At 62.3% G+C, this 57,671-nt stretch carries 48 protein-coding genes and 1 pseudogene (3 of these 49 running past the window's edge); 28 read left to right on the top strand and 21 right to left on the bottom strand.

Going from position 1 to position 57,671, the window contains the following annotated elements:
• A protein-coding gene (nikE, locus tag V1286_RS19385; protein ID WP_334481788.1) for an ABC transporter ATP-binding protein crosses the window boundary here: on the top strand, positions 1–1,582 show its 3' portion. The gene continues 86 nt to the left of window position 1, outside the view; the window shows 1,582 of its 1,668 coding nt (coding positions 87–1,668); the start codon falls outside the window, past its left edge; its stop codon occupies positions 1,580–1,582.
• A 153-nt stretch (positions 1,583–1,735) separates the two neighbouring features.
• On the opposite strand, the gene V1286_RS19380 is transcribed toward nikE, so the two are convergent.
• The gene (locus V1286_RS19380; RefSeq protein WP_334481786.1) at positions 1,736–2,230 is read right to left on the bottom strand and encodes a MarR family winged helix-turn-helix transcriptional regulator; all 495 of its coding nucleotides are present in this window, start codon (positions 2,228–2,230) and stop codon (positions 1,736–1,738) included.
• A 164-nt stretch (positions 2,231–2,394) separates the two neighbouring features.
• On the opposite strand from V1286_RS19380, the gene V1286_RS19375 reads away from it, so the two are divergent.
• From V1286_RS19375 to V1286_RS19330, 10 genes are all read left to right on the top strand, one after another.
• A complete protein-coding gene (locus V1286_RS19375; protein WP_334481784.1) occupies positions 2,395–3,672 on the top strand; it encodes an amidohydrolase/deacetylase family metallohydrolase in 1,278 nt (425 codons plus the stop codon).
• 128 nt (positions 3,673–3,800) lie between these two features.
• Complete coding sequence (locus tag V1286_RS19370) at positions 3,801–6,092, top strand: xanthine dehydrogenase family protein molybdopterin-binding subunit (protein WP_334489755.1); 2,292 nt, start codon at positions 3,801–3,803, stop codon at positions 6,090–6,092.
• A complete protein-coding gene (locus tag V1286_RS19365; RefSeq protein ID WP_334481783.1) occupies positions 6,089–6,925 on the top strand; it encodes an FAD binding domain-containing protein in 837 nt (278 codons plus the stop codon). The genes V1286_RS19370 and V1286_RS19365 overlap by 4 nt, the downstream gene beginning before the upstream one ends.
• Positions 6,922–8,118 carry a xanthine dehydrogenase family Fe-S subunit gene (locus V1286_RS19360; RefSeq protein ID WP_334481782.1) on the top strand — a complete coding sequence of 399 codons (1,197 nt, stop codon included), beginning with the start codon at positions 6,922–6,924 and terminating at the stop codon, positions 8,116–8,118. The genes V1286_RS19365 and V1286_RS19360 overlap by 4 nt, the downstream gene beginning before the upstream one ends.
• A gap of 80 nt (positions 8,119–8,198) precedes the next feature.
• A complete protein-coding gene (locus tag V1286_RS19355) occupies positions 8,199–9,353 on the top strand; it encodes an ABC transporter substrate-binding protein (protein WP_334481781.1) in 1,155 nt (384 codons plus the stop codon).
• A gap of 71 nt (positions 9,354–9,424) precedes the next feature.
• Positions 9,425–10,297: a branched-chain amino acid ABC transporter permease gene (locus V1286_RS19350; RefSeq protein ID WP_334481780.1), complete on the top strand. Its 873-nt coding sequence runs from the start codon at positions 9,425–9,427 to the stop codon at positions 10,295–10,297.
• Complete coding sequence (locus V1286_RS19345) at positions 10,294–11,340, top strand: branched-chain amino acid ABC transporter permease (protein WP_334481778.1); 1,047 nt, start codon at positions 10,294–10,296, stop codon at positions 11,338–11,340. Before V1286_RS19350 ends, V1286_RS19345 begins: the two co-directional genes overlap by 4 nt.
• Positions 11,340–12,122 (top strand): ABC transporter ATP-binding protein, encoded by a 783-nt coding sequence (locus V1286_RS19340; protein WP_190241754.1) that lies wholly within the window; start codon positions 11,340–11,342, stop codon positions 12,120–12,122. Before V1286_RS19345 ends, V1286_RS19340 begins: the two co-directional genes overlap by 1 nt.
• Positions 12,115–12,819, top strand: coding sequence for an ABC transporter ATP-binding protein (locus V1286_RS19335; RefSeq protein WP_334481775.1), 705 nt, complete (start codon positions 12,115–12,117; stop codon positions 12,817–12,819). The genes V1286_RS19340 and V1286_RS19335 overlap by 8 nt, the downstream gene beginning before the upstream one ends.
• A complete protein-coding gene (locus V1286_RS19330; protein WP_334481774.1) occupies positions 12,809–13,180 on the top strand; it encodes a Rieske (2Fe-2S) protein in 372 nt (123 codons plus the stop codon). The genes V1286_RS19335 and V1286_RS19330 overlap by 11 nt, the downstream gene beginning before the upstream one ends.
• A 98-nt stretch (positions 13,181–13,278) precedes the next feature.
• Here V1286_RS19330 and V1286_RS19325 read toward each other — a convergent pair whose 3' ends face one another.
• From V1286_RS19325 to V1286_RS19315, 3 genes are all read right to left on the bottom strand, one after another.
• A complete protein-coding gene (locus tag V1286_RS19325; protein ID WP_417021162.1) occupies positions 13,279–14,145 on the bottom strand; it encodes an alpha/beta hydrolase in 867 nt (288 codons plus the stop codon).
• Positions 14,146–14,450: 305 nt separating this feature from the next.
• The gene (locus V1286_RS19320) at positions 14,451–17,174 is read right to left on the bottom strand and encodes a molybdopterin-dependent oxidoreductase (protein WP_334481771.1); all 2,724 of its coding nucleotides are present in this window, start codon (positions 17,172–17,174) and stop codon (positions 14,451–14,453) included.
• A gap of 2 nt (positions 17,175–17,176) precedes the next feature.
• On the bottom strand, positions 17,177–17,998 hold the full coding sequence (locus V1286_RS19315; RefSeq protein ID WP_334481769.1) for an FAD binding domain-containing protein: 822 nt from the start codon (positions 17,996–17,998) through the stop codon (positions 17,177–17,179).
• Positions 17,999–18,137: 139 nt separating this feature from the next.
• Here V1286_RS19315 and V1286_RS19310 point away from each other — a divergent pair, with 139 nt between their 5' ends.
• Entirely contained in the window at positions 18,138–19,487 is a 1,350-nt protein-coding gene (locus V1286_RS19310; protein ID WP_334481768.1) for an 8-oxoguanine deaminase, read from the top strand.
• Positions 19,488–19,716: 229 nt separating this feature from the next.
• Here V1286_RS19310 and V1286_RS19305 read toward each other — a convergent pair whose 3' ends face one another.
• The 9 genes from V1286_RS19305 to V1286_RS19265 form a co-directional block, all read right to left on the bottom strand.
• The gene (locus V1286_RS19305) at positions 19,717–20,796 is read right to left on the bottom strand and encodes a BMP family ABC transporter substrate-binding protein (protein ID WP_334481766.1); all 1,080 of its coding nucleotides are present in this window, start codon (positions 20,794–20,796) and stop codon (positions 19,717–19,719) included.
• A gap of 75 nt (positions 20,797–20,871) precedes the next feature.
• On the bottom strand, positions 20,872–21,789 hold the full coding sequence (locus V1286_RS19300; RefSeq protein ID WP_334481764.1) for an ABC transporter permease: 918 nt from the start codon (positions 21,787–21,789) through the stop codon (positions 20,872–20,874).
• Positions 21,776–22,867, bottom strand: coding sequence for an ABC transporter permease (locus V1286_RS19295; protein ID WP_334481762.1), 1,092 nt, complete (start codon positions 22,865–22,867; stop codon positions 21,776–21,778). The genes V1286_RS19300 and V1286_RS19295 overlap by 14 nt, the downstream gene beginning before the upstream one ends.
• Positions 22,851–24,422, bottom strand: a complete 1,572-nt coding sequence (locus V1286_RS19290; RefSeq protein WP_334481760.1) for an ABC transporter ATP-binding protein — start codon at positions 24,420–24,422, stop codon at positions 22,851–22,853. The genes V1286_RS19295 and V1286_RS19290 overlap by 17 nt, the downstream gene beginning before the upstream one ends.
• Positions 24,423–24,514: 92 nt before the next feature.
• Positions 24,515–25,015 (bottom strand): nucleoside deaminase, encoded by a 501-nt coding sequence (locus V1286_RS19285; RefSeq protein ID WP_334481759.1) that lies wholly within the window; start codon positions 25,013–25,015, stop codon positions 24,515–24,517.
• A gap of 72 nt (positions 25,016–25,087) precedes the next feature.
• Positions 25,088–25,966, bottom strand: a complete 879-nt coding sequence (locus tag V1286_RS19280; protein WP_334481757.1) for an ABC transporter permease — start codon at positions 25,964–25,966, stop codon at positions 25,088–25,090.
• Between the two features lies 1 nt (position 25,967).
• Positions 25,968–26,849, bottom strand: coding sequence for an ABC transporter permease (locus V1286_RS19275; protein WP_334481756.1), 882 nt, complete (start codon positions 26,847–26,849; stop codon positions 25,968–25,970).
• 72 nt (positions 26,850–26,921) lie between these two features.
• Entirely contained in the window at positions 26,922–28,220 is a 1,299-nt protein-coding gene (locus V1286_RS19270; protein WP_417021161.1) for an ABC transporter substrate-binding protein, read from the bottom strand.
• Between the two features lie 12 nt (positions 28,221–28,232).
• Positions 28,233–29,267, bottom strand: coding sequence for an ABC transporter ATP-binding protein (locus V1286_RS19265; RefSeq protein WP_334481752.1), 1,035 nt, complete (start codon positions 29,265–29,267; stop codon positions 28,233–28,235).
• Between the two features lie 253 nt (positions 29,268–29,520).
• Between V1286_RS19265 and atzD the strand changes: the two genes are divergently transcribed.
• The gene (atzD, locus tag V1286_RS19260) at positions 29,521–30,648 is read left to right on the top strand and encodes a cyanuric acid amidohydrolase (RefSeq protein WP_334481751.1); all 1,128 of its coding nucleotides are present in this window, start codon (positions 29,521–29,523) and stop codon (positions 30,646–30,648) included.
• 89 nt (positions 30,649–30,737) lie between these two features.
• On the opposite strand, the gene upp is transcribed toward atzD, so the two are convergent.
• The 6 genes and pseudogenes from upp to V1286_RS19230 all read right to left on the bottom strand — a co-directional run bounded on the left by upp (position 30,738) and on the right by V1286_RS19230 (position 36,782).
• The gene (gene upp, locus V1286_RS19255) at positions 30,738–31,373 is read right to left on the bottom strand and encodes a uracil phosphoribosyltransferase (RefSeq protein ID WP_334481749.1); all 636 of its coding nucleotides are present in this window, start codon (positions 31,371–31,373) and stop codon (positions 30,738–30,740) included.
• Between the two features lie 35 nt (positions 31,374–31,408).
• Entirely contained in the window at positions 31,409–32,941 is a 1,533-nt protein-coding gene (locus tag V1286_RS19250; protein ID WP_334481747.1) for an ABC transporter ATP-binding protein, read from the bottom strand.
• Positions 32,938–33,621 (bottom strand): biuret amidohydrolase, encoded by a 684-nt coding sequence (biuH, locus tag V1286_RS19245; RefSeq protein WP_334481745.1) that lies wholly within the window; start codon positions 33,619–33,621, stop codon positions 32,938–32,940. Before biuH ends, V1286_RS19250 begins: the two co-directional genes overlap by 4 nt.
• Before the next feature lie 13 nt (positions 33,622–33,634).
• Positions 33,635–34,561, bottom strand: coding sequence for an ABC transporter permease (locus V1286_RS19240; protein ID WP_334481743.1), 927 nt, complete (start codon positions 34,559–34,561; stop codon positions 33,635–33,637).
• A 1-nt stretch (position 34,562) separates the two neighbouring features.
• The gene (locus V1286_RS19235; RefSeq protein WP_334481741.1) at positions 34,563–35,672 is read right to left on the bottom strand and encodes an ABC transporter permease; all 1,110 of its coding nucleotides are present in this window, start codon (positions 35,670–35,672) and stop codon (positions 34,563–34,565) included.
• Positions 35,669–36,782, bottom strand: a pseudogene (locus V1286_RS19230) (BMP family ABC transporter substrate-binding protein). The gene V1286_RS19235 and the pseudogene V1286_RS19230 overlap by 4 nt, the downstream one beginning before the upstream one ends.
• A 282-nt stretch (positions 36,783–37,064) precedes the next feature.
• On the opposite strand from V1286_RS19230, the gene pdxR reads away from it, so the two are divergent.
• From pdxR to V1286_RS19200, 6 genes are all read left to right on the top strand, one after another.
• Positions 37,065–38,573, top strand: a complete 1,509-nt coding sequence (gene pdxR, locus V1286_RS19225) for a MocR-like pyridoxine biosynthesis transcription factor PdxR (RefSeq protein WP_417021160.1) — start codon at positions 37,065–37,067, stop codon at positions 38,571–38,573.
• 203 nt (positions 38,574–38,776) lie between these two features.
• Positions 38,777–40,387: an ABC transporter substrate-binding protein gene (locus V1286_RS19220; protein ID WP_334481737.1), complete on the top strand. Its 1,611-nt coding sequence runs from the start codon at positions 38,777–38,779 to the stop codon at positions 40,385–40,387.
• Positions 40,388–40,460: 73 nt separating this feature from the next.
• A complete protein-coding gene (locus V1286_RS19215) occupies positions 40,461–42,470 on the top strand; it encodes a hydantoinase/oxoprolinase family protein (RefSeq protein WP_334481736.1) in 2,010 nt (669 codons plus the stop codon).
• Positions 42,467–44,053: a hydantoinase B/oxoprolinase family protein gene (locus V1286_RS19210; RefSeq protein WP_334481735.1), complete on the top strand. Its 1,587-nt coding sequence runs from the start codon at positions 42,467–42,469 to the stop codon at positions 44,051–44,053. Before V1286_RS19215 ends, V1286_RS19210 begins: the two co-directional genes overlap by 4 nt.
• Positions 44,050–45,372, top strand: a complete 1,323-nt coding sequence (locus V1286_RS19205; protein WP_334481733.1) for an aminotransferase class III-fold pyridoxal phosphate-dependent enzyme — start codon at positions 44,050–44,052, stop codon at positions 45,370–45,372. The genes V1286_RS19210 and V1286_RS19205 overlap by 4 nt, the downstream gene beginning before the upstream one ends.
• A 32-nt stretch (positions 45,373–45,404) precedes the next feature.
• A complete protein-coding gene (locus V1286_RS19200) occupies positions 45,405–47,054 on the top strand; it encodes a long-chain-fatty-acid--CoA ligase (RefSeq protein ID WP_334481731.1) in 1,650 nt (549 codons plus the stop codon).
• A gap of 72 nt (positions 47,055–47,126) precedes the next feature.
• On the opposite strand, the gene V1286_RS19195 is transcribed toward V1286_RS19200, so the two are convergent.
• On the bottom strand, positions 47,127–47,648 hold the full coding sequence (locus V1286_RS19195; protein WP_244608249.1) for an Lrp/AsnC family transcriptional regulator: 522 nt from the start codon (positions 47,646–47,648) through the stop codon (positions 47,127–47,129).
• Positions 47,649–47,848: 200 nt separating this feature from the next.
• Between V1286_RS19195 and V1286_RS19190 the strand changes: the two genes are divergently transcribed.
• The 8 genes from V1286_RS19190 to V1286_RS19155 all read left to right on the top strand — a co-directional run bounded on the left by V1286_RS19190 (position 47,849) and on the right by V1286_RS19155 (position 56,252).
• The gene (locus V1286_RS19190) at positions 47,849–48,964 is read left to right on the top strand and encodes a PLP-dependent cysteine synthase family protein (protein WP_334481729.1); all 1,116 of its coding nucleotides are present in this window, start codon (positions 47,849–47,851) and stop codon (positions 48,962–48,964) included.
• A gap of 209 nt (positions 48,965–49,173) precedes the next feature.
• A complete protein-coding gene (locus tag V1286_RS19185) occupies positions 49,174–50,211 on the top strand; it encodes a putative FMN-dependent luciferase-like monooxygenase (RefSeq protein WP_334481728.1) in 1,038 nt (345 codons plus the stop codon).
• A 39-nt stretch (positions 50,212–50,250) separates the two neighbouring features.
• The gene (locus tag V1286_RS19180) at positions 50,251–50,886 is read left to right on the top strand and encodes a CMD domain protein (protein WP_417021265.1); all 636 of its coding nucleotides are present in this window, start codon (positions 50,251–50,253) and stop codon (positions 50,884–50,886) included.
• Positions 50,887–50,899: 13 nt separating this feature from the next.
• Entirely contained in the window at positions 50,900–51,508 is a 609-nt protein-coding gene (locus V1286_RS19175) for an alkylhydroperoxidase domain protein (RefSeq protein WP_334481727.1), read from the top strand.
• A 75-nt stretch (positions 51,509–51,583) separates the two neighbouring features.
• Positions 51,584–52,741 (top strand): ABC transporter substrate-binding protein, encoded by a 1,158-nt coding sequence (locus tag V1286_RS19170; RefSeq protein WP_334489748.1) that lies wholly within the window; start codon positions 51,584–51,586, stop codon positions 52,739–52,741.
• A 57-nt stretch (positions 52,742–52,798) separates the two neighbouring features.
• Positions 52,799–54,622: an ABC transporter permease gene (locus V1286_RS19165; RefSeq protein WP_334481726.1), complete on the top strand. Its 1,824-nt coding sequence runs from the start codon at positions 52,799–52,801 to the stop codon at positions 54,620–54,622.
• Positions 54,622–55,509: an ABC transporter ATP-binding protein gene (locus V1286_RS19160; RefSeq protein WP_334481725.1), complete on the top strand. Its 888-nt coding sequence runs from the start codon at positions 54,622–54,624 to the stop codon at positions 55,507–55,509. Before V1286_RS19165 ends, V1286_RS19160 begins: the two co-directional genes overlap by 1 nt.
• Positions 55,506–56,252, top strand: coding sequence for an ABC transporter ATP-binding protein (locus tag V1286_RS19155; RefSeq protein ID WP_334481723.1), 747 nt, complete (start codon positions 55,506–55,508; stop codon positions 56,250–56,252). Before V1286_RS19160 ends, V1286_RS19155 begins: the two co-directional genes overlap by 4 nt.
• A 25-nt stretch (positions 56,253–56,277) precedes the next feature.
• Here V1286_RS19155 and V1286_RS19150 read toward each other — a convergent pair whose 3' ends face one another.
• Positions 56,278–57,671 carry the 3' portion of an NAD(P)/FAD-dependent oxidoreductase gene (locus V1286_RS19150; RefSeq protein WP_334489747.1) on the bottom strand. Its footprint extends 43 nt past the window's final position, so the window shows 1,394 of its 1,437 coding nt (coding positions 44–1,437); the start codon falls outside the window, past its right edge; its stop codon occupies positions 56,278–56,280.
• Positions 57,613–57,671, top strand: partial view of a hypothetical protein gene (locus V1286_RS19145; protein WP_334490265.1) — the 5' end (the start) only. Its footprint extends 235 nt past the window's final position; only the first 59 of its 294 coding nucleotides appear in the window; it begins with the start codon at positions 57,613–57,615; the stop codon falls past the right edge of the window. The genes V1286_RS19150 and V1286_RS19145 overlap by 102 nt on opposite strands.

The raw sequence follows: 57,671 nt of genomic DNA, 5'->3' as shown, positions 1-57,671 counted from the left end.
GCTGTCGCTTGGCGAGGGCGAGATGCTCGGCCTCGTCGGCGAGAGCGGCTCGGGCAAATCCGTCACCGGTTTTGCGATCACGCGGCTGCTCGATGCGGCCGGCCGGATCGCGGCAGGCCATATCCGGTTTCGCGGGCAGGACATCACGCGGATATCGGGGAGTGATTTTCGCCATCTGCATGGCGCGGCGATGGCGATGATCTTCCAGAACCCGCGTGGGGCGCTTAATCCGATCCGTGCCGTCGGGGACCAGATAGCCGATGCGATTACGGCCCATAAGCGAATGCCCCGGGATGAAGCGCGCACTCAGGCGCTGGAGCTGCTGCGTGCGGTACAAATTCGCGATCCCGAAAAGCGGATGGCCGCTTACCCGCACGAACTCTCCGGCGGCATGTGCCAGCGCGTGATGATCGCCATGGCGATTTCCTGTAACCCGGCGCTCTTGATCGCCGACGAGCCGACGACCGGCCTCGACGTCACGACACAAAAAGTCGTGATGGACCTTCTGACCGGGATTGCGGCCGAGCGCGGCATGGCGACCATCCTGATCACCCATGACCTCGGTCTCGCCGCCCGCTACTGTCGCCGCGTCGTGGTGATGGAGCAGGGCCGGCTGGTCGAGGAGGCCGAGCCGAAAACTCTCTTTCACGCGCCACAGCACCCTTACACCAAACGTCTGGTGGCGGCTTCGCCCACGGCGAGTTCGCGGATCGCGGACCTGGTGCCGGAAGAGGAGAGGGGGCGGCACGTGGCGATGCCCGTCGCACCCAGGCCGCAACCCGCGCCGGGTACGCCGCCGCTGCTGGAAGTGCAGAAACTCGCAAAACGGTTCGATCAGGGCGCCGCGGCGGTGGCAGACTTTTCCATGACGATCAGCGCCGGCGAGAGCGTCGGTCTGGTCGGCGAATCCGGTTCCGGCAAGAGCACGACGTCGCGCATTATCTGCCGGCTGATCGATCCGAGCGAGGGGGAGATCGCGTTCGAGGGACAGTCGATCGGCCATATCCCGGCACGCGATTTTCACCGGTCACCGTTCCGCAAGGATATCCAGATCGTCTTTCAGGATCCGAACGACAGCCTCAATCCGCGGTTCACTGCCTTTGACTGCATCGCCCATCCGCTGCTGCGGCTCGGCGGCATGCGCGCAGGCGACGCCTTGCGGCAGCGGGTGGAGGAGTGCGCGCAGCGCGTGGGACTGGGAATCGAATTGCTGACGCGCTTCCCGCATCAACTCTCGGGCGGCCAGAAGGCCCGCGTCGGCATCGCCCGCGCCATTGCCTGCCGTCCGCGCCTCTTGGTACTGGACGAGCCGACAGCGGCGTTGGATGTCTCGGTGCAGGCGGTGGTGCTGCAACTGCTCGACCGGTTGCGGCGTGAGGATGACCTGGCCTTCCTCTTTGTCAGCCACGATCTCAACGTCGTTCGCATGATGTGCGATCGCACTATCGTTCTGCAAAACGGCCGCATCGTCGAACAAGGCGAAAGCCGGGCGATGTTCGACAATCCGAAAACCGCCTACACACGCGAGCTGGTCGAAGCCGTGCCGAATATCGAGCCAAAATTAGCTGCGTTCGCAACCTGATATCATTGACGGGCACGACGGCTGCAAGGAGCCGCTTTCGCTCGATCGGTTGCAGTGGCTTTCCGCTGCGTCCAATGGAAGCCGGCGCCAAGTCTCGGATGATTACAAATTATGCAGTCCGAGTTAAAAAGGCGGCAGATGGCACCGTGGTGTTCAATCGAATAGGGCAGTAGCGCTGTCGCGATTGGAGTGCGCCGCGACGATGCGCTGCATCATGTCGACGAATGCGGCTTGCTCCCTTTCACTTAAACTATCGAGCGTGGCGCGGTGCGCGGACCGCGCCGAGGCCTCGATTTTCGCCAGAAGCGCCGCTCCCGCCGGCGTCAATTTACAGAGCCGCGCGCGGCGGTCCTCGTCATCTACGGCTCTCTCGACGAAATTGCGGGCGGCCAGTCGCTTGAGCGCTCCGGTCGTCGTCGTCCTGTCCAGTGCGATATCGGCCGCCAATGTGGTCTGATCGGCGGTTTTTCGCACTGCGAGCGCCGAAAGCAGGCTGTATTGCAGTGGCGTGATCTCGAATTCGCCGCATGCTTCGTGGAACAGCGCGACATGGATCTGATGCAGCCGCCGGATCAGAAATCCCGGCCGTTGTGACAGCGGCCAGGGGCGGTGCTTGGTCTCGCCGCGACGCTTTTTTGCCTTCCGCAATGCACTCTCCCAGCCTCGGAACATCAGCGCGAATAGCTCGATTCGATCGGCTTCGCCACGTCTGGATCATGGCATGAAGTTTGCTCTTGTAAAATACGAAGTATGCTTCGTATTCTGATGCGCGCGGTGACCAACTCCGCCGGCGAGGACAGAGGAGATCTTTCATGGCTATCAGCGCCACCTTCGACCAGCTTCTGCGCGGCGGCCGTGTGATCTGTCCGGCCTCCGGCATCGATGGGATCAGGGACGTCGCCATTCGCAACGGCAAGATCGCCGCCGTGCAACAGGACATCCTGCCGACCAGCGCCAAAGAGGTCATCGACGTGACCGGCAAGCTGGTATTGCCCGGGCTCATCGATACGCACGCGCATGTCTATCAATATGTCACCGGCCGCTTCGGCATGAATGCCGACATGGTGGGCGTTCAGTCCGGCGTGACGACGTTGGTCGATCAGGGCGGTCCGTCGTGCATGACGCTGCCCGGTTTCCGGCACTTCGTGGCTGAGCACGCGAAGTCGCGCGTTTATGCCTTCCTGTCGGCTTACCTGGTGGGCGGGCTAGAGGGCCATTACTATCCGCAACTCTATAGTCCCGAAGGTGTCGATATCGATGCCTCGGTGAAGGCAGCGACGGCCAATCTCGACATTGTTCGCGGCATCAAGGCCCATGCGGAGATCGGCGGCTTCGCGCGTTGGGGCATTCGCGTCATCGAAATGGCGGCCGAGATCGGACGCCGCGCCGATCTGCCGGTCTATGTGCATTTCGGTCAACTTTGGGGCCTGCCCGAAAGCGGCACCAATGGCGAAGATGTCGACACTATCCTGGAGCGCGTGATCCCCTTGCTGCGGGAGGGTGACGTGCTGGCGCATCCGTTCACGCGCCATCCCGGCGGCTTCGTCAACCGCGAGGGTGAAGTGCATCCCGTGATTCAGGCGGCGCTCGATCGCGGCCTGAAGGTCGACGTCGGTCACGGCAGCCATTTCTCCTATCGTCTCGCGAAGAAGGCGCTCGCCGCCGGCATCGTTCCCACCACGCTCGGCGCGGACATTCACGGTTACAACACCCACGTGCCTGCGCCTGCCGGCACGCCGGAGCAGCACGAGGACGACGAGAACCATCCCTTCGCCGGCCAGGCCAAGTTCAGCCTCGTTCAGGCCATGAGCTCGATGATGGCGCTCGGCCTCACGCTCGAACAGGTCGTGCCGATGGTCACCTCCAATCCAGCCAGGATGCTCGGCCGTGCTGACGAAATCGGCGCCCTCAGGATTGGCGGGGAGGCTGACGTCTCGGTGATCGGAGAGCGAACCGGACGATTTGTCCTTCGCGACAACGAGAACAATGAAGTCGTCGCCGAGCGCCTGCTGCAGCCGGCGTTCTGTCTGCGCGCCGGAGCGCGATACGACGCGGTGGCGCCGATTCTGCCGCAGGCCGTCGCGGCGTAGGGAGGTCACGTCAGGTCGATCGAGGAGAATGCGACGTGCGCAATGAGCGCGAGTTTCCTTCCGCAGGCGGAGCGGGCGCCGGACAAGGCGTCGGCGCGCGCCTGCCGCGAAAGGAAGACGATCGGCTGATGCGCGGCCGCGGTCAGTTCGTGGCCGATATCCGTCTTGCCGGGCTGCAGGACGTTGCGTTTGTGCGCAGCCCTTTGGCGCATGCGCTGATCCGCGGCATCCACGTGCCGGAGCGCTATCGCGCCAGCGTCTTTACCGCGGCGGATCTGGCCGGCGTCAATCCGATCCGCGCCGTTTCAGGGTTGCCGGGCTTCAAGATTTCCGAGCAGCCGGTGCTTGCCACCGGCAAGGTGCGTCAGGTCGGCGAACTCGTCGCCATGTGCGTGGCGTCGACGCGTGCCGAGGCCGAGGACATTGCGGCGGCGGTGACGCTCGATCTCGAAGAGCTTCCTGCCGTCCATGACATGCTGAGAGCGCGGGAGCCGGGTTCGGCTCTGGTGCACGAGCAGTGGGGAGATAACGTCTTTCTCGAAACCAATTTCGAGGTCGACATCTCCAGGGCGTTCGATGCGCCGATCAAGGTGTCGCGAGAAATATCGACCGCGCGGCAGTGCATGTCGCCGCTCGAGGGGCGTGGCGTGGTTGCGACCTTCGATCACCGTCTCGACCAGCTCACGCTGTATTCCTCGGCCCAGATGCCGCACATCACGCGCAGCGGCCTTGCCGAGTGCCTGGGCATGGAGCAGGGCCGAATCCGCGTCGTTTCGCCTGACGTCGGCGGCGGTTTTGGGCATAAGGGGATACTGCTGCCGGAAGAAGTTTGCCTTTCGTGGCTGACGATGCGTCTCGGCCATCCGGTGCGCTGGACCGAGGACCGCCGCGAGCATCTCACCGCCAGCTCCAACTGCCGCGAGCACCACTACAAGATCACCGTCTATGCCGATCGCGACGGACGGCTGCGGGGCATTGACTGCGAAGCAACCGTCGATTCCGGCGCTTACTCGTCCTATCCGTTCTCGGCGTGCCTCGAGGCGGCGCAGGTCGCCAGCATTCTGCCTGGACCTTATTTGATGCCGGCCTATCGCTGCCGGACGTTTTCGGTCGCCACCAACAAATGCCCGATCCTGCCTTATCGCGGCGTGGCCCGCACCGGCGTCTGTTTTGCACTTGAACTGATGCTCGATCTGGTCGCAGCGGAAGCCGGGCTGGAGCCGGGCGAGGTCCGCCTGCGCAATCTGGTGCAGCCCGAGCAGATGCCGTTCGACAACATCACCAACAAGCACTTCGACAGCGGCGATTATCCGGAGGCGATGCGACGGGCACTAGCGTCCATTGACGTCGAGGGCGTGCGTGCGCGTCAGCGCAAGGGCGAAGCAGACGGGCGCCGGATCGGCGTCGGCGTCTCGATCTATTGCGAGCAGGCCGCGCATGGCACGTCGGTCTACTCCGGCTGGGGCATTCCGATGGTGCCCGGTCACGAACAGGCCTCCGCACGGCTGACGCCGGACGGCGGCCTTGAACTCCGCGTCGGCGTGCATTCGCATGGGCAGGGCATGGAGACGACGCTGGCGCAGGTCGCCCACGAGATGCTGGGCGTCGACGTCGCCAAGGTGCGCATCATCCTCGGCGACACAGCGATGACGCCGTATTCGACCGGCACCTGGGGCTCGCGCTCGATGGTGATGGCGGGCGGCGCGGTTGCAACAGCATGCCGCGAGTTGGGGGAGCGCGCCAGACGCATCGGTGCCAAGCTGTTGCAGCACGATCCGGCCGCAGTGGTGCTGCAGAACGGCGAAGTGCGCGGCGTCAACGGCAGCGTCACCTTGAAGGAAATCGCGCGCACCTGGTATCGCCGGCCGCAGGATCTGCCTGCTGACGTCGATCCCGGTGGGTTAGAGGTCACAGCAGGCTACAAGCCGCAGCGCGATACCGGAACCTTCAGCTATGCCGCGCATGCCGCGGTCGTTGCGGTCGATGCGGATCTCGGAGAGGTCGAAATCCTCGATTACGTTATCGTCGAAGACGGCGGCGTTCTCGTCAATCCGATGGTTGTGGACGGCCAGATCTATGGCGGCCTGGCCCAGGGCATCGGGACCGCGCTGTACGAGGAGATGCCGTTCGATGCGTCCGGCCAGCCGCTGGCGACGACGCTTGCCGACTATCTGCTGCCTGGTCCCACCGAAGTGCCGGCGCCACGTCTCGATCACATGGAGACGCCGTCACCCTATACGCAGTTCGGCGTGAAGGGTATCGGCGAGGGCGGCGCTATCGCGCCGCCGGCCGCGATTGCCAACGCCGTCAACGACGCGCTGCGGCCGCTTGGCGTAGAGCTGATGCAGTCGCCGATTACGCCAATTCGCATCGTCGAGGCGGTTCTGGCCGCGCGCGACGCAGAAAGGCCGGCGGCATGAAACCGGCGCCTTTCGGCTACCAACGTCCACGCGACCTGCAGGCGGCGCTTGCCGTGCTCGGCGAGGCCAAAACATCCGCCAAGATCATGGCCGGCGGCCAGTCGCTTGGTCCGATGCTCAATCTGCGGCTGGTGGAGCCGCAGATGATCGTCGACATCACCGGTCTTGCCGAGCTTAAGCAGGTCGAGCGTCGCGGCGACGAACTGGTGCTCGGGGCCTGTGTTACCCACGCCGATATCGAGGACGGACGCATTCCGGACGTCACGCGCGGCGCCATGCAGCGCGTCGCCGGCAACATCGCCTACCGCGCCGTGCGCAATCGCGGCACGGTTGGTGGATCGCTCAGCCACGCCGATCCCGCGGCAGACTGGGTATCGGCGCTGTCGGCGCTGGGTGCACGATTGACGCTGCGAAGCCGCGCGGGTGCGCGCATGGTGGCGATGGAGGATTTCATCATCGGCGCGCTCGAATCTGCGTTGCACGATGGCGAGGTTGTCGAGACCATTCACGTCCCGGCGATGCCGGCGTCGGCGCATTGGGGCTACGCCAAGAGTTGTCGCAAGACCGGCGAATTTGCGCATGCGATCGGGGCGATCCTGATCGATCCGAGCGCCGCATCGGCCCGCGTCGTGATCGGCGCGATCGATGCCGCGCCGATCGTCATAACCAGCGCTGCAGAGCTGTTTGGCGGACGCATTGCCGGCGACTACAAGGATCGCTTCGACATGCGTGTAGCTGACGTCCTCCTGGCAAAGGCGGGCGTATCGAGCGCGGCGCATCGGCATATTCATGTGAACGTGCTCAAGCGCGCGGTCAGTGAGGCCGCCGCATGAGCATGATTGCACTCACCGTAAACCGGCGTGCCGTGCAGGTATCGGCGGAGCCGCGCACCAATCTCGCGGATTTTGTCCGTGAAAAACTCGACCTGACCGGTACGCATCTCGGCTGCGAACACGGCGTCTGCGGGGCTTGCACGGTGCTGCTTGACGGCGTCCCGGCGCGCTCATGCATCACCTATGCGGTGGCCTGCGAGGGGGCTGAGGTCACCACGATCGAAGGGCTCGACGACGACAGCGTTACGACGGAACTTCGGGCGGCCTTCACCCGCGAACATGCGTTGCAATGCGGCTATTGCACGCCGGGAATGCTGGTCTCGGCGCGTGATCTTGTGCTGCGCCTGCCGCAAGCCGACGAGCGCCTGATCCGTGTCGGATTGAGCGGCAATCTGTGCCGGTGCACCGGCTATGTCGGTATCGTGCGTGCGGTCAAGTCTGTGATCGAAGCGCGGCGCGCCCGCGATATTGCGCCGATGCCGGACGGAGGGAGAAAGATCCTGGGTCCCGTCGGCTCAGATCGAAGCGACGCGGACCGGACCGAACGCATGCGGCCGGTCGAAAGCGAACCAATGTCGCCGGAGGCGGTCGGTTCGGTCGCCTCGATTCCGGATTTCACCCCCGCCACTGTCCTGGAGCAGCAGTTCACCGTCGCGCACCCGCCCGAGCAGGTGTTTGCGATGTTCGACGATATCGCGGCCGTCGCGGCATGCCTTCCCGGCGCGTCGTTGACGGGGCCGCCGAGGCCGGAGCGCGTCGAGGGCACCATCCGTGTCAGGATTGGCCCGATCGCCGGGACGTTTCAGGGCGCCGCGCGCGTCGAGCGAAGCCCCACCGATATGTCCGGCCGAATCGTCGGCATCGGTAACGACCGGCGCAGCCGGTCTTCGACGCAGGGCGAAATCCGCTATCGGCTGGTGCCGATCGAGCAGGGGACGCGTGTCGATCTTTCTATCGGATACACGCTGACGGGCATGCTGGCGCAGGTCGGGAGGCCGGGGCTGGTGCGTGACCTCGCGGCGCGATTGATCGCGGAGTTTGCCGGCAATCTCGATCGCCGGCTGTCGGGTACGTCGCCGGGCGACGCCACAGCGGTCGAACTGAATGGAATGGCGCTTGCGTTCGGCCTTTTGCGCGCGCGGCTCGCGGGTTGGGTCGGTCGTTTCTTGTCCAACAAGGGTGGAGCGACGTGATGGACCGGATTTTCCGCGCGATATGGAAACGACGAAGTTTGAACTGCGGACAGATGAACAGCGTGAGATTGGAGAACCAAATGACACGGACTTTCAGAATTGTTCCGGCGATTGTGCTGGCGGCTGCCTTGTTGGGTGGTGCCGCCGAGGCTCAGACCATCAAGATCGGCGTGAACGAGCCCCTTACGGGCGCGTTCGCCGCTTCCGGTACCTACGTCGTCAACGGCGCCAAGATCGCTGCCGATGAGATCAACGCAAAGGGCGGCATTCTCGGCAAGAAACTCGAACTCGTCATCGAGGACAACAAGAGCAATCCGACGGAAGCGGCCGCCGTCGCCGAAAAGCTGATCACGAGCGACAAGGTGCCGGTGCTGATGGGGGCGTGGGGCTCGAGCCTGACGCTTGCGGTGATGCCCAAGCTGATGGAATACGAAACGCCGATGGTGGTCGAGACCTCCTCGTCGGGCAAGATCACCACGACCGGCAATCCCTACATCTTCCGCATCTCGCCGCCGTCGGCGATCGAGGCCGCGGCCTTCAAGGGGATCGTCGACAAGCTCGAATTGAAGAAGGTCGATTTCCTCGTCATCAACAATGACTGGGGTCGCGGCACCGCAGAAGACTTCAGCAAGATGATGAAGGAAAAGGGGATCACGGTCGGCGCCGTCGAGACCATGGATCAGGGCGCCCAGGACATGAGCGCACAGCTCTCCAAGCTCAAGGGTACCGATTCCGAAACCATCATCGTGACCACGGCGGTGGACCAGCTGACGCTGATCTTCAAGCAGGCGGCAGCGCTGGGCCTCAAGAAGCGCATCATCACCACCGGGGGCTCGCAGAATCCGGACCAGATCATCGCGCAGGCGGGGGCCGCCGCCAACGGCACCATGCACCTGACGACCTTCCTGCCGTGGTTCCCCGACAAGACGCCGAACCCGGAGGCGACCAACTACTTCATCGCCGAATGGAAGAAGCGCGGCTTCGACTTTGCCGGGTGCACCGAGAGTTTTCGTGGCTATGACGGCATTCGCACCGCGGCAGCCGCGATCGAGAAGGCGGGCAAAGCGGAGCCTGCAGCGATCAAGGCGGCGCTGTGGGATATCAAGATCAAGGGCCTGAACGGCGACATCGTGTTCCGCAAATCCGGTCCCGAAGGCAAGGAGAGCGGTCAGAGCCAGCCCAACGTCTATCTGATCGAAATCACCGACGGCAAGATCGACATGAAGACGCTCTGACGTCACGTTGCTGATGGCGAGGCCGCGGCGAGCCGCGGACCTCGCCGGCATCAGGATATCTGGGAGCAACCTTGAGCGAATTTCTGCAACATCTGATCAACATGCTGGTGCTCGGCGGCACCTACGCGCTGCTGGGGATCGGGCTGACGCTGATCTTCGGCATTATGAACGTCGTGAACTTCACGCATGGGGTGCTGTATACGTTCGGCGCCTACATCATGTTCATCGTGGTGCATCAGCTCGGAGTTAACTTCTTTCTGGCGTTGCCGCTCGCCGTTGTCGCCGGCTGGCTACTTGGCGCGGCGATCGAACTGACCTTGCTGCGGCCGCTGCGCGGCTCCGATATCGACACGACCATGCTGGTCATGATCGGCGCCTGGATCGCGATGCAGTCCGGCGCTCTGTGGATCTGGGGCGGCGTGGCGAAATCGGTGACGACGCCGTTCCCCGACGCGCCGCTGGTGCTGGGTCCGATCTCGGTGTCCTGGTTGCGGCTGTTCGTGCTCGCCGCGGCCGCGATGCTGATCGTCGTCACCTATCTCCTGATCAACAGAACAAAACTCGGCTGCGCGATGCGGGCGACCTTTCAGGATCAGGACACCGCCTCGCTGATGGGCGTCAATGTCGATCTGATCTACACCTCGACGTTTGCGATCGGTTCGAGCCTTGCAGCCGCGGCGGGGGCACTGCTTGGTCCGGTCTACGTCATCTTCCCGCAAATGGGCGATCTCGCCGCCGTCAAGGCATTCGCGATCGTGATCCTCGGCGGGCTCGGCAATATCACCGGCGCGGTCATTGGCGGCTTCATTCTGGCATTGGCGGAGGAACTGGGCGCCGGCTATGTTTCATCTGGATACCGCGACGCCATGGGCTTTTTGATCATTATCGCGGTTCTGATCTTCAAGCCGACCGGACTTTTCGCGCGCTCGGAGCGCGTCGGATGAAGTCAGCGGTCGCCATTCTCGCGGTCGTCGCGTTTGCATCGGTGCCGCTGTGGCTGCGCGATCCGTATCTCATGAACGCGCTGATCACGACCGGCATCTTCATCATCGGCGCAATGAGCCTCAATCTTCTGCTTGGGTTCACCGGCCAGCTCAGCCTCGGTCATATCGCGTTCTTCGGTATTGGCGCCTATGTCAGCGCATTGACGTCGCTTGGCTTTGACGTCGGCTTGCCCTTCGGCTTTCGCATCGTTCACGAACCCTGGCCGCCGATCGTCGGTTTTGCGCTGGCAATCGTCATCGCTGGATTGTGCGGATATCTCGTTGGGCTGCTGTCGTTTCGTGTGCGCGGCGCCTATTTCGTGATCGTGACGATTTCCTTTGCCGAGGTGGTCCGCCTGGTGGCGCTGAACTGGGTCGAGCTGACGCAGGGCCCGCTGGCGCTGACCAACATTCCATCGATTACGATCGGATTGCCGGGTCTCGGAGATCTGACGCTGCGCACCAAGCTGCAGAACTACTACCTCGTGCTTGCCGTCGCGGTTGTCACCTATCTGCTGATCTCGCGTCTGGTCCATTCTCATTTCGGCCGCGCCATGCGCGGGTTGATGGAAAACGAAACGCTGGCGGTATCGGTCGGCATCGACGTGACAAAGACGCTCACGCTGGCAGCGGTGATCTCGGCAGGGATCGCAGGCGCGGCCGGCAGTCTCTACGCACACTATATCCGCATCATCGATCCGGAAGTGTTCGCCTTCATCAATACCGTGACGATGGTGATCATGGTCATCACCGGCGGCAAGGGATCGCTGGCCGGGCCTGTCGTCGGCGGCATGATCTTCGGACTGCTGCCGGTATTCCTGCGCCCGATCATGGCGCCGGAGGCGCAATGGATCGCCTATGGCGGCGTGCTGATCGTCATCCTGTTCGTATTGCCGCGCGGGATCGTGCCATCGCTGGCGCAACGGTTTGCGAAACCGAGGAAACGGATCGAGACGGTTGCCCCGGTTGCTTTCTCCGAACGTGACGCCAAGGAGCATGCGTGATGACAGCTCCAGCGACGGCATTGAGGGTAGAAAAGGTTGCCGTGCACTTCGGGGGGCTCGTTGCGCTCTCGGACATGAACTTCACGGTCGGCGAGGGCGAGATCGTCAGCCTGATCGGGCCTAACGGTGCCGGCAAGACGACGGCATTCAACGTCGTTACCGGCTTCCTGGATCCAACCCATGGCGCCGTGAGCTATCGCGGGACGGCGCTCAATGGATTGAAGCCGCATCAGATCGCTGGCCTGGGATTGATCCGCACCTTCCAGCGCACCAGCGTGTTTCCGAACGACACCGTTTACGACAATCTGCTGGTCGGGCTGCATCGCCAGGGCAGGGTGAGCCTGCTCGAGGCCATTCTGGGCCTGCCGCGCGCCCGGTCGTCGCAGCGGCGTTTGCGCGAACGGGCCAGCGAACTGGTCGAATGGGTCGGCCTCGAACGCCGCGCCCACGATCTTGCGGGATCACTGTCCTACGGCGAGCAGCGGCTTGTCGGCGTGGCGCTGGCGCTAGCAGCCGAGCCGTCGATGCTGCTGCTCGACGAGCCGGTGTCCGGCATGAACGCCTCGGAAACGCACACCTTCGTGCAATTGGTCCGCAACATCCGCGACCGCGGCGTCACCATCCTGCTCGTCGAGCACGACATGCCGATGGTGATGAGCGTCTCGGATCGCATAGTGGTGCTGAACTACGGCCGGATCATTGCCGAGGGCTCGCCGGACGTGATCCGGAACGACCCGGCCGTCATCGAGGCCTATCTCGGGCAGGGAGCGACACGTGCTTGAGATCCGCGACATGGTGTGTGGCTATGGCGGCGTCACGGCGTTGCGCGGCATTTCGCTGGAGGTCAAGGCCGGGCAGCTCGTCGCCCTGATCGGCGCCAACGGCGCCGGCAAAAGCACCACGCTGCGCGCGATCTCCGGGCTGGTCGCGCCGCGCTCCGGATCGATGCTGTTCGAGGGCAAGGACATTGCGGGCGCCAAGCCGCCGCGCGTGGTGGCCTCAGGCATCGCGCATTGTCCGGAAGGACGGCGGGTATTTCCACACATGACGGTCGAGGAAAATCTCGACATGGGTGCCTATCTGCGCACCAAATCCGCGGAGATATCGGAGGACCGCGCTCGGATCTACGCCGAGTTTCCACGCCTTGCCGAACGGAGAAAACAGGCCGCCGGCACCCTGTCGGGCGGTGAGCAGCAAATGCTGGCGATCGGTCGGGCCCTGATGTCGCGCCCTCGCTTGATCATGTTCGACGAGCCTTCCCTCGGGCTCGCGCCCAACATCGTCGAGCGGACCTTTGCGATCATCCGCGGCATCCGTGATGCCGGGACGACGGTACTGCTGGTGGAGCAGAACGCGTTTGCTGCGCTCGATATGTGCGACTACGCCTATCTGCTGGAAGGCGGCCGCATCGTTCTGTCCGGGCCGGGCGCCGATATGATTGAGAACGAGCACGTGCGGAAGGCCTATCTTGGCGGATGAGCGGCCTGAAACGGCGGCGTTGTCAGGCGACGGGCAATGGATGCCGGTCTGCGGGCTTAGCCGGCTGATTTCGCAAACGATCGTCTGCGTCCGCGTGACCGGCGTCGATTTGATCCTGGTCTCGAGCGAAGGACGCGTGGTCGCCTGCGAACGGATGTGCCCGCACGAACAGGCGGACCTCAGTCTCGGACATCCGGCGGGAGGACGCTTGTTCTGTCCCCGTCACGCGGCTTCGTTCGATCTCCGTCATGGCCGGATTTCCTACGGTTGGCCGAGCCGGCCGTTGCGGCTATACCCGGTCCGGATCAGGGACGATCAGATCTGGATCGACGCTGCGGCGATCAAGTCGCCGGCGACCTAGAGCGTTTTCCAGCGAAGTGGAGACCGGTTCGCGCCAAGAAAACGCGTCAAATCAAAAATCTAGAGCCCCGTTCCGATTCCATCGGAACGGAAAAGGCTCTAGCCGACGAGCTTCCGGGCGATTTCGACAAGCGCGCCGCCAGGCCGCCGCAGTTCGCTGAGAATGCTGAAATGGTCTGCGCCTTCGATCGGGAAAAGCTTGCCTGGTGCGTGCGCGGCCATGCGCGATTCATGAAACTTGATTGAATCGAAAACCAGCGCCGGAAGTTCGGCCGTGCCGTAGGCGATGTCGAGCCGCTTGTGGACGGCGGGCAGGCGAAGCGGCGAAAGTCGCGCGATTTCAAGGTCGGTCAGCTTCAGCGCGTTGTTGAGCCCCGTGTCGCGGATGGGTGCAAGATCATACACGCCGGAAATCGTCAGTCCCGCGGTGACGCGCGGATGATCGAGCGCCATTGCGGCGAGGTGAGCGCCGGCCGACCAGCCCGAGAGCACGACGGGCCCGGACATGCCGTATGACGCGCCGTTTTGGGCCAGCCAATCGAGCGACCGTGATATCTCTGTCACGATCTCCGTCAGTGACGTGTCCGGGGCCAGCGAATATCCGGGAATGGCAACCGACCAGCCATGGGCCGCGACGCCTTCGACCAGCATGGCAAACAACTCGCGCGAATTGCGCTGCCAGTAACCGCCGTGCAGGAACACCAGGCAGGGGGCTGTCTTGTCGGCGGCCGGATAAAGATCGATCTTCGTCTTTTCGCGGTCGCCATACGGTATATCCAGAAATGATTTGCGGCTGGCGCGCAGCGCTTCGGACATCTGGTTTCTTTCCGCGATCAGCGCTGGGCTGTTCTTCACCGCCGCATTGTTGTCATAGGCAGCGTCGCGCTCCGCTTGGGAAAGCGTGGCCCAGTTCAGCCGGGGATCGAGCGGTCCATTTTTCGTCGCCGAGATATCAGTCACACACATCACTCCTGCAGAAACAAAGCGTTCGTTGTCATTCAAGCCAAGCGAAGATCACCAGTCGGTCCCACGATGGATTGAAGCGAGAGTTTAGGTTTTTCAATTAGATAGAAGGCAGCGTGTGCACGATGTGCACCAAGTGATCAAGCAAAATCTCAGTACAGCCAACATGCGCTGGCGCCGGCCTTCGCAGAACCGGCCTGTTTGGCTGGTCGTATGATCGCAGGAAGCCCGACGAGTGATTGGCTGTCGGCCGGACCCCTGGCTCCCTTGCGCAAACGCTTCGCGTTTGCCGCAGGCAATGACGAAGCCTATTTGCCAAACTTCTCATGCAACAGCGGCCATAGCCGGTCCGGCTTGAACGGGGTTGCCGTGAAGCGGATGCCGGTGGCGTTGGCAATGGCGTTGCCGAGCGCGGCGGCGACCGGGTTGTACGGGCTTTCGCTCATCGATTTGGCGCCCATCGGCCCCAGGGTGTCCGACGTGTCGGCAAAGAACACTTCGGTGCGGGGAATGTCCGCAAAGGATGGCAGATGATAGTCGCGGAATTTGGGATTGATGACGCGGCCGTTGTCGTCGATCACCATTTCCTCGTAGAGCGTCGCACCCAGCGATTGAGCGACCCCGCCCTCGATCTGGCCGCGGCACTGCATCGGATTGGCGACACGGCCGGCATCGGCGGCCTGCACGCTCTTCAGGATCTTGAGTTCGCCGGTGTATTTATTCACGGCGACGCGAAAGCCCTGTACATTGAAGGCGACGGAACGCGGCGTGCCTGACGAATTGCCGCTGGCACTGAGGACCTTGCCACGCGAGTGCGCGGAGGCGGCGAGCTGGACAAAAGGAGTGCGGCGTCCGGCACAGACAGTGGCGTGGCTGTCGAGGGTGCACGTATCAGGGTTTTCGCCCGACAACGACGCCGCGAATTGCTTCAGTTGGCCGGCCAGCGCCTCGGCCGCAACCTGTGTCGCGCGCCCGGCGACGAAGGTCCCGGCGCTGCCATAGGCGCCGGTGTCGTGGCCGCCATGTGCAGTGTCGGATTGCAAGAGACGGATATGATCGACGGTCGTCGCCAGCGCGGACGCGGCGATCTGGCGATGCACGGTGCTGGTGCCATTGCCGAATTCGGCGGTGCCGACCGTGAGGTCGAAGCCGCCGTCATCCCGCAGCGAAATGCTGCAATCGGCGAAATGACCGGCCGGCGGCACGGTGTCGATCATGGTCAGCGCGATGCCGTCTCCGGTCAACCAGTCCGCGGAGAGCGAAGGCGGCGGCGCCTCGGCGGCCATCGCGCGCTCGACCAGATCGAGGCATTGATCGAGGCCGTAGCTGCCATAGAGCACATCGTGATACTCGGATTCCGGCGGCGACAACGTGGGATCGCCGGGTTTGACGACATTGCGGCGTCGCATCTCGAACGGACTGATGCGGAGCTGCTTTGCCAGTTCGTCGATCGCGGCCTCTACCGCGATCAGGGTTTGCGGCAGGCCATAGCCGCGAAAGGCTCCCGCGGGCACGGTGTTGGTATAGGCGGCGACGCCGTCGACCTTCTTGTTCGGGCAGTTATAGACGCCGATGCATTTGCCGACCGAATGAAACAGCACCGGGCCGGCGTGGTTGCCATAGGCCCCGGTGTTCGAGAGGACGTCGAGCTGCAGCGCCGTCAGTTTGCCGTCCTTGTCAGCACCCGCCTTCACCGTGACCTGCATCGGATGCCGGGTCGAGGTCGCGATGAATTGTTCTTCCCGCGTCAGTTCGAATTTGACGAGGCGGCCGGTCTTGAGCGCTGCGAGCGCAAGAATGTCCTCGACGAACATTTCCTGCTTGCCGCCGAACCCGCCGCCGACGCGTTCACAGAACACCCGCACCTTGTCGGGCGGGAGACGGAAGAGGTCGGCCAGCGTACGCCGCGTCAGGAATGGTACCTGCGTGCTGGAGCGGACATTGAGGATTCCATCGGCATCGACCCAGGCAAGGCCGCCATGGGTTTCCAGGGCCGCATGCTGGACCCGCTGGGTCGTGAAAGTACCTTCATAGGTGACGGCAGCTTGCGCCAGTGCGCCCGCGACATCGCCAAATTCGCCATGGATTTCCGCCACGATGTTGCGGCCTGCATTCGCGACGCGGTTTACCGGCGTCTTGTCGCCGTGAATCGCAGGGGCGCCCGGCGTGATGGCGGCTGTGGGATCGACCACCGCCGGCAGGATTTCGTAGGCGACGTCGAGTTGCCGGCAGCCTTCCTCCGCGGCGGCTTCGGTCTCGGCGATCACGGCGGCGACCTTTTGCCCGATAAAGCGGACGACGTTGTCGAGCACACGGGTGTCGTCCGGATCCATCCAATCCCACTCGTGCCGCGCGGTCGAGAACAGGCGGTCCGGCGCGTCTTCAAACGTCAGCACCGTGTGCACGCCGGGAACGCCGAGAGACGCACGCTTGTCGATCGAGATGATTCTTGCGTGCGGATGCGGCGAACGCAGCATCTTGATGTGCAGCATACCTTCGGGCGCAACATCGAACGTATAGCGCGCTTCCCCGTGCACCACCTGCGGTCCGGCGGGGGCAGGGAGGCTGCGGCCGAATGCGGTGCCCGCGGCGGCGTCTTCGATGTTGTTCTTGCCATTCAGCGCATCCTCGATCGCGCGATAGCCGGTGCAACGACAGATATTGCCTTTCAGCGCGGCGCCGAGGTCCTGCCGCTGCGCCTGGTTCAGCGATGCGCAGGTCAGGATCATGCCTGATGTGCAGAAGCCGCATTGAAAGCCCTGCGCGTCCAGGAACGCCTGTTGCATCGGATGAGTGCCGCCATCCGGCGCAAGACCTTCGATCGTCGTCACGGCGTGACCGTCGGCGCGGAAGGCCGGGATCAGGCAACTATGCACCGGCTCGCCGTCGATCAGCACGGTGCAGGCGCCGCAGTCGCCGGCGTCGCACCCCTTCTTGACGCCGAACTGGCCGAGTTCGCGCAGGAACGTGCGCAGGCATTGGCCGGGTTGCGGCGCTTCGGAAAACTCCCTGCCGTTGATCTGGAACGTCATGTCTATGCCGTGCCCTGCAATTCGACGCGGATCTCTTCCGCGAGCCGCAGCGTCATATGCTTGCGCCATAATGGCTTGCCGTGAACGTCGCTATGGTAGAGGTCGTCGGCAATGTGCTGCAAAATCGTTTCGCTCAATTCGTTGCCGTTCGGGATTCCCGCAAAGGACAATCGAACAGGCCGCTTGGTCGATGCCGTAATCGTCAGCGCCAATCCGCCGTCGCTGGTCACGCTGCCGATCAGCAGCGCCGCCGAGCGGCCCACCGGCGTCAGCGAAATCTGGCGGAACGCCGAACGCCGCCTCAAGGCCGCGAGCGGGATATCGATCTGCCGCAACAGATCACCCGGCGCGAGCACGTTGCGCTGGTCGCCGGTCACGAATTCGGCGACGGGAATTTTCCACTCGCCGCCACCGGCCTGCCAGACCGTGCAGACACCGTCGAGCGCCGAGGTCAGCGAGATCATCGGTCCCGCCGGCAGCGACATGCAGATGTTGCCGCCGACGGTGGCTGTCTTCCAGATCTTGAAGGAGGCGAGAAACGCGCGGCAGCACTGGTTGATCAGCGGCGAGGCGATCCATTCCGGCGGACAGGCCAGCGCATCGAGCTGCGCCACCGTGCAGGTCGCCGCGATTGAAAGCTCGGTCTCGCCGATGGCCAGCGCAGGCCATTTCAAGTCGGTCAGATCGATCAGCCTCTTCAGATGGGTCTGCGGTTCGGAGAACAGCCAGGTTCCGCCGGCGAGCCAAGCATCGCCTGCCGTCCAAACGGGCAATTGATCCCGCGTCGTCGGATGGGCAACCTCGGCAATGGTGTTCAGGTCCATGGATACGGTAACACTTTCAAGTAGATGCATCTCCGACTATGAAGTCTTGCAAGTCCAGCGCCAAATTGCCATTCGGGTTGGGACGGTCCTTGCAAGAGGATGGCATTCGCAACCGCGCCTTCGCAAATCAGGTGGGATTATGGACCAAACGCAGGCGATCTGGATCAGGGATCCCCTCTCCATTCTCGCTGACGGCGCCGAGCGCGGCCTCGTGGTCCGCGGCGGCAAGATCGTCGAACTGGTGCCGCGCGGCCGGGAGCCGGTGACGGCAGATGCCGTCACCTACGACGCCGGTAGCCATGTCGTACTGCCGGGGTTGATCAATACCCACCATCATTTCTACCAGACGCTGACGCGGGCACTTCCGGCGGCGCTGGACCGCGAACTGTTCCCGTGGTTACAGGCACTCTATCCGGTCTGGGCGCGGCTGACGCCGGAATCGCTCCATTTGGGTGTCACCGTAGCGATGTCAGAACTGCTGCTGTCGGGCTGCACCACCACGACCGATCACCATTATGTGTTTCCGGCCGGGCTTGAGGACGCCGTCGACATCGAGGTCGCCGCCGCCCGGCGGCTCGGCATCCGCGTGCTGCTGACGCGCGGCTCGATGAACCGCTCGCAGAAGGATGGCGGGCTGCCGCCCGACACCGTGGTGCAGGACGAGGATACGATTTTGGCCGACAGCGAACGCGTGGTGGCGAAACACCATCAGCGCGGCGAGGATGCGATGACGCAGATCGCGCTGGCGCCATGCTCGCCGTTTTCAGTGACAACCTCGCTGATGCGCGAGACCGCCACACTTGCTGACAAGCTCGATGTCCGCTTGCATACGCATCTGGCCGAGACCGAGGACGAGAACAAGTTCTGCGAGCAGATGCATGGCTGCCGCCCGCTGGATTATCTCGAACAATGCGGCTGGCTAAATGCACGAACCTGGCTGGCCCATGGCATCTTCTTCAATTCCGACGAGATGAAGCGGCTCGGCAAGGCCAAGACCGCTATCAGCCATTGCGCATGCAGCAACCAGATCCTGGCGTCGGGTTGCTGCCCGGTCTGCGAGATGGAGGAGGCGGGGGTTTCGATCGGGCTCGGCGTTGACGGCTCGGCGTCGAACGATGAGTCCAACCTGATGCAGGAAGTCCGCGCTGCCTTCCTGCTGCAACGGGCACGCTACGGTGTCGGCCGTGTCAGCCACAAGGACGCGCTGCGCTGGGCCACGAAGGGCTCGGCGGCCTGCATCGGGCGGCCCGAGCTCGGCGAAATCGCGGTCGGGAAGACCGCCGACCTCGCGCTGTTCAAGCTCGACGAACTACGCTTCTCCGGCCATGGCGACCCCTTGGCTGCACTGGTGCTATGCGGTGCGCATCGCGCCGACCGGGTGATGGTCGGCGGACGCTGGGTGGTGGCGGATGGAGCGATCCCAGGTCTCGACCTGTCAGACCTGATCCGCCGCCACAGCGCCGCCGCGCGCGCGATGCATCAGGGGTAAGGATTCCCCGATGTGCCATTGCACATCTGAGGCCTGCCCCAAGAGGCGCATCCGGAAATGACGAGCAGAGATTTGCGATGGTCGATTTCCAACTAGATCTTGCGTTTTCGGATGGAGCGAGGCCCCATTCCTACTTTGCATGGGGCTGTTTTCGCAATTTTGCTGTCCCTCGAAGCGACCCGACCTCTCCCCGCAAAAGGGCGGAGAGAGGTAAGAGCGACGGGCCGTCCTACTTCCCGGAAATCTTCTCGTCGATGCCCTTTACGTAAAAATTCATGCCGAGCACCTGGCCATCGTCGAGATGGGTGCCGCCCTTGCATTCGACTTCCTTGCCGTCCTGGCCGACGATCGGGCATTTGAACGGCTGCAGCTTGCCTTCGATGATGGCAGCTTCGGTCTCCATCGCCAGCTTCTTCACGTCATCGGGCATGTTGGTGTAGGGCGCCATCACGACGAGCTTGCTCTTCAGGCCGCCCCAGAAATCTTCCGACTTCCAGGTGCCGTCGAGCTCAGCCTTGACGCGCTGGATGTAGTAGGGGCCCCAATTGTTCATGGTCGAGGTGAGCTGCGCCTTCGGTCCGAACTTGATCATTTCGGAATCCTGGCCGAACGCCAGCTTGCCGCGCTCGGCGGCGACCTGCATCGCGGCAGGGCTATCGGTGTGCTGCATGATGATGTCGGCGCCCTGGTCGATCAGCGCCTTGGCGGCGTCGGCCTCCTTGCCGGGATCGAACCAGGTGTTGGCCCAGATGATTTTGACCTTGATGTTGGGGTTGATCGTCTGTGCGCCGAGCATGGTGGCGTTGATGCCGGAGATCACTTCGGGAATCGGGAACGAGGCGATGTAGCCGAGCACGCCGGACTTCGACATCTTGGCAGCGATGATGCCCTGGATGTAGCGGCCCTCATAGAACCGCCCCGAATAGGTCGACATGTTCTTGTCGCGCTTGTAGCCGGTCGCGTGCTCGAAATGCACGTTCGGATACTTCTTGGCGACCTTCAGCGTCGGCTCCATGTAGCCGAACGAGGTGGTGAAGATCAGCTTGTTGCCCGCGCGTGCCAGTTGCTCGATCGAGCGTTCGGAGTCCGGGCCTTCGCTGACGTTCTCGAGGAACGTGGTTTCGACCTTGTCGCCGAATTCCTTGACCATCTCGAGGCGGCCGAGGTCGTGCTGGTAGGTCCAGCCGAGATCGCCGACCGGTCCGAGATAGATGAATCCGACCTTGAGTTTGTCGGCGGCGGAAGCGCCGAACAGGCCTGCTTCGGTAACGAGCATCGCTGCGGCCGCCGCGATGAGAATCTTTTTCATGGAACTCTCCGTTTTACTGACGGGTGGACAGGTCTCTCCGATGCGCGGCGCCCCGTCGCGCGCGCTTCGGGCATGTTACCGGTCGGGCACGAACACGGTCCCGAGCGCCGCAGGCGCGGTCGAGCCGCCGGTTCGTGCACGTGAAATCAGGACAAGGACAATGACGGTCGCCAGATACGGCAATGCCGACATCAATTGCGAGGGAACGCCGACGCCCCAGCCTTGCGCATGCAGCTGCAGGATCGTCACCGCGCCGAACAGATAGGCGCCGATCACGAGGCGTCCGGGCAGCCATGATGCGAACACGACCAGCGCCAGCGCGATCCATCCGCGCCCGGCGGTCATGCCTGGAATGAAGAACGGCGTGTAGGCGAGCGGCAGATAGGCGCCGGCGAGGCCTGCGCAGGCGCCTCCGAACATCACCGCGAACATCCGGATCCTGAGCACGGGATAACCGAGCGCGTGCGCGGAAGCGTGATTGTCGCCGGCGGCCCGCAGGATCAGGCCGGCCCGCGTCCTGTAAAGGAAGAACCAGACGCCGGCGACCAGTGCCAGCGAGAGGTATACGAAGGCGTCCTCACCGAACAAAATACGCCCGATCAGCGGGATATCGGTGAGGCCGGGAATATAAAGATGCGGCGCCAGCGAAATCTTTTCGCCGACGAAGCGGGAGCCGATCAGGCCGGAAAGGCCGATTCCGAGAATGGTCAGCGCGAGGCCGGTGGCGACCTGATTGACCGCAAGTCCCAGCGTCATCAGCGCGAAGATCAGTGACATCAGCACGCCAGCGGCGATGCCGCACAGCGCGCCGATGATGACCGAGCCGGAGAGCCAGGCGCCGCCGAAGCCGCATGCCGCGCCGACGATCATCATGCCCTCGACGCCGAGGTTGAGCACGCCGGAGCGTTCGGTCACGAGCTCGCCGGTCGCAGCCAGCAGCAGCGGCGTGGAAGCCGCCAGCACGGCAAGGATGATGGCCTCAATGAGCCCCACTGGACACCTTTGGCGATGCGAAAATGAGATTGAACCGGTACAGGATGAGGGAATCGCAGGCGAGCACGTAGAACAGCAGAATGCCCTGGAAGACCTTGGTGACGTCCAACGGAATTTTCATTGCGATCTGCGCCTGCTCGCCGCCGATGAAGGTGAGCGCCAGGAAAAGTCCTGCAATTAGTATTCCAGCCGGGTTCAGCCGCCCCAGGAACGCGACGATGATCGCGGTGAAACCGTAGCCGGGCGAGATCCCGGGCTGCAGATGCCCGACGGGGCCTGCGACCTCGATGATCCCGGCAAGGCCTGCCAGCGCGCCCGAAATCGCGAAGGTCAGCAGGATCAACTGGTTGGAGTTGAAACCACCGAACCGCGCGGCGCGCGGGGCGGCGCCGACGACGCGGATTTCAAACCCCTTGATGGTTTTGCCGAGCAGCACCGCGCCTGCGGCGACCACCACGAGCGCGATGACGCCGCCAAGATGCAGCCGGCCGCCCTCGATCAGCAGCGGCACGGTGGCGACCGGATCGAACTCGGCCGTGGTCGGGAAGTTGAAGCCTTTCGGGTCGCGCCACGGACCGCGGACGAGGTAATCGAGCAGGAGATCGGCGACATAGACCAGCATCAGGCTGGTGAGGATTTCGCTGGCGCCGAACCTGACCTTGCAGATCGCCGGTATCAGGGCGTACAGCGCGCCGCCGATTGCAGCCAGCAGCATCATCGCCGGCAATACCCAGGGGCCTGCGTCGGTGCCCTGCGTCTTGACCGCGAGCCAGCTTCCGGCGACGGCACCGATCAGGAATTGTCCTTCGGCGCCGATGTTCCAGGCGTTGGCGAGGTAGCAGAGCGAAAGGCCGATCGCGATCATCACCAGCGGCGTCGCCTTCACCGCGATCTCCTGCAGCGAATAGCTGTCGGTCAGGGGATCGACGAAGTAGACGCCGAGCGCGGTGATCGGATTTTTGCCGAGGATCGCAAACAGGATGCTCATGGTCACCAGCGTCATGCTGATCGCGATCAGTGGCGAAACAAGCGCGATCGTGCTCGACCGCTCGGCGCGCTTTTCAAGCACCAACTGCATGCGCCGCCTCCTTCTGATCCAGACTGCTACCGCCCATCAGCAGGCCTAGTTTCTCACGGCTCGCATCGGAAGTTGGCAACGGCTCCGACAGCAGGCCGTGGAACATCACGGCGATGCGGTCGGTGATTTCAGCGAGCTCGTCGAGGTCCTGGCTCGTCACCAGCACCGCGGCGCCGCTGGCGGCGAGATCCAGCAGGGCCTGCCGGATCACGGCGGCCGCACCGGCGTCCACGCCCCAGGTCGGCTGGCTCACAACGAGGACCACCGGGTTGCGCAGGATTTCGCGGCCGACCATGAACTTCTGCAGATTGCCGCCGGAGAGGCTGGCGGCCTCCGGGTCGCGCTTGGCCTTGCGCACATCGAAGGTTTCGGTAGCGCGGTCGACGGTCTTCAGGGTCGCGGCGGTATTGACGAAGCCGTGCAGAACCATGCTGCCCGCGGCATGGCCGGTCAGCAGCGCGTTCTCCGAAAGTTTCATGCGCGGCACAGTGCCGTGGCCAAGCCGCTCCTCGGGAACGAAAGCCGCACCAAGCTTGCGCCGCCGCGTGATCGAAAGGTGCCCCGCGGCATGCCCGTCGATGACAATTGTGCCGGGGTCTTGTGCCAGCCGTTCTCCCGACAAGGCGGCAAAAAGCTCGTCCTGACCGTTGCCGGCGACACCGGCGATGCCCAGGATTTCGCCACCCTTGAGCTCGAACGAGATGTTCCGAAGCCGCACACCGTGCGGATCGTCCGGATCGAGGCTGAGGTCGTTGACGACTAGCCGCGGCACGGTGGCTTTCCGGTCGGCGGGCGCCCTCACTTCCTTGATCTCGCCGCCGACCATCATCCGCGCGAGCGAAGCCGCGGTCTCCGCCTTGGGATTGCAGGTCGAAATCCTTTTGCCGCCGCGCAGGATGGTGGCGGTGTCGCAAAGCCGCTTCACCTCTTCCAGCTTGTGGCTGATGTAGAGGATTGCGCGGCCCTCGGCCTTGAGGCGATTGAGCACGACGAAGAGTTGGTCGGCTTCCTGCGGCGTCAGCACCGCGGTCGGTTCGTCGAGGATCAGGAATTTCGGATTTTGCATCAGCGCCCGCACGATCTCGATGCGCTGGCGTTCGCCTACGGACAATTGCCAGACCTCGCGTTTGGGGTCGAGTGGAAGCCCGTAAACACGGGACACTTGCTCAAGGCGGGCCGACATGTCCTTGAAAGATTCCTTGCCGTCGAGCCCGAGGGCTACGTTTTCCGCCACGGTAAGATTGTCGAACAGCGAGAAGTGCTGGAACACCATGCCGATGCCGCGGCTGCGGGCTTCCGACGGTCCGGAGAGAACCATCTTCTCGCCTTGCCAGCGCATTTCGCCTTCGCTCGGCTGGATCAATCCGTAGATGGTTTTGACAAGAGTCGATTTGCCCGCGCCGTTTTCGCCGAGCAGCGCGTGTATCTGCTGCGGCCAGATATCGATGTCGATCGCTTCATTGGCGAGGAATGTGCCGTAGCGCTTGGTCAGGCCAACCGTCCGGAGCAGCGGCACTGCACCGGTGTGTAATTCGGCAGGCGTCGAATCCAGCATGCGTTGTCACGGTCAAGAGGAACGGATGCCTCAATACTGAGCTAGTTTAGGCGCGTGCGAAAGTAAGGGAAAGCGCCAGCCCTTGCTCAGAGCTACTTATCCCAAACCCCGGCATGCACCGCCGCGGCCTCGTCCTCGAGCAGCGGTCCGAGCACCTCGGTCGATCGCTGGCCGCGGCCAAAAACTTCCCGGCACGGCAGATCAAGCGTTGGGTTTTCCGGATGATTGCCGGTGAGATCCCGCAGCCGGTGTTCGCTCAGGCCGTAAACTAGTCGGCCGATGCCGGCCCAGTAGATCGCGCCGGCGCACATCGCGCAGGGCTCGGCGGACGAGTAGAGCGTAGTGCTGCGCAGCGTGCCCGGATCGAGCGTGGTGCAGGCCTGCGTCGCGAGCAGCCGCTCGGCATGCGCCGTGCCGTCATGGGAGGGCATGTAGCCGTTCTCGGCCTCCAGCAGCAAATTGCCTTCCCGGTCGACAAGAACAGCCCCAAAGGGATGGTTGCCGTGGGCCACGGCGCGGCGCGCGACCTCGAACGACAGCCGCAGGAAATGCGCGTCGCGCTCTGACGGGCTGAGTGCTGAAAGGTTCGCCATCAATGGGTTCCTCCGCGACTCCGCGCGGCGGTGGTGTTCGGGTTGACGATCAGACGACACATGAGGCTGATTCTACACCATTCCCTTGCCCGCGTCCGACCCGTGACGCCGTTGTCGCGCTTGGAGCACAAGAATGACGATCAGGGCCGAAAAGATGACGAGAAAGGATACAGCGCTCGTCAACGTTCCAAGCGCATAGATATCCGGCTTCGTTACGGTCGTCGTCAGGCCTTGCAACTCAAGCGGCAGGGTGTTGACGGACCCGATCGCCTGGCTGGAGCGCGCGAGTTCGTCCCAGGACAAGGTAAAGCCGAACAGACCAATGCCCACGACGGACGGCAATATAATTGGCAGCACCACATGGCGAAATGTCTGCCATGGCGTTGCACCGAGGTCGCGCGCCGCCTCTTCAAGCCGGCCATCGAACCGGTTGAAAATCGCAAACATGATCAAAAGGCCAAACGGCAGGGTCCAGGTAAGGTGCGCACCAAGGCCTGAAGTAAAAAGCCCCATTGCCGTCGTCCAGCCCTCGGCGCCGCTCTTGATGATGAAATCATCAAGCAACCGGAATTCCAGTGCGATGCCGAGCGAAGTGATGATCGACGGCATGATCAGGCTTGCGATGGCGACATAAAACAGGAAGGTCGCGCCGCGGAACGATTTGCGAAAGGCCATGCCCGCCGAAACCGAAAGCACGACCGTCAGGACCATGACGACGAGGCCGAGCTTGAGCGACCGCTTGAAGGCCGCACCGATGTCGACGATGCCGGCCCCGGCGAACACCTTGCCGAACCAGACCAGCGAAACGCCGTTCATTGGAAAGGTCAGGCCGCCGTCGGGGCCCTGGAACGAGAGGATGTAGATCGCAATCATCGGTCCGTAAAGAAACAGCACATAGGCCGCGAAGAACGCTGCCAGAACATAAAAGGATCGCGACCGCTTGTCGCCCATCTCATAGCTCCTTGCGGATATCGACGATCCGCGTCAGCGCCGAAATGATCATGATCGTGATGCCGAGCAGGATGACGGCGTTGGCTGCGGCCGCGGGAAATTGCAACGCATTGAGACGCGCCTCGATGATCTTGCCTGCGGAAGCGATTTGTTGGCCGCCCATCACGCCGATCGTGACAAAATCACCCATGACGATCGTGATCACGAAAATCGAGCCGATCACGATCCCCGGTTTTGCCAAGGGAATGATGATATTCACGAGGGTCTGCCACCCGGTAGCCCCGGCATCATAGGCGGCCTCGATCAACCGCTTGTCGATCCGGATCATCGAATTGAAGATCGGCACCACCATGAAGAATGTGAAGAGGTGGACGAGGGCCAGCACGACAGAGAACTCGGAGAACAGTAGCCATTCCAGCGGCTGCTGGATCAAACCCGAGCCCTGGAGTCCCTTGTTCACCAGTCCATTGCGGCCAAGAAGCGGAATCCACGCGATCATGCGGATCACATTCGAGGTCCAGAACGGAATCGTGCAAAGCAGGGAGAGTACGATCTGCCAGGTTTTGGATCGGACGTGGAACGCGAGAAAATAGGCAACCGTGAATCCGATCAGCAGCGTCAGAACCCAGGTCAGCAGGCACAATTTCAGGGTCTTCAGGTAGGTTTTCAGGATCGTGCACAGGCCGGGCAGTTCGGCGATGCACCCTTCGAACGTATCGGTGTAACCGCGGAGACTTAAGGCGGGGAGCATTTCATATTCATTATAGTCCCACGCACTGACGATCGTCACAAACACCAGCGGCAACATAAAAAACAGCGCGAAGATCAGCATCATCGGCGCGGCTTGAAGCCACGCGACAAAGGATTTGCGGTCTTGAAGCATTTGGAGGCCGATCTCAATCAAACCGGAGCGGGTCTTGCCGGGCGCGTTGGCCCGGCAACTCCCGGCGCGGCATCAAGCGGCGATGAATTCGTTCCACTTGCGCACCATGTAATCGTTCTCGTCCATGACGGCGTTCCAGCAGGCGACGCCGCCCATGCGGTCGTCGTAGGAGCCCCCGTCACGCTTGGAACCGGCTTTCTCCAGGATGGTGCCGTCGGGCGCCTTGATATCGCCGACAGCCGCCTTGCCCTCCATCCAGTAGCCCCATTCGTCCGCCGTCATATTGGCCTTGGCGGTGGACAGAACGGCCGAATAGTAGCCCTGGCGATTGAGATAGGCGCCAGCCCATCCCGATAGATACCAGTTCACGAATTCATAGGCCCAGTCGAGCTTCGGTCCCGAAACCGCCTTCGACACGCAGAACCCTGACGCCCACGAGCGATAGCCTTCCTTGAGCGGTTGGAACGTGCAGGCGATTCCCATCGAGCGCACCTTGGTGACCGCGGGAGACCACATCGACTGAATGACGGTTTCACCTGCGGCCATCAGGTTGACGGACTCGTTGAAATCCTTCCAGAAGGCGCGGAACTGACCGGCCTTCTTTGCCTCCGTCATGATCTTCATCGTCAGATCGATCTCGGCCTTGGTCATGTTGCCCTTGTCGGCATACTTGTGCTGGCCGGTGGCCTCCACCACCATCGCCGCATCCATGATGCCGATCGACGGGATGTTGAGGATTGACGCCTTGCCCTTGAATTCGGGATTGAGCAGTTCGCTCCAGGATGAAATCGGCCGCTTGATCAGATCCGGCCGGATGCCGAGCGTATCGGCATTGTAGACCGTGGGGATCAGCGTCACGAATTCGGTGGGTGTTGTCGAGAATTTCTTGGAATTGGCTCCCTCGAGGTAAAGCACCTTCCACGGCGCGGTGCCCTGGTCGCCGATCTTCTTGCCGTTGGGCAACTGACCCTTGGTGAACACCGGCGTGATGTTGTCGAATTGCTTGATCTTCTTGGCATCGAGCGCGAAAATATTGCCCGACGGCACCAGCTTCTTCAGCGAGAAATATTCCGTATCGAGCACGTCGAACGAGTTCGGCTGGGTGATGACACGCTTGGTCACATCGTCGGTCGTTACGGTGATGTACTCAATTTTGATGCCGGTATCTGCCAGGCATTTCTTCGATATCTCGTCTCCCGCGTTCACCGCGGTCCCGAGGTAACGCAACACTTTCGGGTCGGCCGAGTGGACATAAGGAAATCCGGTGATGGCGCCCGAACCTGCCGCCAGGCCGACCGCACCGGCCGCGCCCTTCAGCACGGCGCGACGGCTGACGCCACGATTGAATTTCGAAGATTTGCTCATGATCATCTCCCTAAGATGTCAAGCCGCCTTATCGGGCGGCGGGACGGTTACAGAACGACTGGTCATCAATGGGCTTGCCTGCGCCGGGTCCCAGGTGGCGAGAACACGCTCACCGACGGCGTAGTTGGCCGCGTCGAATTGATCTTCGTTGAGTTGGACCGAGATATCGGTTCCGCCTTCGGCGGCAATCGCGATACGGATATAGGTCCCCTGGTATTCGACCTCGCTGACGGTGCCCGCGATCGACGGACCGTCGAAGGCTCGGCCCGGTCTTCTCAGCTTGAGGCGATCTTCGCGAACCGCAAAAATTTCGTTGCCGATGGCGATGACGTTGTGGCTGCCGATGAATTTCGCCGTGAACTCGGTCCGGGGATGGTTGAATATTTCACGCGGCGAACCCTGCTGTTCGATCCGGCCGCCATTCATCAGAACCACGATATCGGCGAGCGCCATCGCCTCGTCCTGACCGTGCGTCACATGAATGAAGGAAATCCCAAGTTCGCGCTGCAGCCTTTTCAGCTCGGTTCGCATCCGCAGCCGCAAAAACGGATCGAGCGCCGAAAGCGGCTCGTCCAGCAGCAGGATCTGAGGCGAGGTGATCAGCGCGCGCGCGAGCGCCACGCGCTGCTGCTGGCCCCCGGAAAGCTGCGCCGGCAGCCTCGCCGCATAGGCCTGCATATCGACGAGTTCCAGCAGCTTTCTGGCTTCGGCATGGCGCTCCGCCTTGGCAACGCCTTTCATCTTCAAGGCAAAGGCAACGTTGTCGATGACGGAGAGATGCGGGAACAGGGCATAGGACTGGAACATCATCGCCGTGCTTCGGCCGGCGGGCGGCAGGTCCGTCACATTCTTCGGCCCGACAAGGATGTCGCCTGAAGTCGCCGATTCATGACCAGCCACCATGCGCAAGGTGGATGTCTTGCCGCAGCCGGACGGCCCAAGCAGGCAACAATAGGAGCCGGCGGGAATCTTGAGGTTGATGGCGTCAACGGCGGTGACGCCGCCGTACTTCTTCGTCAATTGCACCAGTTCGAGCGCTGCCGTGGTCGTCATCCGTACCATTCCGCACTGTCTTGCCCAGGACCCGGCGACCTTGGCGCCGGGAACGCTATCCGGAATTGGATGCAACAGATGTGCCAAAAATTGCGACAGATGAGTCAAAAAGTGGGCAACCGGGAATGTTTATGAAGGCGACCGCGTTTCCCTAGTCCAAGTCAGGGAGGAAGAGTGATCAATTGGAGGCGCCGGTAGCCGTTACGGCTTGCCATATCTTTTCGCCGGCCCGAAGATGTCCAGGGGGAAGAGCATGCGCACAACATCGGTCGACGTCGTTCGCATTGCCACCAAAGGCCCCGGTGATGTCTCCGGCCTGCTGGGCTTGATCGAGCAAGGCAAGATCGATCCAAAGTCGATCGTCGCGATACTGGGCAAAACCGAAGGCAATGGCGGCGTCAACGATTTCACGCGGGAATACGCCGTTTCCGCGCTCAGCGCTGCCCTGGCGCCCTTTATTGATCTGCCACCGCACCGCGTGGAGCAGCGGATCGCGTTCGTGATGTCGGGTGGTACGGAAGGCGTGCTTAGTCCGCATATCACCGTCTTCACGCGTGACAGCGCTGCGAATCGCGTTTCCCCCGACATTTCCGAGAAACGCCTCAGCATTGGGATGGCGCACACGCGGGATTTTTTGCCCGAGGAGATCGGGCGCAGCGTGCAGATCAGGGAAACGGCAAGGGCGGTGGCCGCGGCCATGGCCGAAGCTGCCATCGTCGATCCGCAGGATGTCCATTTTGTGCAGATCAAGTGTCCGCTCTTGACTAGCGACCGCGTCGAAGCGGCAGCGGCCCGTGGGAATAAGACCGTTACAAACAGTGCATACGGTTCGATGGCGTATTCGCGCGGGGCATCGGCGCTGGGAGTAGCGGTCGCCCTTGGCGAGATCGAGGGCGAGATTGACGACGAGCACGTCCTTCGGCGGTTCGATCTGTTTTCGTCGGTAGCATCCACATCGGCCGGCATCGAGCTGATGCACAATGTGGTCATTGTCTTGGGCAATTCGACATCGTCGGCCGCCCCGTTCGAGATCGGACACGCCGTGATGCGCGACGCAATTGATTCCACAGCCGTGATCAAGGCGTTGAAAAGCGTGGGACTGCACATCGAAGACGGGTCCGGGCCGCCGATGGCGAGCCGCCAACTTGTCAACATCTTCGCCAAGGCGGAAGCCTCGCCAAACGGTAGCATCCGCGGATCTCGTCACATCATGCTTGAGGATACGGACATCAGCTCAACCCGGCATGCCCGCGCTGCTGTCGGCGGATTGATCAGCGGCTTGTCGGGAACCGGCGCCGTCTATGTTTCTGGCGGGGCCGAACATCAGGGCCCGCCTGGCGGCGGACCCGTAGCCGCAATCGCCCGGCTATCAACAAAATAATTCCGACTGAGTATTGGGCTTTTCTTGCAGTAAGGAGCGGTCAATTTCGTCTTATTGCTGCTGCAGGGCGAAAGCAACGCCGCGCACGCTTACTTGGTGCCGAACATTCTGTCTCCGGCATCGCCCAGGCCGGGCACGATATAGCCGTGATCATTCAGCCTCTCGTCGACAGCAGCGGTCCACATCGGGACGTCAGGACACTCAGTCTGAAATCGGGCAATCCCTTCGGGGGCCGCGAGCAAGCAGACGAACCTGATGTCTCGGGCACCTCGCGATTTGAGCAGGCTGACCGCGGCGCAAGCTGAATTTCCCGTCGCAAGCATTGGATCCAATAGAATCACGATGCGATCCGACAGATCCTGTGGCGCCTTGAAGAAGTATTCCACAGCTTGAAGAGTTTTCGGATCGCGGTAGAGGCCGATATGCGCGACGCGCGCTGACGGAACGAGCGCCAGCATGCCGTCGAGAAATCCGACACCCGCCCGCAATATCGGAGCGAGTGTGAGTTTCTTGCCCGCGATTTTTGGCGCCTTCATTGCAGCGAGCGGCGTATCGATGTCGACCATTTCCAAAGGCAATTCCCGGGTGACCTCATAGCAGAGGAGCATGCCTATCTCGTTCAGAAGCTCGCGAAAGCCCTTGGTCGAGAGATCCTTGTCGCGCATCAGCGAGAGCTTGTGCTGGACCAGGGGATGGCTGACGTGGTTTACGGCTTTGGGTGTCATAGGATCGCTTTGTAATTGACCATCGGCCCTGACCGTCAGTGGCCCGCCATGTGTCGCCCGATTTCGGTGAGATTGGCTTCGCTGGCGCGGGCCTCGTGGACAAATTCACCGTGGAACATCACGACCAGACGATCCGACAATTCGAGCAGTTCGTCGAGATCCTCGCTGACCAAAAGCACCGCGGCGCCGCGATTGCGGGCAGCCATGATCTCGGCGTGGATCTGGGCGACGGCGGCGAAATCGAGCCCGAAGCAGGGATTGGCGGCGATCAGCACCTCGACCTCGCCGCCGAGTTCGCGCGCCAATACCGCGCGCTGCACATTGCCGCCCGAGAGTGCCGAGATTGGCGTGTCCGGCGTGCGGGTCTTGATCTTGTACAGCCCGATCTTGCGTTCGGCATCCTTGCGGAAGGCTGACCGGTTCAGCCACCAGCCGCTTTTGGCAAATGGCGCCCGGTCGAATTCACGGAACGCGATGTTGTCAGCGACGCTCATGCCGCCGACGCAGGCGTTCTTCAAAGGCTCCTCGGGAAGCAGCGACATCTTGTGCCGGCGCATCTGTTCGCGGCGTGCATGATAGAGATCGCCGCCGACGCGGACCTCGCCGCTTTCGGCCTCGCGCTGGCCGGCCAACACTTCGACAAGCTGCCGCTGGCCGTTGCCGGAGACGCCCGCAATGCCGACGATCTCGCCGCCGCGCACGGTGAGCGATACGCCGTGGACGGCGATGGCCCCGGCATCGTCGAGCGCGGTGAGCTTGCTGAGTTCAAGCCGGGCTTCCCCGACTTCGCCAACCCGTGGCGGCTGGACCGTCAACTGTTCAGCGCCGATCATGGTGCGAGCCATATCGTCAGGCGTGAGTTCGGCGACCTTGCCGTGTCCGGCCAGTTTGCCCCGGCGCAGGATCGTCACGTCGTCGGCAAACGCCATCACCTCACGGAATTTGTGCGTGATCATCAGGATGGTCAAGTCGCCCGCCACGACCATGGCGCGTAACATGCCCAGCACCTCGTCGGCCTCGCCCGGCGTCAGCACGGAGGTCGGCTCGTCCAGGATGAGAAAGCGCCGCTTCAGGTAGAGCTGCTTGAGGATCTCGCACTTTTGGCGCTCACCAGCCGAGATGTCGGACACCTTTGCGTTGAGCGGCACCTTGAACGGCATCCGCGCCAAAAACGCTTCCAGCGCCTTCTTTTCCTTTGACCAGTCGACGACCGCCGGCACGTCGTCGCGCGCCAGCACCAGGTTTTCGGCGACCGTCATCGCCGGCACCAGCGTGAAGTGCTGGTAGACCATGCCGAGCCCGAGCGCATGCGCTTCCTTGGGATTGGCGATCGCCTGTTCGCGGCCGCCGACCAGTACGTCGCCTTTGGTCGCGCGGTAATAGCCCATGATGCATTTCACCAGCGTGCTCTTGCCGGCGCCGTTCTCGCCGAGCAACGCATGGAACGAGCCCGGCCGCACCTTGAGTTCGACGTTATCGAGGGCGACAAAGTCGCCGAACCGCATGGTCATGGCGATGGCGTCGACGCCGAGCGCCCCGCTGGGTAACGGCGTCTCGCCGATGATCATGACAGCGCTCCGATTAGCGCCGTCGAGGTCGCGACCGCGCCGAACACGCCGCCCTGCATCTTGATCATTTTCAGCGCGTGGTCATGGTTGCTCTTGTCGGTCGCGGCGCAGCAATCCTCGATCAGGACGCATTCGAAGCCGCGATCATTGGCCTCCCGCATCGTGGTGTGGACGCAGACGTCGGTGGTGATGCCGGTCAGAACGATATTCTCGATACCGCGCAGCCGCAGCATCAGCTCGAGGTCGGTGGCGCAGAACGATCCCTTGCCGGGCTTGTCGATGATGGGTTCGCCCGGTAGCGGTGCCAGATCTGGAATGATTTCCCAGCCGGGCTCGCCGCGCACCAGCACGCGGCCGCATGGGCCGGGGTCGCCGATCCCGGCCCCGATCTGCCGAGAGCGCCACTGCTTGTTGGCGGGCAGGTCGGCGAGATCAGGCCGATGTCCTTCGCGGGTATGGATGATGTGAAAGCCTTGCCCGCGCATTACCGCGAGCAGTTTCTTGATCGGCTCGATCGGCGCGCGGGTCAGCGACAGGTCGTATCCCATCTTGTCGACATAACCGCCAACGCCGCAAAAGTCGGTCTGCATGTCGATAATGATCAGCGCGGTGTTTTGCGGGCGCAGATCGCCATTATAGGGCCAGGCATAGGGTTCGGATGATATATAGCGCTCGGGCATGGTTCGCTCCCGCCTATCGGGTGATGGACAGTTCGGCCGGCGCGCCGGTCAGCGTGCGCTTCGGCGAACAGGTGATGATCATGATCGCCAGCGTCAGGATATAGGGCGCGGCGTTGAACAGATGATAGCCGGAGGTGACGCCGACCGATTGCAGCGCCGGTCCCAGTGCTGCCGCTCCGCCAAAGGCCAATGAGGCCCACAGGCACAGCATCGGGTCCCAGCGCGCGAAGATCACCAGCGCCACCGCCGTGATGCCCTGACCTGAGGAGAGGCCCTCGTTCCAGCTGCCGGGATAGAACAGCGACAGGAACGAGCCGCCAATCCCGGCGAGAAAGCCGCCGACCATGGTGGCGCGCAACCGGATCCAGAGCACGGAATAACCCATCGCGCGTGCGGCATCCGAACTTTCGCCCGCGGTCCGGATCAACAGACCCCAGCGCGTGGTTCGGAACGCCCAAAACAAAATCGGCGCGATCGCCACCCCGATCAGGAACAGCACATTGATCCGGAGCGCCGCCCGCACCTGGGGGATGTCGCTCCACCAGCCGAAATCAATCGCCGGCAGGCGCGCCGCGGTCGGTTCGATCAGCGGTTTGCCGAGATAGAACGCCAGGCCTGTTCCGAACAGCATCAGCGCGATGCCGACGGCAATGTCGTTCACCCGCGGCAGCGAGCAAATGCCGGCATGAAGCGCGCCGAGCAGGGCGCCCGTGATGCCGGCCGCCAGCACGCCAAGCCAGGGCGAACCCGAGAGAAAGGAGATGCCGTAGGCGCTCATCGCACCCATGATCAGCGTGCCTTCGAGGCCGAGATTGATGCGCCCCGAGCGCTCGGTGATGCATTCGCCCAGGCTGACGAACAAAAATGGCGTCGAGACGCGGATGGCGCCGCCGAACACGGCCAAGGGAACGGTCCAGAGTCCGATCGATCCGTCCGCCATGTCAAGGTTTTCCCTTCAGGAACCCGATCCGCCCGTACAGCGCGTCGCTGGCCAGAACAAAGACGAAGATGATCCCCTGCAGCACCAGCACGGAGGCGTCCGGTAGGCCCAGTCGCCGTTGCAGCAGCCCACCGCTGGCGCTGATTCCGCCGAGCAGGATCGCGACGGGAATGACGGCCAGCGGATTTTGCCGCGCCAGAAAAGCGACGAGGATGCCGGTGAAGCCATAGCCCGCGGCGAGGTTGGCGTTGGTGCGGCCCCGCACGGCCGCGACCTCGATCATGCCCGCAAGGCCGGCTGCGCCGCCTGCAAGGAAGCAAATCGTCAGGATCAGTTTGCTGACGCCGAGGCCGACAATTTTGGCCGCACGGATGTTGCCGCCGGCGACCCGCGCGGCGAAGCCGAACACGGTGTGATAGATCAGGATATAGGACGCCAGGGCCGCGACCAGGCCGAACGCCAGCCCCCAATGCACGTCAGTGCCGGGAATGCTGCCGATCATGTTGGCGGCGCCGATTTCGCGGGTCGAGGGCTTGTTGAGACTGGACGGATCGCGCATCACGCCCTCGACCAGATGGTTGAGGACAGCAAGGCCGATATAGACCAGCAGCAGGCTCGAGATCGTCTCGTTGACGCCGCGGTATTGCCGGAGCGCACCAGCAAGCGTGATCCAGAGCCCGCCGCCTGCGACGCCGGCGCAAACCATCGCAATTTGTACCACCAGCGGCGGTGCCCACGGCATGGCTAGAGCGATTGAGGTCGCAGACAAGGCGCCGATCAGCAGCGCGCCTTCGCCGCCGATGATGACCATGCCGAGCTGTGCGGGCAGGGCGGTGCATAGCGCCGTCAGGATCAGGGGTGCGGCGCGCGTCAGCGTGTTCTGCCAGGAGAACCAGGTGCCGAACGCACCCTGGTACATGTAGAAATACAAATCGAGCGGGTTCTTGCCGAACAGGGCCACGAATATGCCGAACACCGCGAGCGCGCCGACCAGCGCCGCGCCGGGTATCAGGATGTATTCGATGGTCGCGCCGTAGCGTTGCAGGAAGCCGGGATCGGCGGCCGGAGAGACTGCGACCGCCTCGACAGGATCCGCCGTCTCAGTGGTCACGAAGTTGCTCCGAGCACGCCCTCGACCAGATAGTCCATCTTCTCCAGCTCAGGATCCTTCTGGCCGCGATCAGTGCTGGCGGCAATGACCGCCTTGCCCTTGTTGTCCATGATCGGACCCTTGAAGATGGTGTAGCCTTCGGCGGACAAGAACTTGGCCTTGATGTCGTCGGCGTGCTTGCGCGCTTCCGCCGAGACCGCCTCGCCATAGGGCGAGCATTTCACGATCTCTTCCTTCAAGCCGCCGCGATAGAAATTCGGGATAGCTTCGCCCGCGGCGATCATCTTGACGAACTTCGGATACAGCGCCTCCCAGTTCCACTCCGCGCCGGTGAGATAGGCCTTCGGCGCCAGCGGCGACTGGTTGACGTGATAGCCGCAGACCATCGCGCCGCGGCGGGCGGCGTTCTCGACCATGGTCTTCGGACCATCGACGTGACAGGTGAGGACATCGACGCCCTGGTCGATCAGACTGTTGGTGGCTTCAGCTTCCTTGACCGGCATCGACCAGTCGCCGGTGAAGATCACCTGCGTGGTCGCCTTCGGGTTGGCAAGCCTGGCTCCTAGCGTGAAGGCGTTGATATTGCGCAGCACCTGCGGGATCGGTTTTGCGGCGACGAAGCCGAGTTTGCCGCTCTTGGTCGAATAGCCGGCGACAATGCCCGAGATGTACTGGGCTTCGTCGATGTAGCCAAAATAGCTGCCGGCATTCGTGGGATCCTTGTCGCTCCACAACCCGCCGCAATGTTCGAAGCGCAGTTTTGGAAACTTCTTGGCCATCTTGATCATGTGCGGGTTGTAATATCCGAACGAGGTCGGGAACAGCAGCGTCGCACCGTCGAGATTGATCATCGACTCAATGGTCTTTTCGACCGCGTCGGTTTCCGGGACTTTCTCTTCCTCGACCACCTTGAGGCCGGGGCATCTTCTTCAGCGCCGCAGCACCTTGCGCATGCGCCTGGTTGTAGCCGTAGTCGTCGCGCGACCCGACATAGATGAAGCCGATGGTGGTGTCGGCCGCCAGCGCCGAGTGCGCACCAAATGCCGAACCCAGCGTCAGCGCCGCGCCGCCTTGCAACAAATGCCGTCGTGAAATCCTGCCAAAATCCATTGCCTGCTCCCTCTGGGCGAGCGGGTCGCCCTTCATTGCGCAGCCGCGCCGAAACGGCGGAGCTCAGGAGAGGTGTCGCAATGTTCGTGCCAGAGATTTCTCGATGAGCATTTGGTCGTAACCATTTGAAAATAATCGGATATGACCGCTCGACTGAATCTTGTGCAGCAGGTTACATGCCTAAATTTACGGCATAATTCGCATGTTGTATGCAACGTAGCTGAGCAATCGCAACTCGATCCGGTTGCCGGTTGGCCGCGCTCAAAGCTAAGTCCTTCGTCTATGGAAAAGTCCCGTTCCCAAAAGAAGCGCGTGTCGATCGCCGGCGTGCATATCGATCGTGCGTCAGCGGTTCCGATTTATCTGCAGATCGCGGCGCATCTCCGGAACGGAATTCTGCAGGGGGCGCTTCCGGCCGGCACGCAGTTTCTCGGTTCGCGGGAGATCGCGCGCGAACTGGGCTGTTCACGAACGGTGATTCTGACCGCGTGGGATTTGCTTTATGCAGAGGGTTACCTGGAATCGACACCGCGCGGAGGTGTCACCGTGGCGTCGGTCAAGCAGGCGCAGGTGAACCCGGCGCCTGCTGCGTTCGTCTCGGAGGCTGCTTCAACGGCGATCGAGATTGGCCCCGTCTCCGATCGCTGGCGGTCCCTGCTGGCGTTCGAATACGACACCAACTGGAAGTCTGAATTCAGCCCCGGTGCGCCAGACGTCTCCAGCTTTCCGTTCAAGGAATGGGCGAGGCTGCTGCGGCAGGCCTGGCAGAATCCCAGGAATTCCGACTGTCTGGATCTTCCGCCCGAGGGGCATCCGGTGCTGCGGAGCGAAATCGCCAATTTTCTCGGATCGGTTCGCGGTCTCGTCTGTGCGCCGGGCAATGTGGCCGTGACCTCCGGCACTTCAGGCGCGCTGGATTTTTGCAGCCGGATGATCCTCGATCCGGGCGACGAGGTCTGGGTCGAGGAGCCGGGGTTCGTCGAAGCCCGATGGACGCTGACGGCGGCCGGCGCGAAACTCATTCCGGTGCCTGTCGACGACAAGGGGCTCTGCGTCTCCGAGGGGATTCGGCTGGCGCCGAATGCGAAGCTCGTGGTCGTGACGCCGTCGCATCAATATCCAATCGGCGTCAGCATGGGGCTCGAGCGGCGGCTCGAGCTTTTGGACTGGGCGAACAGGAATGATGCCTGGATCATCGAAGACGATTACAATTCGGAGTTCAGGCATCAAGACAGCATGATCGCCTCGCTGCGGTCGCTCGATCGCGACGGACGCGTGATCTATCTCGGGACATTCTCGAAGCTGGTGATGCCTAGCCTGCGTATCGGCTACATGATCGCCGACGAACGCCTGATCAGGGCGTTCTCAAAAGGTCGCGCCCGGATCGATGTCCACACATCTGGGATCGGGCAAGTCGCGCTGGCGGAATTTATGCGGGAAGGACACCTGCTGAGGCACCTGCGGCGAATGCGGAAGGTTTACGCCGAGAGACGGGCTGCCCTGATTGACGCGATCGCCACGTTGATGCCGGACGACTTGACCGTGTCATCCGCAGCGACCGGGCTGCATCTGGTCGCCTTCTTTACCGAGCGAATGCGGGCGCGGCTGAGCGACACCCAGGCGGCAAAGCTCCTGCTGAAGACGGGTATTCATGTGCAGCCGCTGTCGCAGAACTATCTCGGCGAGCCAACGCGGCAAGGATTGGTGTTCGGGTATGGGCGGCTGCAGACAGAGGATGCGCACCGGCTCATTTCCAAAATGGCCGAATCCTTGAGTGGCCGGACTTCATAGCTGCAATCGGTGGTTTGGTGTACGGGCGACGCTGCTACTTTCGCAGGCAACGCAGCACCGAAAAGTGCAGAAGTCCCTTGCAGGAGTGAGGCGGCGATTTCGGGTGGCTGGCCTACCTGTTTGCGGCAACTCTGGCTCTATACGGTGCCTCGACCGGTCTGTCACAAATTCGCGCGGGTGGCCTTCACAGGGGAAACAGGGTGATGATGACGGATCGTGGCGTCTCGTTGAAGCTGTTGATCGGCGTGGCCTGTCTTTTGTCGGCGCCGGTCGTTGCGCAGGCGCAGACGCGCGCCGAGACGCTTCGTCAGGTGACCGGCAACAACATCAACACCCTGGATCCTTCGACGCCCGGAGCCACGCGGGAGGCGTTCGGCGTGTCGACCAGCACCTACGATCGCCTCGTGGCATTCGATCGCAAGCGCGAAGCCGGCGTCTGGGTGTTCGATCGTACGAAAATCCGCGGCGAGCTTGCCGAGAGTTACGAAGTCAGCCCGGACGGTCTCAAGATCACTTTCAAGCTGAGAGATGCGAAGTGGCACGACGGCACTCCCATTACCGCCGATGATGTCAAATGGTCGCTTGACCGGGCCGTGAGTGCGAAGTCCCTTTCAAAAGGTCAGCTGGGGACCGGTTCGCTGACCACGCCCGAACAGTTTATCGTCGTCGACGCGCGCACCATTGCGGTCACCCTGCCCAAGCCGGACCGGCTTGCGCTTTCCAACCTTGCCACGCCGCTCGCGCCGATCTTCAACAGCAAACTGGCCAGGCAGCATGCGACATCAGAAGATCCCTGGGCGCAGGAATGGCTGAAGACCAATACGGCCGGCGGCGGCGCCTACACGATCGAGATCTTCAAGCCGGGCGAGCAAGTGGTGCTGCGGCGGAACGATGACTGGAAGAGCGGTCGCGGCGGCCAGTTGCCGTTCTTCAAGCGGGTCATCGAACAGACCGTTCCGGAACCCGCGACCCGCGCCAATCTGATCGAAAAGGGCGATGCCGATATTGCCACCGATCTCCAGGCCAGTGACGTGCTGGCGCTGCAGTCTCGCGGCAAGCTCAGGGTGGATTCGACGCCGCAAAGCAACGGCTTCACGATGGTCGCGTTCAATACCCGGATGGCACCTTTCGACAATGTCAAGGTGAGACAGGCCATCGCCGCGGCGCTGCCTTATGACTCCATGTTGGAGGCGGCGATTTTCAAGCGAGGCTTTGCCCTGTTCGGCGCATCCTGGACGGAGCCTCCGACCGGAGATTTTCCGCAAGCCATGCCGACCAGGACCGATCTGGTCAAGGCCAAGCAACTGCTTGCCGAGGCGGGTGTCGCCGCCGGCTTCAAGACCACGTTCACGATCAACGTCGGCTCGGCGGCGATCACCGAACCTATGGCCGCGCTTATCAAGGAATCGCTGGCGAAGATCGGTATCGAAGTGGACATTCAAAAGCTGCCCGACGCACAGATGAGCACCGCCATCACCGACAAGCGGCTGCCGTTCTTTACCGAAGGGTCGACGGCATGGCTTCCGACCACCGACTATTTCTTCCGCAACTTCTTTACCGGCGATCAGCGCTGGAACTACAGTTCGTGGAACAATGCTGGTGTGACCGAACTGGGGGCCAAGGCGCGCTTTGAACTTGATCCGGCCAAGTACGAAGAGATGAGCAAGCAGATGATCGCCGAATACGTCAAGGAGATGCCGCTGGTTCTGCTCTGGCAGGCGAACCAGGATGCCGTGATGGCACCCAACCTCGACGGCTATACCTACTGGTTTCATCGCCAGCTCGACTTTCGCGACCTGAGCCGCAAGCAATAATGTGGCTTTCGTCGTCGCGCCCTGCCTTGTTCGATGCGCTGTGAAAGAAGGCAATGCCTGAACAAGGAATGAAATGAACGGCTCGGACAGGGAATGGGAAGTCGGAACCGATATCGGGGGCACGTTCACGGATATCATTGCCATCCGTCGTGATCCCGCCGAAACCCGGATTGCCAAGGTTCCGTCGCGTCCGCATGCGCCGGTCGATGCGATGCTCGAAGCCATCGAAGCCGTCGGGCTGCAGAAAGATCAGGTCAAGCGTTTCGTCCATGGCACCACGCGGGTGACCAATGCGATCGTCGAGGAGCGTCTGCCGAAGGTCGCGCTGATCGCCACCGCGGGATTCGAGGATGTGCTCGATATCGCCCGCTACCGGCGCCGTGATCTTTACCGCCTCGACATCCCGCCAAAATCTCCATCATTGGTGCCGCGCGAGCTTTGCTTTGGCTTGGTTGAGCGGCTTGATCACGAAGGAAACGTGCTGAAGCCGTTGGAGGATTGCGAGATCGATCGTCTGGTGACCTGGCTCAAGCAAACGGGTGTGCAAAGCGTGGCGGTGGCCCTGCTGCATGCCTACGCCAATCCGGTGCATGAGAGGATGCTGGCTGAGCGCCTGAAGGCGATCGTGCCGCATGTCTCGCTGTCACATGAGGTCAATCCGGAGGCGCGAGAATATGAGCGCACGTCGTCGACGGTGTTCAATGCGGCGGCGATGCCGATTGCCGTCGAATATTTGAGTGAGCTGGAGCAGCGCTTGCCGATTGGGCCCGGCCTGCAGGTGTTCCATTCCGCTGGAGCCATGGTTCCGATTGCCACGGTCAAGCGGCGCCCCCTGGTGATGGCGATGTCCGGGCCGGCGGCTGGTGTATCGGCGTCGGTCAGCATTGCGCGCCAGCTCGGCACATCGAGAATGCTCACCTTCGATATGGGTGGTACCACCACCGACGTCTGCCTGATCATCGATGGACAGGCGGAGATGGCGGACGGCCGGATGCTCGGGGATCGACCGCTGCGTCAGCCGATGCTGGCGGTTCACTCGATCGGTGCGGGAGGTGGTTCGATCGTGCGCAATGGGCCGGGCGGCTTGACCGTGGGACCCCAGAGCGCGGGGTCGGAACCCGGCCCGGCCTGCTATGGCCGCGGTGGCACTGCGCCGACGATCACCGATGCCAACGCCGTGCTCGGCTATCTCAATCCTGAGACGCGGCTCGGGGACCGTATCAGTCTCGACATCGAGGCTGCCCGGCGCACCATTGCGCCCATTGCACAGGCGCTGAATCTGAGTCTTGAGGAAACTGCACTCGGCATCGTCAAGGTCGCCAACGCCACCATGGCGCGGGCGCTGCGCCGGGTGACGGTGGAACGCGGCATCGATGGGCGCGACTGTACGCTCCTTGCCTTTGGCGGTGGCGGTCCGATGCATGCAGCGGGGTTGGCGGATCTCTACGGCATCGGCTCGATCGTGGTGCCCAACGCATCGAGCGCCTTTTCCGCGCTTGGCTGCCTGACCGCCGATTTCAGTTTTCTGCAGCAGCAGACCTTCCGCGTCGCACTGGATGGCATCGATCTCGATCGGGTGCTGAAGCGGATCGAGATACTCATCGGGCAGGCGTCGGAGCCGTTGATTGCCAACGGAGTTACGCGCGCAGCGATCGATGTCGATCTGATCGCATTGATGCGATATGCCGCGCAGAATGACGCCATTGCGGTCCCATTCTCTCTGCCGCTGGACGCTACGCGGCTGCGGGAAGATTTTCTCGCCCGTCACCACGAACTGTTCGGCTATGCGACGGCCGAGAGTTGCGTCATCGAATCGGTGCGCGTGCAGGCGCGGCGGCCATCGACCACCATCGTCGATCGCCCCACGACCGCTATCCGAAAACTGCGCGCGACCTCACGCCGATGCTCGTTCGATGGTGTTCATGACGTGGCGACTGAGATCGTAGACCGTGCTTCCATGAAGGAAGCGGTCCTTGGGCCTGCGATCATTGAAGATGCGTGGTCCACGGTTGTGATCCCGCCGGGCTGGCAGGTCAAACCGGACGCGATCGGTCATCTCTTTCTGACGAAGGTGACGCCATGAGGCTCGATCCGTTTACCGTCGAGGTGATCCGGCATGGCCTGTCGGCGGCGGCCGAGGAGATGAGCCTGGTGATGACGCGTTCGGCGCGTTCGCCACTGCTGCGCGAAGCCGGCGACCTGTCGTCGGCGATCACCGATGCCAGGGGCGATCTGGTCGGCCAGGGCAGGGATATTCCGATCCATCTCGGGGCGATGGCTTACACCGTTCCGGAACTGCTGAAAGTCCTGCCTGTCAGCGGCCTGAACGACGGCGACGTTCTGATCTATAATCTTGGTGCGCTCGGCGGCAACCATCTGAACGACGTCAAGGTGGTTCGGCCGGTCTTCGTCGACGGCGATATCGTCGCATTCGCCATTAGCCTCGCGCATTGGCCCGATATCGGCGGGACATGGCCGGGCAGCTACTTCGCCAAGGCCATCGACACCTTTCAGGAGGCGATGCGCATTCCCCCGGTTCTGATTGCGACAGCAGCAGGCGTGAATACGCCGATCATGCAGCTTCTGAAGGCCAATGTGCGCGATCCCGAAGCGTGCGAGGGCGATCTGCTTGGACAGATCGCCGCAACCAAGGCCGGCGAAAGGCGCATCGTGGAGCTTTGCCGGCAACACGGCAAGGATGTTTTCACCGTGGCGCTGGCGCGTCTGCACGATCTGTCGGAGATCGAGATGCGCGAGGCGATCCGTGAACTGCCCGACGGCGTCTATGAAGGCGAGGACTACCTGGACGATGGCGGCGCGGGCGGCGAACCCGCCCGCATTCACGTCAAGATCACCATCGCCGGAGACGAAGCAACCTTTGATCTGTCTGATAGCGCCGACCGGGCCTCGAACTTCTGCAACACCACGCCGTTCATTGCGCGTTCCGCGGTGGCTTATTCGGCGCGCATCATGAGCGGGCGCGAGATGCAGCAAAACGCAGGCGCCTTGCGGCCGCTCACGATCGTCACGCGTCAGGGCTCGATTCTGGAGCCCGGGTGGACGGCGGCCGTCGCGGCTGGAAATCACGAAACCTCAATGCGCATCGTCGATGCAATCTTCCGCGGGATGCAGGACGCAATTCCGGAGCGCCTGTCTGCAGGCGGGACAACGACCGCCAGTGTACTCTTCTTTGCCGAGCCACGGTCGGATGGCTCCTGGAAGATGCTGTACGAGGTCCATGGCGGCGGCGAGGGCGCACGCCATGATCGCGACGGCGTTTCGGCGACGCGCGTACACCTTGCCAATACGTCCAACACGCCGGCCGAAGTAATCGAGGCCAACTACAAGATCCGGGTCGAACAGCAAACCATTCGCCGCGAGTCCGGCGGCGCCGGAAAATACCGCGGCGGGGACGGCGTGGTGCGTTCCTATCGGATTCTCGCGCCGTCCATGCACCTGACCACCTGTATCGAGCGGATGGTGATCCCGCCATTCGGTATGCAGGGCGGTCAACCCGGCGAGACCTGCCGGGTATCGCTGATCAGAAACGGCGCGAATGTCGAAATCGATGGCAAGTCGAATCTGGTGCTGCAGCAAGACGATCTTGTCACCATCGAAAGCTGCGGTGGCGGCGGTTATGGAATCGCGAAAGAGATTTCTCGATGAGCAAACTTTTGCGGACCGGCCTGAATGCGGGTGACAGCGCACCGCTTACCGTTGTCGGGGGCGAGGGTGTCTATTTCCATCTCGAGGATGGCCGGCGCCTGATCGACGGAAGCAATACCGGCGGCGGCCTGGGCCATCGCCATCCGGCGATGGTAGAAGCGATCCGTCGTGCTGCGGACACTCCCGTCGTGAACGAAGGCTGGACCTGGATCGGGCGCGAGCAAGCCGCCGACGACCTGATCCGGGTAGCGTTCGAGGGTGAAGAGGATTGGGTCGGTGCCGTCCGCTTCTGCATCAGCGGAAGCGAGGCGAACGATATGGCGCTCTCGCTCTGTCAGGCACTGACGCAGCGCACGGCGCTGGCCACCCGCGAGCGCGCCTATCATGGCCTGGTCGGTCTTTCCCGCAGCATGACCGTGCAGCCGCAATGGCATGGCGGCCTGGCGGTGCATGCCGGTGGCTCGCAGCTCCCTGCCGCCATGGCGCCGGTTCGTATTCTGTCCGCGCCCGATGGCGCGATCTATGGTGCGCCTCCGAACAATCCGTCGGCGAAACAATATCTTGCCGACGCCGCAAGCACGCTGGCAGATACCGCCGCAACGATTATCGACTATACGCAAGGCGGCATTTACTACGACGCCGAATATCAGGACCAACTGGCGCTGCGGGCCCGCGAGGCTGGATCGATCTGGATCGCCGACGAAGTGGTGACCGGCGCGGGGCGGGCGGGGCGATGGTTCGCGTTCCAAGGCGCCGAGAGCCGTCCGGACATCGTGACGCTCGGCAAATCGCTGGGGGGCGGCGCGGCGGCGGTCGCGGCGGTCGTGGTGTCGAAAGCCATCGTCGAGCAACTCAGGGGCAAGAGCTGGCAGAACTACGGAACGTTGCGCGGTCACCCGATCAGCATGGCCGCCATCAGCGCCTACCTCCGCGTGGTCGCGAGCGAAGATATCCTCTCCCGGGTGCGGCAGCTCGAAGGGTTGTTCGCCCAACGTCTGCTCGAGATCGCCCGGCGGCATCCGAGCGTAAAACGTGTGGCGGGGCAGGGCCTGCATTGGACCATCGAGCTGCATGGACCGGATTGGCGGACGTGGCGCGCCGATACCCTTGAGGATCCCGTCGCCTCCCGCGTGGCGTTGCGTGCATTGGAGGCGGGTGCCGTCATTGGAACCAGCGGCGAACAGACGTCGTTGTTCCTTGCGCCGCCTCTGGTGATCTCCGCCGATGAATCTCATCAGCTGCTCGATGCGCTCGATCACGGCCTGCAGATTGCCGACGAGGAGCACGACCGGAATGCCGCGTCGAGCCACGGCCGATAGGGGGTTGAGCTAAAGTCGTCGATAGGCAGCCAATGAACAGCGTGTCTCCACTCTGGCCGGTCGGCGAACCTTGGCACCTGCCGATGCCTGAGGGAACGCTCTACCATGCGTTGGCGCGTGCTGCGCAGCAGCGCCCCCGTCATCCGGTGACCGCCTTCTATGGAGCGACGCTGAGCTATGGCGAATTGCGCCAGCGCATCGACGCGATGGCGGGCTTTCTGCAGCATGTGTGCGGCGTCAAACGTGGCGATCGCGTCTTGATCGCGCTGCAGAACTCGCCGCAATATATGATTGCGTATTACGCAGTGATGCGGGCGGACGCGGTGATCGTGCCGGTCAATCCGATGAACAAGACCGAGGAAATCGCCTTTCTCGTCGCCGACAGCGGGGCGACGGTGGCGATTGTCGGCAGCGAGTTGTGCGAAATATTCGCACCGCTGCTGGGAACGGTGCTCTCGCATGCCGTGGTCGCAAACTATCGCGACGAGGTGCCCACGGACACACCCTACGCCTTGCCAGCCTGCGTGAGGCAATCGAACGAGCAGCCGAGTTCCCCGGGATGGTTCCGCTGGCATGAGGCGATCGCTCAGGCGCAATCACCGACGCCAATGACCGCAGCGCCGGATGATCTTGTGATCATGCCGTACACATCCGGCACCACAGGCAAACCAAAGGCCTGCATGCACACCCATCGCAGTGCGTTGTTCACCGCGGTACTTCAGGCGCGCTGGTACAGGCTCGGCCACAACGATGTCATGACCGGATTCATGCCGTTGTTCCACGTCGCGGGAATGCAGGGATCGATGAATGCCGCCATCGTCGCGGGCGCTACGCTCGTACTGATGGCCCGATGGGACAAGGATCTGATCCCGGATCTGTTCGAGGCGCACGGCGTGACGTTCTGGAACGCCGCGCCGACGATGATCGTCGACGTTCTGGCCAGTGCGGGGTTCCGTGACGGCAGTTTCGCGCGGCTGAAGGTTCTGACTGGCGGCGGCGCAACCATGCCCGCCGCGGTCGCCGAGCGGCTGAAAACCCGTTTCAACCTCGATTACATCGAGGGATACGGCATGACGGAGACGATGTCGCCTACGCATCTCAATCCACTTGCCGCACCGAAGTGCCAGTGTCTCGGCATTGCCGTGCATGAAACCGATGCGCGGGTGATTGATCCCGATACGCTGGAGGAACTGGGCGACGGTGCCGTGGGTGAAATCATCGTGCATGGGCCGCAGGTGCTGCGGGGCTATTGGAACAAGCCTGATGCCGACACCTTCATCCAGTTCGACGGCAGGCGCTTTCTGCGGACCGGCGACCTCGGCTATCGCGACGCCGAGGGCTATTTCTTCGCGGTCGACCGGTTGAAGCGGATGATCAACGTCAGCGGCTTCAAGGTCTGGCCGGCCGAGGTGGAGGCGATGATGTACGAGCATCCCGCCATCAGGGAATGCTGTGTGATCTCTTCGCCTGACAGCTATCGCGGAGAAACCGTGAAGGCATTGGTGGCCGTACACGAGGCCGCGAGGTCGACAATCCGGCCGGAAGATATTCTGTCCTGGTCGCGCGACAGGATGGCGAGCTACAAGGCGCCCCGTTCGGTGGTCTTGGTCGACAGCCTGCCGCGCACCGAGAGCAACAAGATCAGCTGGCGTCTCCTGCAGGATGCAGAGTGGAATCAGTGACGGAGTCTGGCATCGGCCGCAGACGCCAACGAGACTGTCGAAACCTCCAATCTCGCTTGATGCAGCGGGCCTTCAATGTGCGGCTACATGGCGTGCCGTCTGGGAAGTTCCGCGTCCGCCGGGGGGCGATGCATAGACGAGCGGAAGCTCCGTCGTCGACTTGATCTGTTCCATGGCAAACATCGACGACACGTCGTAGATATCAATCTTTGCGATCAGTCGCTGGTAAAGTTCGTCGTAGGCGCGGATATCGGGCACCACGGCGCGGATCAGATAGTCGACGTCTCCGCTCAACCGAAAGAAATCCACGACTTCCGGAAAACTGGTCACGATCTTCCTGAATCGTTGCGCCCATTCGGCATTGTGCTGGTTGGTCTTGACCGCAATGAAAACGCTGACGCCGACGTTCAGCTTGTCGGCATTGAGCAACGCTACGCGGCCGCGGATATAGCCCAGGCTTTCCAGCTTCTGGATGCGCCGCCAGCACGGCGTCGAACTTAGTCCGACCCGGTCAGCAACCTCCTGTACCGACAGGCTGCTGTCCACCTGAAGCGTCGCCAGGATTTTGCGGTCAAACTCGTCGAGCACGTTGATCTCCAATTCAGATGAACATGAGTGATTTTTCTTACCGCTGACGATGCTAGGGGCAATATTATTGCCGGCTTTTGGCTATCGCGAGCATGAATATCCGTCATCGCGCCCAAACTTGCGGCAAGAAGCAAGCAAACTGCGGGTCTTCCTCCCTATGGTTCATCGGGTCGGCCAAGGGGAATGACGGTCGCTAGAGGTGCTTGATGACGCGGCCTTGTCGCAAATGGGTAAATGCCTCGATCGGCCGGATCGAAATGGAGCGTATGCGTTCCGCCGAAACCCATTTGCTCAGGATCGATCTGCCGGCCTTGCCCGGGCTGACGCTCTATTTGAAAGACGAAACGACGCATTTGACCGGAAGCCTCAAGCACCGTCTCGCGCGCTCGCTGTTCCTTTATGCCTTGTGTAATGGCCGTATCGGACCGGACTCGACGCTTGTTGAGGCGTCGAGCGGTTCGACCGCGGTCTCCGAAGCTTATTTCGCGCGGCTGTTAGGTCTGCGATTTGTCGCGGTGATGCCACGAACGACAACGCTGGAGAAACAGGCGGAGATTGTGTCGAACGGCGGCGAGATCCATCTCGTGGACGATCCTGCATCGATCTATGCAACCGCCCGGCGTATCGCTGATGAAGCCGGGGGCTGCTATCTCGATCAATTCACCTTCGCGGAGCGCGCGGTTGATTGGCGTAGCGACAATATCGCGGACTCGATTTTCTCACAGATGACTGCAGAAGAGCATCGGGTTCCGACATGGCTCGTTTGTGGTGCCGGCACCGGCGGTACCTCGGCGACGATCGGGCGTTATGTCCGCCACCGCGGATTGTCGACGATGCTTTGCCTCGCTGATCCTCTCGAGTCCGTCTACCACCGGCATATGGCCGATCCGCGGATCCGGATCTGGCCAAACCGGCGGTCGGTGATTGAGGGCATAGGCCGCCCTCAAGTCGAGGCTTCCTTCGTTCCAGAACTGATTGACCGGACGATTGCGGTGCCGGATGCCGCGAGCATCGCCGCTGCCCGCGTCATGTCAGAGTTTCTCGGGCGGCGCTGCGGCGGGTCGACGGGCACCAACCTTTGGGCGGCATTTGCGATCTTGAAGGAGATGGCCGCAGCCGGCGAGAAGGGATCGCTGGTGACGATATTGTGCGATTCCGGGGATCGCTATCGCAGCACCTTGTTCGACGACGGATGGTTGGCGGCTCAGGGATTGTCGTGCGCCGACCACGAAGCGCAATTGCGGCAGTTTCTTAGACCGGCCTCGCCAACGAGCAGGGCAAGCATGCATGATGCGCCGTACGGCCGTGTCGTAAACCAATGAGAGGCCTGCTAGGCGCGACGCCGTTCGTGTTGCGGGGCGTCTGCCTGGAAAGCTGTTTCTTAAACGGAGCTTGCAATGAGAGAACATTCCCTTTGATACCTTGTAGAAAGCGTCAGAGCCATGAGTCTGCAGGTTGTCTCGGACCACGGCATACCTGCTCTGATATGACCGTCCTATGATCTCCGCGCCGGCTTGGTAGGTTGTCTCTCATGAAGCGTTTCGCAAATTTGAAGAGATTGGGTTTTTTCACGCGGCTTCTCGATGAGGCGACCCCGGCCGAGCGATATCGTCTGGCGGCAGAGCAGATCAGGTACGCGGAAGCAGCAGGTCTTGATTCCGCTTGGATCGCGCAGCACCATTTCCATGAAGCTGAGGGAGGGCTTCCGGCTCCTTTCGCTTTTCTCGGTTTCGTCGCTGCGCAAACGTCCCGCATTCGCCTCGGGACCGGCATCGTCACGCTACCGCTGGAAAATCCTGTGAGGGTAGCGGAGGACGCCGCGGTTCTCGACCTGTTGTCGAATGGCCGTTTTGAACTCGGTGTCGGGACCGGCGGCAATCCATCGGCCTTTGCCGCCTTTGGACTTGATAGCGCGGAGCGTGCGGACATTTTCGTGCGCAATCTCGATATGGTCCGCAACGCCCTGGCAGGCCTGCCACTCGTCGGCGGCGATACGCTCTATCCGCCGAGACCGCAATTATGCGGCCGGATCTGGCAAGCGACCTTTTCAGTTGGCGGCGGGACCAGAGCAGGCAGAGCGGGCGACGGTCTGCTGCTGTCAAGGACGCAGCCGCGGTCGAGGGAAGCTCCGCGCGCGTCGCTGGCCGAGATTCAACATCCCATTATCGACGCCTATCTCGACGCATTGCCGCGTGGATGCGAGCCCCGGGTTATGGCGTCGCGCAGCGTTTTCGCCGCCGACGATCGTCAGGAAGCGCTCCGGCTGGCCGATATCGGACTACGGCGTCAACGCGATCACTTCGTCGCGGGCGGTCACGCGTCGCCGGGGGACGCATTGGCCGACATGATCACCGCCTTCGACGTTCATGTGGGGACACCTGACGACGTCATCACCTCGCTGAGCGCCGATAGGACGCTTGAGCGGGTGACCGATCTTGTTTTTCAGGCGCATTCGATCGATCCTCCGCATCCATTCATTCTGCGGTCGATCGAGCTGATCGCGGAAAAGGTTGCTCCTGCATTGGGTTGGACAAAAACCACCGTGGCCGATGCCGCGCTGGTGGACTAGTTGGGATGCGAAAATCATCGAACTGAAAAAGGCCGAATGATGGGTACAGAGACAAGTGATATCATCGATATTCTCGCCGGTATCGAACCGGGATCCAGCCTGGACGGCATCCGCGCCCGACGCTTGCAGGCGCGGGAGAATGCTCAGAAGAGCTATGTCGCCTTGTTTGAACCGGTCGATTTTGCTGACGTCGCGGCCGCGGAACGGTATGCGGTCGCGGCATTCGTCGCCGGCGTTCATGATGAGCCGGCCGCAGCCGGCTTCTATTTTGCCAGGCTTGCCAAGGCGGCAGACCGATTGGACTGGGTCGATGCGCTCAAGGCTGAAATCGAGCGAGCCAGGACGCAAGGACCGTATGGCGCCTTTCCGGCTGGGCCACTTTCGGTCGAGGACAAGGCAGGCTTGATCTATCGCGTAGCCGGAGACGGTCAGCGCGTCCTTGGCGCGAGACTTGCCGCCGCACTTGAACATGCTCATCTGCTGGTATTCCGTCCGCGTGACGCTGCTCCTGCTGCCATGCAGGCACTGCTGGATGCCGGCTGGTCAACGACCGCTATCGTAACGTTGTCTCAACTGGTCGCGTTCCTGTCGTTTCAGGTTCGGGCCGTCGCCGGGCTGCGGACGCTTGGCGCGTCACTCGGACACCATGCAGATGCTGCGGCCCAAGCCAGTTGAGGAGCTAAAAATCATGAGTGATTCAATCGTCGTTCATGCCAACAGGAACGAACCGGTCGTCTTTACCCAGGACGAACTGGGCTGGCTGCCCTGGCTGGATCCGTTTCCCGAGGAAGACTTGACGGAGCGGCATTGGGCCGGCCTGGTCGATCGATCCCGCGCGAAGTCTGATTACTTTCGCCTGCTGGTGCGTGATCCCGAGGTTCTCGAAGCCAGGACCAAGACCGACAAGGATATCTTCTACAACACCGCAGATGGCTTGCCGCGGGCCGAGCGCGAACTCGCGGCCGCGGCGACGTCCCGCTACAATGGATGCATCTACTGCGCGTCCGTGCACGCGCGCTTCGCCACAGTCCATTCCAAGCGCCGCGACGATGTCCAGCGTCTGCTCGACGAGGGCGTGGGCGCCGGTCTCGGAGCGCGCTGGAACGCCATTGTCAGGGCTTCGGTTGCACTTGCCTCGACGCCCATCGCATTCGGCAAGCAACACGTCGAGGAACTGCGCGGCGTGGGTCTCGATGATGCCGAGATCGTCGACGTGATCAACAGCGCGGCATTCTTCAACTGGGCGAACAGGTTGATGCTGTCGCTCGGCGAGCCGACAAAGGGTGCCGATGCGTGATTGCACCGGCATCCTCTGGCATGAGAATTGCCCCGATAAGATGGATTTCCAGTTTCAGAACGGATGGAGTCGCAGATGAGAAACATCAGCCGTCGTAGCCTGGTCAAAGGCTCTCTTGCTGCCATCATGACCGGAGCGGCAATCTCGCGCACCGCTTTCGCGCAATCTTCCGAACCCGTCATGCTCGGTGTCAGCGGCCCGTTGACGGGGCCTAACGCGCAGTATGGCGCGCAATGGAAGCAAGGTTTCGACCTGGCGCTGGATGAAATCCACGCAGCAGGCGGGATCAACGGGCGCAAGCTTGCCTATACCTTTGAAGACAGCCAGAGCGACCCACGCCAATCGGTGGCGATTGCCCAGAAATTCGTTTCGGATCCGAAGATCGTCATGGAGCTCGGCGATTTCTCGAGTCCGGCGTCGATGGCTGCATCGCCGATCTATCAGCGGGCAGGCCTGGTGCAGTTCGGCTTCACCAACTCCCATCCGGATTTTACCAAAGGGGGCGACTTCATGTGGAGCACCTCCGTCAGCCAGGCGGACGAGCAGCCGCTGCTGGCGCGCTATGCCGTGACCCATCTTGGCCTCAAGAAGCTCGCCATCCTGCATCTCAATACCGATTGGGGGCGCACCAGCCGCGATCATTTCGCGAGCGCCGCCAAAGAGTTTGGCGCCGAAGTGGTCATCAGCGAGGGATATATCCCAGACGAGCGTGATTTCCGTTCCACGCTCGTGCGCGCCCGCGACGCGAATCCGGACGGCCTCATTTTGATCTCGTACTATTCCGATGGCGCCTTGATTGCCCGACAGGCGCGACAGGCCGGCCTGAAGCAGAAGATCTGCGCTGCGAGCTCCGTCTATTCGCCAAAATTTCTGGAGCTTGGCGGGGAGGCCGTCGAGGATGTTCATCTCGGCACCCGGTATTTTCCCAATGATCCGCGCCCCGAGGTGCAGAAGTTCGTCTCGGGCTTCAAGGCAAAGTACAATGGGCAGGAGCCTGACGCCTTCAACGCCTATTCTTATGATGCGATGAATGTGGCTGCGGCGGTGGTGAGGATTGGCGGTACCGATCGGCGAGCCGTCCGGGACGCGTTCACGAAAGTCCGTGACGTCTCCACGGTTGTTTTCGGTCCGGCAACCTTTGATGTCGCAAGCCGTCGGGTCAAAGGCGCCATGAATACCGAACTCGTCATTCGAAAGGGTCAGTTCACGCTTTGGGACGGCAAGCCAACCTGAAGTTACGTGTCGTCGGCGCGTCTCTCCAATCGCGGCTTCTCTCAATAGGAACTCAGTGTGTCTTCCTGGCTCGACTACACGATCAATGGACTGATCCTCGGTAACGTGTATGCGCTCGTGGCGGTCGGGCTCGCGCTGATCTTTGGCGTCAGCCGGCTGATCAATTTTGCGCAGGGCTCGATCTATCTTGTCGGCGCCTATGTCGGCTGGGTCGCGGTGGTGGCACTGCGGACACCGCTCTTCATCACCATTGTTCTGGTTGCGGCCATTGCGGCGCTGGTCGGGTTGATCATCGAGCGCTTTGGTTTGCGGCCTTTGCAGAATTCGGTACGCATTGCGCCACTACTGGCGACGATCGGCATCAGCTTTGTGCTCGATCAGATCGTCATGCTCACTTTTTCGCCCAATCCGCGGGCACTGCCGAGCCAGTTGCCCGATATCCGTTTTCAGATCGGTGCGGGAACGATTGGTCCACTCGACATCCTGATTGCCTGTATCGGCGTTACCAGTGCGCTGCTGCTGTTTGTCTTCCTGCGCTATACCAAGCTTGGCTGGGCCGTGCGGGCCACGGCACAGGACCGCGACGCCGCCATGCAGATGGGCGTCGACGTCAACCGGGTCAACCAGACGGTGTTCGGGATTGCCGCCGCGCTTGGCGGCCTTTCCGGCATGTTGGTTGGCATGTACTACAACCAGATCGATACTGCGATGAGCCTTCACGCAACGTTGAAGGGTGTTGTCGCGGAGGTGGTCGGCGGCGCGGGCAATGTGCCGGGTGCCGTGGTTGGCAGTCTCCTGTTGGGGCTGGTGGAAAGCTACGGCGTGGCGGTCTTCGGCACCAGCTACCGCAATCTGTTCGCATTCCTGTTGTTGATCGTGGTCCTTGTGTTCCGGCCGAACGGTTTGTTCGCCAGTGCCAAGCAGGCGCCGCCAGAGCCGCTCACCGGCACCTTCATCGCCCCCAGCCGCCCGGTGCGCATACCGCGTTGGGTATTGTTGGCCGCGTTCGCGGCCTTTGCACTGTTGCCGTTTCTGCCGGTTTCATCCTATGTGCTCCAGACCCTCGTCAATGCCTGGCTCTTTGCCATGCTGGCGCTCAGCCTGACGCTTGTCGCCGGCACCATAGGACAGGTCTCGCTGGGACATGCGGCGCTTCTTGCCATCGGCGCCTATACTTCCGCGTTGCTATCGCTGGATTTTTCCGTGCCCGTCAGCATGTCGATCATCTGCGGGGGGCTGATGAGCGCAGCGCTCGGGACACTTCTGATCTCGCCGTCGTTCCGTCTGCGCGGGCATTATGTCTCGATCGCGACACTGGCCATCGGTGAGATCATATCCCTCGTCATCCTGAACTGGGAAACCGTCACACACGGACCGATCGGGGTTTCGGGTATCCCGCCGCTGTCGATATTTGGTTTTGAACTTGTCGGCGTGGTATCGATCTACTGGTTCAGCTTCGCGGTCATGGTTCTGCTCGCGCTTCTGCAGGTGCGGTTGCTCGGTTCGCATATCGGCCGCAGTTTTCGCGCCATTCGCGATGACGATGTGGCGGCGCGTGCCTATGGCCTCAGCCTCAATCGCTATAAGGCATTGGCCTTCATTTTCGGTGGATTCGCTGCGGGCGTCAGCGGCGGCATCGCCGCCCATCTGTATTCCTACATCAATCACGAGACCTTCAACACGCAGCAGTCGATCCTGGCGCTGACCATCGTGATCCTGGGGGGATTGGGCAACGTCGCCGGCGCGATCGTTGGTTCGGTGGCGTTGGTTGGTCTGCCCGAGGTTTTCCGGATCGCGGCAGAGTACCGCATCCTGATCTATGGCATCGTCCTTTTGCTGCTGGTGCGGTTCCGGCCGCAAGGCCTGTTGGGAACCATCTGATGGGTTCGGAGATCGGAAATAGCACGAACGCGCCCGTCGCCAGTCCTGCATCCTTGCTTTCCCTGCGTGGACTGACACGGCGCTTCGGGGGGCTCACCGCGGTCGACGACATTGATCTCGATCTCGCCAAAGGCGAATTGGTCAGCATCATCGGCCCGAACGGTGCCGGCAAGACCACCTTGTTCAATCTCGTTACAGGGCTCGACAGGCCCGACGGTGGCGCGGTCCGTCTCGATGGCGAGCCCGTCACACACTTTTCGCCCGAGAAGCTGGCGGGCCATGGTATAGCGCGCACGTTCCAGCTTGGTCGCGTGTTCGGCAACCTCAGCGTGATGGAGAACGTCTTGATCGGCGCGCACACGCGGCTGCGTGCCGTCAAGCCGGCCACGCCGCTGATCGGGCCATTGCTGGAACTGGGACTGGCGCTGTTGCGACCCGCTGCGGTAAGGGCTGAGGAGGAGCGGTTGCGCGAAGAGGTGAGGGGGATCCTGGCGCGGTTTGGCGAGCGTCTCCTGCCGCGCATCGATCAGCCGGCCTATAGCCTGTCCTACGCCAATCGCCGCCGTGTCGAGATCGCGCGCGCGCTGGCGCTCAAGCCGCGTCTGTTGCTGCTCGACGAGCCCACGGCCGGCATGAACCCGACCGAGACCACCGAAATGCAAGGGCTGGTCGCCGAACTGAAAGCCGAGGGACTGACGATTCTGCTGATCGAACACAAGCTCGACATGGTCATGCGCCTCTCCGACCGCGTCGTCGTCATGGACGAAGGCAAAAAGATTGCCGAAGGCGCCGGCGAGGATGTACGGAACGACGCCAAGGTCATCGAGGCCTATCTCGGCCACGGATTGTCGCAGCGGGCGGCCGATGCGCGGGAGACAGCGGCATGAATGCCACAGCACATTCCGCCGGCCCGCTCTTGCGGCTGTCCAGCATCAATACCTTCTACGGTCAGGCACAGGTGCATTTCGACCTCTCGATTGATGTGCAGCGTGGTCATATCGTGTGTCTGTTGGGCGGCAATGCCAGCGGCAAATCGACGACGATGAAGATCATTCTCGGCCTGGTGAGACCGCGCTCGGGCGAATTGACTTTCGACGGTGCCTCGACGCTCGGTCTGACCACGCCGCAGATCGTTCGGCGCGGCATCGCGTCCGTGCCGGAGGCGCGCCGGCTGTTCGCGGACATGAGCGTGAGGGAAAACATCCTGATGGGCGCCTTCGTGCGCAACGACAGCGCCGAAGTCGCAAACGATCTCGAACGGATGCTGGCGCTATTTCCCAAACTCGGGCAACGGCTTTCACAACGCGCCGGCTCGCTCTCGGGCGGCGAGCAGCAGATGGTCGCCATGGCCCGCGCCCTGATGAGCCGGCCGCGGATGATCGTGATGGACGAGCCGACCATGGGCCTTTCTCCGCTCTTCGTCGATCGCGTCCTGGACTTGATCAGAACCATCAACAAGGAGGGCGTATCGATCTTCATGGTCGAACAGAATGCCAGCCTGGCATTGGAAATCGCCCATGAGGCCTATGTCCTGCAGACCGGCCGTATCGTTCTTTCCGGTTCGGCCCGCGCGCTGAAGGACGATCCTCGGGTGCGCGACGCCTATCTTGGCGGCGCGGAGGTCGCTTGAATATCTCTAGTTCTTGCGGGGCCGTTCAGCTTCGTTCGGATTCAGGAACGAAGAAGCGTGTGCCGGCAAGTTCGGGCTCATTGTAAGCTTCGACCTTGCGGCGCATGTGATCGATATCTTCGCGGAAGAGCGAGGTCACGATAGCACTGGCGACCCGCTCGGCCGCGATATTGACGCCGGGGATATCGCTGGCGATGCCGGCATGGCTTGCATGGGCGCCGAAATTGACCAGATGGATCTGGCTGAGGGTTGGCTCGCTGCCCGGTGTCTTCTCGGTCAATTCGAAACCGGGACCCAGATAGGGAAATTGCTCCAGATCGCGGCGGCGGAGATCAGGAGCGGGCTGATAGCGATCGTACCAGGTGGCGATGTTGGAGGCGTAGCTGGCGAGTTCCGGAATCAGCGCCGGGTCGACATTGAAGCCAGTGCCCACGATCAGAAAATCATGCGTCCTGGTTTCATCCCGGCCCGCGATCTTCATCGCAACTTTCCCATCCGCACGGGAGGCCGTTTCGATGCCTGTGCGAAAATGGATATGGAAGTTGCTCAGCCTGGTGGTGCGGTTGACGGTTTCGTGCGGCACCGGCGCCTGAAGATCGTTCAGATAGACCATCGTCGCCCAGCGTTCGGCATCGGGCAGGGACGACCAGCCGTGCAGAAAGCCGGGAAAAGCCGAGCCACGCCCCTTGTTGACCTGCGGCAAGTAAGGGCGGCGCACATACATGTCGACGCGCGCAGCACCCCGTTCAAGTGCGGTTGCTGCATTGTCCCAGGCGGAGGCGCCGCCGCCGAGGATGGCGATGGATTTGCCGCGAAGCGCTGCGAAATCGATGTCATCATTGGTATGGGCGGCAAGATCGGGCACCAGTCCCCGATCGATGAAATCCGGCCAGAAAACGCCACCGGCTCCGGCACGGCCGGTCGCCAGAACGACCCGTCGCGCCAATAAATTTCGACGTACCCCGTCTTCATTCAGCATGGCCTGCACGAAGGCTCCTGCAGGTTCGAGCGCTTCCAGCGCAGCCCCATGCCTGACCGGCAAAGCCAGCACTTTCTGCAACCAGGACAGATACTCAACCCAGGTCCGATTATGAATCTTGTAAAGGGTTTCCCAGGCATTGAGGCCGTATTTCGCCTCATACCAGGCACGAAAGGTGAGGGAGGGAACGCCGAGGGCGGGGCCCGTCAACGTTTTGGGCGAGCGCAGCGTGTCCATCCGCGCGAAGGTCAGCCAAGGCCCTTCCTGCCCCGGTCTTGAGCGCTCGACCACAGCGATATTGCGTATTCCTTTGAACATCAAGCTGCCGGCGGCGGCGATGCCGTTCATGCCGGCGCCGACAACCAGGACATCCAGGACCGGTTGGCCGGTGGCATCCTCGATTTTGGCCGGCCAATTCGCCGCCGGTACACCCAGAATTT

It is taken from the genome of Bradyrhizobium algeriense (assembly GCF_036924595.1).
Classification (GTDB): Bacteria; Pseudomonadota; Alphaproteobacteria; order Rhizobiales; family Xanthobacteraceae; genus Bradyrhizobium; species Bradyrhizobium algeriense.
Note: the sequence above shows the minus strand (reverse complement) of the source record. Positions and strands in the feature narration are given on the sequence as shown.

Coding starts and splice junctions, on each gene's coding strand:
- V1286_RS19375 (WP_334481784.1), top strand. CDS start 2,395: ATGGCTATCAGCGCCACCTTCGACCAGCTTCTGCGCGGCGGCCGTGTG.
- V1286_RS19370 (WP_334489755.1), top strand. CDS start 3,801: ATGCGCGGCCGCGGTCAGTTCGTGGCCGATATCCGTCTTGCCGGGCTG.
- V1286_RS19365 (WP_334481783.1), top strand. CDS start 6,089: ATGAAACCGGCGCCTTTCGGCTACCAACGTCCACGCGACCTGCAGGCG.
- V1286_RS19360 (WP_334481782.1), top strand. CDS start 6,922: ATGAGCATGATTGCACTCACCGTAAACCGGCGTGCCGTGCAGGTATCG.
- V1286_RS19355 (WP_334481781.1), top strand. CDS start 8,199: ATGACACGGACTTTCAGAATTGTTCCGGCGATTGTGCTGGCGGCTGCC.
- V1286_RS19345 (WP_334481778.1), top strand. CDS start 10,294: ATGAAGTCAGCGGTCGCCATTCTCGCGGTCGTCGCGTTTGCATCGGTG.
- V1286_RS19340 (WP_190241754.1), top strand. CDS start 11,340: ATGACAGCTCCAGCGACGGCATTGAGGGTAGAAAAGGTTGCCGTGCAC.
- V1286_RS19325 (WP_417021162.1), bottom strand. CDS start 14,145: ATGTGTGTGACTGATATCTCGGCGACGAAAAATGGACCGCTCGATCCC.
- V1286_RS19320 (WP_334481771.1), bottom strand. CDS start 17,174: ATGACGTTCCAGATCAACGGCAGGGAGTTTTCCGAAGCGCCGCAACCC.
- V1286_RS19315 (WP_334481769.1), bottom strand. CDS start 17,998: ATGGACCTGAACACCATTGCCGAGGTTGCCCATCCGACGACGCGGGAT.
- V1286_RS19310 (WP_334481768.1), top strand. CDS start 18,138: ATGGACCAAACGCAGGCGATCTGGATCAGGGATCCCCTCTCCATTCTC.
- V1286_RS19305 (WP_334481766.1), bottom strand. CDS start 20,796: ATGAAAAAGATTCTCATCGCGGCGGCCGCAGCGATGCTCGTTACCGAA.
- V1286_RS19295 (WP_334481762.1), bottom strand. CDS start 22,867: ATGCAGTTGGTGCTTGAAAAGCGCGCCGAGCGGTCGAGCACGATCGCG.
- V1286_RS19290 (WP_334481760.1), bottom strand. CDS start 24,422: ATGCTGGATTCGACGCCTGCCGAATTACACACCGGTGCAGTGCCGCTG.
- V1286_RS19285 (WP_334481759.1), bottom strand. CDS start 25,015: ATGGCGAACCTTTCAGCACTCAGCCCGTCAGAGCGCGACGCGCATTTC.
- V1286_RS19280 (WP_334481757.1), bottom strand. CDS start 25,966: ATGGGCGACAAGCGGTCGCGATCCTTTTATGTTCTGGCAGCGTTCTTC.
- V1286_RS19275 (WP_334481756.1), bottom strand. CDS start 26,849: ATGCTTCAAGACCGCAAATCCTTTGTCGCGTGGCTTCAAGCCGCGCCG.
- V1286_RS19270 (WP_417021161.1), bottom strand. CDS start 28,220: ATGATCATGAGCAAATCTTCGAAATTCAATCGTGGCGTCAGCCGTCGC.
- V1286_RS19265 (WP_334481752.1), bottom strand. CDS start 29,267: ATGACGACCACGGCAGCGCTCGAACTGGTGCAATTGACGAAGAAGTAC.
- atzD (WP_334481751.1), top strand. CDS start 29,521: ATGCGCACAACATCGGTCGACGTCGTTCGCATTGCCACCAAAGGCCCC.
- upp (WP_334481749.1), bottom strand. CDS start 31,373: ATGACACCCAAAGCCGTAAACCACGTCAGCCATCCCCTGGTCCAGCAC.
- V1286_RS19250 (WP_334481747.1), bottom strand. CDS start 32,941: ATGATCATCGGCGAGACGCCGTTACCCAGCGGGGCGCTCGGCGTCGAC.
- biuH (WP_334481745.1), bottom strand. CDS start 33,621: ATGCCCGAGCGCTATATATCATCCGAACCCTATGCCTGGCCCTATAAT.
- V1286_RS19240 (WP_334481743.1), bottom strand. CDS start 34,561: ATGGCGGACGGATCGATCGGACTCTGGACCGTTCCCTTGGCCGTGTTC.
- pdxR (WP_417021160.1), top strand. CDS start 37,065: ATGGAAAAGTCCCGTTCCCAAAAGAAGCGCGTGTCGATCGCCGGCGTG.
- V1286_RS19220 (WP_334481737.1), top strand. CDS start 38,777: ATGATGACGGATCGTGGCGTCTCGTTGAAGCTGTTGATCGGCGTGGCC.
- V1286_RS19215 (WP_334481736.1), top strand. CDS start 40,461: ATGAACGGCTCGGACAGGGAATGGGAAGTCGGAACCGATATCGGGGGC.
- V1286_RS19210 (WP_334481735.1), top strand. CDS start 42,467: ATGAGGCTCGATCCGTTTACCGTCGAGGTGATCCGGCATGGCCTGTCG.
- V1286_RS19205 (WP_334481733.1), top strand. CDS start 44,050: ATGAGCAAACTTTTGCGGACCGGCCTGAATGCGGGTGACAGCGCACCG.
- V1286_RS19200 (WP_334481731.1), top strand. CDS start 45,405: ATGAACAGCGTGTCTCCACTCTGGCCGGTCGGCGAACCTTGGCACCTG.
- V1286_RS19190 (WP_334481729.1), top strand. CDS start 47,849: ATGACGCGGCCTTGTCGCAAATGGGTAAATGCCTCGATCGGCCGGATC.
- V1286_RS19185 (WP_334481728.1), top strand. CDS start 49,174: ATGAAGCGTTTCGCAAATTTGAAGAGATTGGGTTTTTTCACGCGGCTT.
- V1286_RS19180 (WP_417021265.1), top strand. CDS start 50,251: ATGGGTACAGAGACAAGTGATATCATCGATATTCTCGCCGGTATCGAA.
- V1286_RS19175 (WP_334481727.1), top strand. CDS start 50,900: ATGAGTGATTCAATCGTCGTTCATGCCAACAGGAACGAACCGGTCGTC.
- V1286_RS19170 (WP_334489748.1), top strand. CDS start 51,584: ATGAGAAACATCAGCCGTCGTAGCCTGGTCAAAGGCTCTCTTGCTGCC.
- V1286_RS19160 (WP_334481725.1), top strand. CDS start 54,622: ATGGGTTCGGAGATCGGAAATAGCACGAACGCGCCCGTCGCCAGTCCT.
- V1286_RS19155 (WP_334481723.1), top strand. CDS start 55,506: ATGAATGCCACAGCACATTCCGCCGGCCCGCTCTTGCGGCTGTCCAGC.